At 55.5% G+C, this 57,671-nt stretch carries 49 protein-coding genes and 1 pseudogene (1 of these 50 cut by a window edge); 17 read left to right on the forward strand and 33 right to left on the reverse strand.

Translation table 11 applies throughout. The annotated features are described in order from the left end of the window. Positions 1-198: 198 nt before the first annotated feature. The 6 genes from glgP to asd form a co-directional block, all read right to left on the reverse strand. Positions 199-2,646, reverse strand: a complete 2,448-nt coding sequence (glgP, locus tag P2R09_RS15420; RefSeq protein WP_008926283.1) for a glycogen phosphorylase — start codon at positions 2,644-2,646, stop codon at positions 199-201. A 19-nt stretch (positions 2,647-2,665) separates the two neighbouring features. After that, positions 2,666-4,099 (reverse strand): glycogen synthase GlgA, encoded by a 1,434-nt coding sequence (gene glgA, locus P2R09_RS15425; RefSeq protein WP_275771037.1) that lies wholly within the window; start codon positions 4,097-4,099, stop codon positions 2,666-2,668. A gap of 63 nt (positions 4,100-4,162) precedes the next feature. Continuing rightward, positions 4,163-5,455, reverse strand: coding sequence for a glucose-1-phosphate adenylyltransferase (gene glgC / locus P2R09_RS15430; protein ID WP_003853050.1), 1,293 nt, complete (start codon positions 5,453-5,455; stop codon positions 4,163-4,165). Between the two features lie 10 nt (positions 5,456-5,465). Then, entirely contained in the window at positions 5,466-7,448 is a 1,983-nt protein-coding gene (gene glgX, locus P2R09_RS15435; protein ID WP_275771039.1) for a glycogen debranching protein GlgX, read from the reverse strand. Beyond that, positions 7,445-9,628, reverse strand: a complete 2,184-nt coding sequence (glgB, locus tag P2R09_RS15440) for a 1,4-alpha-glucan branching enzyme (RefSeq protein WP_275771041.1) — start codon at positions 9,626-9,628, stop codon at positions 7,445-7,447. Before glgB ends, glgX begins: the two co-directional genes overlap by 4 nt. A 359-nt stretch (positions 9,629-9,987) precedes the next feature. After that, positions 9,988-11,097 carry an aspartate-semialdehyde dehydrogenase gene (asd, locus tag P2R09_RS15445; protein WP_275771055.1) on the reverse strand — a complete coding sequence of 370 codons (1,110 nt, stop codon included), beginning with the start codon at positions 11,095-11,097 and terminating at the stop codon, positions 9,988-9,990. Between the two features lie 217 nt (positions 11,098-11,314). On the opposite strand from asd, the gene P2R09_RS15450 reads away from it, so the two are divergent. The 3 genes from P2R09_RS15450 to P2R09_RS15460 all read left to right on the forward strand — a co-directional run bounded on the left by P2R09_RS15450 (position 11,315) and on the right by P2R09_RS15460 (position 12,551). Further along, positions 11,315-11,908, forward strand: a complete 594-nt coding sequence (locus P2R09_RS15450) for a YhgN family NAAT transporter (RefSeq protein WP_008926285.1) — start codon at positions 11,315-11,317, stop codon at positions 11,906-11,908. 167 nt (positions 11,909-12,075) lie between these two features. Further along, a complete protein-coding gene (locus tag P2R09_RS15455) occupies positions 12,076-12,222 on the forward strand; it encodes a hypothetical protein (protein WP_275771061.1) in 147 nt (48 codons plus the stop codon). 11 nt (positions 12,223-12,233) lie between these two features. Further along, positions 12,234-12,551: a DUF805 domain-containing protein gene (locus tag P2R09_RS15460; protein WP_275771062.1), complete on the forward strand. Its 318-nt coding sequence runs from the start codon at positions 12,234-12,236 to the stop codon at positions 12,549-12,551. 24 nt (positions 12,552-12,575) lie between these two features. On the opposite strand, the gene gntU is transcribed toward P2R09_RS15460, so the two are convergent. The 4 genes from gntU to P2R09_RS15480 form a co-directional block, all read right to left on the reverse strand. Then, positions 12,576-13,916 carry a gluconate transporter gene (gene gntU, locus P2R09_RS15465; protein WP_275771063.1) on the reverse strand — a complete coding sequence of 447 codons (1,341 nt, stop codon included), beginning with the start codon at positions 13,914-13,916 and terminating at the stop codon, positions 12,576-12,578. 2 nt (positions 13,917-13,918) lie between these two features. Then, entirely contained in the window at positions 13,919-14,455 is a 537-nt protein-coding gene (gene gntK, locus P2R09_RS15470; RefSeq protein ID WP_003853059.1) for a gluconokinase, read from the reverse strand. Positions 14,456-14,595: 140 nt separating this feature from the next. Beyond that, positions 14,596-15,591, reverse strand: a complete 996-nt coding sequence (gntR, locus tag P2R09_RS15475) for a gluconate operon transcriptional repressor GntR (RefSeq protein WP_275771064.1) — start codon at positions 15,589-15,591, stop codon at positions 14,596-14,598. Positions 15,592-15,693: 102 nt separating this feature from the next. After that, complete coding sequence (locus tag P2R09_RS15480) at positions 15,694-16,389, reverse strand: pirin family protein (protein WP_275771065.1); 696 nt, start codon at positions 16,387-16,389, stop codon at positions 15,694-15,696. Positions 16,390-16,887: 498 nt separating this feature from the next. Between P2R09_RS15480 and P2R09_RS15485 the strand changes: the two genes are divergently transcribed. Next, on the forward strand, positions 16,888-18,171 hold the full coding sequence (locus P2R09_RS15485) for an HAAAP family serine/threonine permease (RefSeq protein WP_275771066.1): 1,284 nt from the start codon (positions 16,888-16,890) through the stop codon (positions 18,169-18,171). Positions 18,172-18,231: 60 nt separating this feature from the next. After that, the gene (locus P2R09_RS15490) at positions 18,232-19,599 is read left to right on the forward strand and encodes an L-serine ammonia-lyase (protein ID WP_275771067.1); all 1,368 of its coding nucleotides are present in this window, start codon (positions 18,232-18,234) and stop codon (positions 19,597-19,599) included. 78 nt (positions 19,600-19,677) lie between these two features. Here P2R09_RS15490 and P2R09_RS15495 read toward each other — a convergent pair whose 3' ends face one another. Further along, positions 19,678-20,121 (reverse strand): helix-turn-helix transcriptional regulator, encoded by a 444-nt coding sequence (locus P2R09_RS15495; RefSeq protein ID WP_275771068.1) that lies wholly within the window; start codon positions 20,119-20,121, stop codon positions 19,678-19,680. A 499-nt stretch (positions 20,122-20,620) separates the two neighbouring features. Here P2R09_RS15495 and P2R09_RS15500 point away from each other — a divergent pair, with 499 nt between their 5' ends. Then, the gene (locus P2R09_RS15500; RefSeq protein ID WP_275771069.1) at positions 20,621-21,115 is read left to right on the forward strand and encodes a GNAT family N-acetyltransferase; all 495 of its coding nucleotides are present in this window, start codon (positions 20,621-20,623) and stop codon (positions 21,113-21,115) included. A gap of 329 nt (positions 21,116-21,444) precedes the next feature. On the opposite strand, the gene ggt is transcribed toward P2R09_RS15500, so the two are convergent. Continuing rightward, the gene (gene ggt / locus P2R09_RS15505; RefSeq protein ID WP_275771070.1) at positions 21,445-23,196 is read right to left on the reverse strand and encodes a gamma-glutamyltransferase; all 1,752 of its coding nucleotides are present in this window, start codon (positions 23,194-23,196) and stop codon (positions 21,445-21,447) included. 207 nt (positions 23,197-23,403) lie between these two features. Between ggt and P2R09_RS15510 the strand changes: the two genes are divergently transcribed. Then, positions 23,404-23,685, forward strand: coding sequence for a DUF2756 domain-containing protein (locus tag P2R09_RS15510; protein WP_078805123.1), 282 nt, complete (start codon positions 23,404-23,406; stop codon positions 23,683-23,685). On the opposite strand, the gene ugpQ is transcribed toward P2R09_RS15510, so the two are convergent. From ugpQ to P2R09_RS15560, 10 genes are all read right to left on the reverse strand, one after another. Next, positions 23,682-24,425, reverse strand: coding sequence for a glycerophosphodiester phosphodiesterase (ugpQ, locus tag P2R09_RS15515; protein WP_003852221.1), 744 nt, complete (start codon positions 24,423-24,425; stop codon positions 23,682-23,684). The genes P2R09_RS15510 and ugpQ overlap by 4 nt on opposite strands. Next, positions 24,422-25,495, reverse strand: a complete 1,074-nt coding sequence (locus P2R09_RS15520; protein ID WP_275771071.1) for a sn-glycerol-3-phosphate import ATP-binding protein UgpC — start codon at positions 25,493-25,495, stop codon at positions 24,422-24,424. Before P2R09_RS15520 ends, ugpQ begins: the two co-directional genes overlap by 4 nt. A gap of 1 nt (position 25,496) precedes the next feature. Further along, complete coding sequence (gene ugpE, locus P2R09_RS15525; protein WP_275771072.1) at positions 25,497-26,342, reverse strand: sn-glycerol-3-phosphate ABC transporter permease UgpE; 846 nt, start codon at positions 26,340-26,342, stop codon at positions 25,497-25,499. Continuing rightward, the gene (gene ugpA / locus P2R09_RS15530; protein ID WP_275771073.1) at positions 26,339-27,226 is read right to left on the reverse strand and encodes a sn-glycerol-3-phosphate ABC transporter permease UgpA; all 888 of its coding nucleotides are present in this window, start codon (positions 27,224-27,226) and stop codon (positions 26,339-26,341) included. Before ugpA ends, ugpE begins: the two co-directional genes overlap by 4 nt. Positions 27,227-27,281: 55 nt before the next feature. Then, positions 27,282-28,598, reverse strand: coding sequence for a sn-glycerol-3-phosphate ABC transporter substrate-binding protein UgpB (ugpB, locus tag P2R09_RS15535; protein WP_275771074.1), 1,317 nt, complete (start codon positions 28,596-28,598; stop codon positions 27,282-27,284). A gap of 696 nt (positions 28,599-29,294) precedes the next feature. Continuing rightward, entirely contained in the window at positions 29,295-30,008 is a 714-nt protein-coding gene (gene livF, locus P2R09_RS15540; RefSeq protein WP_008926291.1) for a high-affinity branched-chain amino acid ABC transporter ATP-binding protein LivF, read from the reverse strand. Between the two features lies 1 nt (position 30,009). Beyond that, positions 30,010-30,777, reverse strand: a complete 768-nt coding sequence (gene livG / locus P2R09_RS15545) for a high-affinity branched-chain amino acid ABC transporter ATP-binding protein LivG (protein WP_003852209.1) — start codon at positions 30,775-30,777, stop codon at positions 30,010-30,012. Continuing rightward, complete coding sequence (locus tag P2R09_RS15550; RefSeq protein WP_275771075.1) at positions 30,774-32,045, reverse strand: high-affinity branched-chain amino acid ABC transporter permease LivM; 1,272 nt, start codon at positions 32,043-32,045, stop codon at positions 30,774-30,776. Before P2R09_RS15550 ends, livG begins: the two co-directional genes overlap by 4 nt. Then, on the reverse strand, positions 32,042-32,968 hold the full coding sequence (gene livH, locus P2R09_RS15555; protein ID WP_008926292.1) for a high-affinity branched-chain amino acid ABC transporter permease LivH: 927 nt from the start codon (positions 32,966-32,968) through the stop codon (positions 32,042-32,044). The genes P2R09_RS15550 and livH overlap by 4 nt, the downstream gene beginning before the upstream one ends. Positions 32,969-33,039: 71 nt before the next feature. After that, positions 33,040-34,167: a branched-chain amino acid ABC transporter substrate-binding protein gene (locus tag P2R09_RS15560; RefSeq protein WP_275771076.1), complete on the reverse strand. Its 1,128-nt coding sequence runs from the start codon at positions 34,165-34,167 to the stop codon at positions 33,040-33,042. Between the two features lie 395 nt (positions 34,168-34,562). On the opposite strand from P2R09_RS15560, the gene panM reads away from it, so the two are divergent. Next, on the forward strand, positions 34,563-34,958 hold the full coding sequence (gene panM, locus P2R09_RS15565) for an aspartate 1-decarboxylase autocleavage activator PanM (RefSeq protein ID WP_008926293.1): 396 nt from the start codon (positions 34,563-34,565) through the stop codon (positions 34,956-34,958). Positions 34,959-35,018: 60 nt separating this feature from the next. On the opposite strand, the gene rpoH is transcribed toward panM, so the two are convergent. From rpoH to ftsY, 4 genes are all read right to left on the reverse strand, one after another. After that, positions 35,019-35,876 (reverse strand): RNA polymerase sigma factor RpoH, encoded by an 858-nt coding sequence (gene rpoH / locus P2R09_RS15570; RefSeq protein WP_003852201.1) that lies wholly within the window; start codon positions 35,874-35,876, stop codon positions 35,019-35,021. A 239-nt stretch (positions 35,877-36,115) separates the two neighbouring features. Next, positions 36,116-37,099, reverse strand: coding sequence for a permease-like cell division protein FtsX (ftsX, locus tag P2R09_RS15575; protein WP_003852199.1), 984 nt, complete (start codon positions 37,097-37,099; stop codon positions 36,116-36,118). Next, a complete protein-coding gene (ftsE, locus tag P2R09_RS15580; protein ID WP_003852197.1) occupies positions 37,089-37,757 on the reverse strand; it encodes a cell division ATP-binding protein FtsE in 669 nt (222 codons plus the stop codon). The genes ftsX and ftsE overlap by 11 nt, the downstream gene beginning before the upstream one ends. Positions 37,758-37,762: 5 nt before the next feature. Beyond that, positions 37,763-39,478, reverse strand: coding sequence for a signal recognition particle-docking protein FtsY (gene ftsY, locus P2R09_RS15585; RefSeq protein WP_275771077.1), 1,716 nt, complete (start codon positions 39,476-39,478; stop codon positions 37,763-37,765). Positions 39,479-39,710: 232 nt separating this feature from the next. Between ftsY and rsmD the strand changes: the two genes are divergently transcribed. Then, on the forward strand, positions 39,711-40,310 hold the full coding sequence (rsmD, locus tag P2R09_RS15590) for a 16S rRNA (guanine(966)-N(2))-methyltransferase (RefSeq protein WP_275771078.1): 600 nt from the start codon (positions 39,711-39,713) through the stop codon (positions 40,308-40,310). Then, positions 40,300-40,572 carry a DUF1145 family protein gene (locus P2R09_RS15595; RefSeq protein WP_003852192.1) on the forward strand — a complete coding sequence of 91 codons (273 nt, stop codon included), beginning with the start codon at positions 40,300-40,302 and terminating at the stop codon, positions 40,570-40,572. The genes rsmD and P2R09_RS15595 overlap by 11 nt, the downstream gene beginning before the upstream one ends. Before the next feature lie 26 nt (positions 40,573-40,598). Here P2R09_RS15595 and P2R09_RS15600 read toward each other — a convergent pair whose 3' ends face one another. Then, entirely contained in the window at positions 40,599-40,955 is a 357-nt protein-coding gene (locus tag P2R09_RS15600) for a DUF2500 domain-containing protein (RefSeq protein WP_039660845.1), read from the reverse strand. Between the two features lie 145 nt (positions 40,956-41,100). Between P2R09_RS15600 and P2R09_RS15605 the strand changes: the two genes are divergently transcribed. Both P2R09_RS15605 and P2R09_RS15610 read left to right on the forward strand, forming a co-directional pair. Beyond that, on the forward strand, positions 41,101-41,730 hold the full coding sequence (locus P2R09_RS15605) for a lysoplasmalogenase (protein WP_179898785.1): 630 nt from the start codon (positions 41,101-41,103) through the stop codon (positions 41,728-41,730). Positions 41,731-41,825: 95 nt separating this feature from the next. After that, a pseudogene (locus P2R09_RS15610) lies at positions 41,826-44,083 on the forward strand (zinc/cadmium/mercury/lead-transporting ATPase). 53 nt (positions 44,084-44,136) lie between these two features. Here the strand turns inward: P2R09_RS15610 and tusA are convergent. Next, positions 44,137-44,388 (reverse strand): sulfurtransferase TusA, encoded by a 252-nt coding sequence (gene tusA / locus P2R09_RS15615; RefSeq protein ID WP_275771080.1) that lies wholly within the window; start codon positions 44,386-44,388, stop codon positions 44,137-44,139. A 204-nt stretch (positions 44,389-44,592) separates the two neighbouring features. Between tusA and P2R09_RS15620 the strand changes: the two genes are divergently transcribed. Both P2R09_RS15620 and P2R09_RS15625 read left to right on the forward strand, forming a co-directional pair. Next, a complete protein-coding gene (locus tag P2R09_RS15620; protein ID WP_003852182.1) occupies positions 44,593-45,258 on the forward strand; it encodes a 7-cyano-7-deazaguanine/7-aminomethyl-7-deazaguanine transporter in 666 nt (221 codons plus the stop codon). Positions 45,259-45,571: 313 nt separating this feature from the next. Beyond that, positions 45,572-46,126 carry a DcrB family lipoprotein gene (locus P2R09_RS15625; protein WP_003852180.1) on the forward strand — a complete coding sequence of 185 codons (555 nt, stop codon included), beginning with the start codon at positions 45,572-45,574 and terminating at the stop codon, positions 46,124-46,126. A gap of 49 nt (positions 46,127-46,175) precedes the next feature. On the opposite strand, the gene iolE is transcribed toward P2R09_RS15625, so the two are convergent. From iolE to iolD, 3 genes are all read right to left on the reverse strand, one after another. Then, complete coding sequence (gene iolE, locus P2R09_RS15630; RefSeq protein ID WP_275771081.1) at positions 46,176-47,072, reverse strand: myo-inosose-2 dehydratase; 897 nt, start codon at positions 47,070-47,072, stop codon at positions 46,176-46,178. A gap of 47 nt (positions 47,073-47,119) precedes the next feature. Continuing rightward, positions 47,120-48,130 carry a Gfo/Idh/MocA family oxidoreductase gene (locus tag P2R09_RS15635; protein ID WP_275771082.1) on the reverse strand — a complete coding sequence of 337 codons (1,011 nt, stop codon included), beginning with the start codon at positions 48,128-48,130 and terminating at the stop codon, positions 47,120-47,122. 62 nt (positions 48,131-48,192) lie between these two features. After that, complete coding sequence (gene iolD / locus P2R09_RS15640) at positions 48,193-50,133, reverse strand: 3D-(3,5/4)-trihydroxycyclohexane-1,2-dione acylhydrolase (decyclizing) (RefSeq protein ID WP_275771083.1); 1,941 nt, start codon at positions 50,131-50,133, stop codon at positions 48,193-48,195. A 545-nt stretch (positions 50,134-50,678) separates the two neighbouring features. On the opposite strand from iolD, the gene iolC reads away from it, so the two are divergent. Together iolC and P2R09_RS15650 are read left to right on the forward strand one after the other, a co-directional pair. Continuing rightward, the gene (gene iolC / locus P2R09_RS15645; RefSeq protein ID WP_275771084.1) at positions 50,679-52,592 is read left to right on the forward strand and encodes a 5-dehydro-2-deoxygluconokinase; all 1,914 of its coding nucleotides are present in this window, start codon (positions 50,679-50,681) and stop codon (positions 52,590-52,592) included. 491 nt (positions 52,593-53,083) lie between these two features. After that, positions 53,084-53,932 carry a MurR/RpiR family transcriptional regulator gene (locus P2R09_RS15650; protein ID WP_033784214.1) on the forward strand — a complete coding sequence of 283 codons (849 nt, stop codon included), beginning with the start codon at positions 53,084-53,086 and terminating at the stop codon, positions 53,930-53,932. Between the two features lie 92 nt (positions 53,933-54,024). On the opposite strand, the gene iolB is transcribed toward P2R09_RS15650, so the two are convergent. After that, positions 54,025-54,843: a 5-deoxy-glucuronate isomerase gene (gene iolB / locus P2R09_RS15655; RefSeq protein WP_275771085.1), complete on the reverse strand. Its 819-nt coding sequence runs from the start codon at positions 54,841-54,843 to the stop codon at positions 54,025-54,027. 119 nt (positions 54,844-54,962) lie between these two features. Continuing rightward, positions 54,963-56,468, reverse strand: a complete 1,506-nt coding sequence (locus tag P2R09_RS15660; RefSeq protein WP_003852171.1) for a CoA-acylating methylmalonate-semialdehyde dehydrogenase — start codon at positions 56,466-56,468, stop codon at positions 54,963-54,965. A gap of 420 nt (positions 56,469-56,888) precedes the next feature. On the opposite strand from P2R09_RS15660, the gene P2R09_RS15665 reads away from it, so the two are divergent. Next, a protein-coding gene (locus tag P2R09_RS15665) for a TIM barrel protein (protein ID WP_275771086.1) crosses the window boundary here: on the forward strand, positions 56,889-57,671 show its 5' portion. It continues 33 nt past the right edge of the window; 783 of the gene's 816 nt are visible here — the first part of the coding sequence; its start codon is at positions 56,889-56,891; the stop codon falls past the right edge of the window.

Raw genomic sequence — 57,671 nt, forward strand, 5'->3', positions numbered from 1 at the left:
AGGGTCATTTTGCATGTCCGCATAGTAACGATTCTTCACCAGGGTGTAATGATCACGCTCGCACAACGGGCATTTACAGGCCCAGAGTCGATAAGCGGCTGAATTTTTTAGAGGTGTGTGGCGTGGGAGAGAAGCAGAAAGAGGGAGAGTGCGGCCGATCCCTCGGCCGCAGAGAAAACAAAATTTACTGAAGGAGCCTTACAACCTTACCGGCGAGATATTCCAGATCTCGTCAGCGTACTCTTGAATAGTACGGTCCGACGAGAAGTAGCCCATTCCGGCGATGTTTTTCGCCGCGCGGCGCTGCCACTCATCCGGTTTACGGTAGAGCGCATCCACCTTATCCTGGGTATCCACGTAGCTACGATAATCCGCCAGTAACTGATAGTGATCGCCGAAGTTAACCAGTGAATCGAACAGATTGCGATAGCGGCCCGGATCCTGCGGACTAAACAGACCTGAAGCAATCTGGGTCAGCACCTGGTGCAGTTCCTCATCGCCTTCGTAATAGTCACGCGGGTTATAGCCGTTCTTACGCAGCGCTTCGACCTGTGGCGTGGTATTCCCGAAGATAAAGATGTTCTCTTCACCAACGTGATCCAGCATCTCAACGTTAGCCCCATCCAGCGTACCGATAGTCAGCGCCCCATTCAGCGCAAACTTCATGTTACTGGTGCCGGAGGCTTCAGTGCCTGCGGTGGAGATCTGTTCAGAAAGATCGGCCGCCGGAATGATGATCTGCGCCAGACTCACGCTGTAGTTCGGGATGAAAACGACCTTAAGCTTGTTCTTCACCTGCGGATCATTGTTGATCACATTCGCGACATCGTTGATCAGGTGAATAATATGCTTGGCAACGTAATACGCTGATGCCGCTTTACCGGCAAAGATATTCACGCGCGGCACCCAGTTCGCCTGCGGATCGGCCTTGATTCGGTTGTAGCGGGTGATCACATGCAGCACATTGAGTAACTGGCGTTTGTACTCGTGAATACGCTTGATCTGCACATCGAATAGCGCGTTCGGGTCGAGCACCACGTCCAGATTCTTCGCGACCCAGTCAGCCAGGCGGCGCTTATTCTGATGCTTGGCGACCGCGACTTTTTCAATAAACGCCGGATAGTCGATCTGCGCTTTCAGTTCACTCAGCTGACTGAGATCGGTGCGCCAGTTGCGACCAATCTCCTCATCCAGCACCTCTGAAAGTGCCGGGTTGGCCAGCGCCAGCCAGCGACGTGGCGTCACGCCGTTGGTTTTGTTACAGAAACGCCCTGGAAACAGGCGAGAGAAATCGGCAAACAGAGACTGCACCATTAAATTAGAGTGCAGCTCAGACACGCCGTTCACTTTGTGACTGACCACAACCGCCAGCCAGCCCATGCGAATCCGGCGGCCGTCGTTCTCATCAATGATCGAAATGCGCGACAGCAGATCCAGGTCATCCGGATAGTGATCCTGAATGGTCTTGAGGAAGAAGTCGTTAATCTCGAAAATAATGCTGAGGTGACGCGGCAGGATCTTACCGATCATATCAACCGGCCAGGTCTCCAGCGCTTCGGTCATCAGCGTATGGTTGGTATAGGAGAAGACCTGACAGCAAACGTCAAAAGCGCTGTCCCAGCTGAACTTATGGTCGTCGATCAGCAGGCGCATCAGTTCAGGGATCGCCAATACCGGATGGGTATCGTTGAGGTGAATGGCGATTTTGTCCGCCAGGTTGTCCCAGGTCTGATGCATCCGCCAGTGACGATTCAGGATGTCCTGCACCGTGGCGGAGACCAGGAAATATTCCTGACGCAGACGCAGTTCACGGCCGGAATAGGTGGAGTCATCCGGATAGAGTACGCGCGACACGTTCTCAGAGTGGTTTTTATCTTCCACTGCCGCGAAATAATCACCCTGGTTAAACTTACCGAGGTTGATTTCGTTGCTGGCCTGCGCACCCCACAGTCGTAAGGTGTTAGTGGCGTCGGTGTCGAAGCCCGGGATAATCTGGTCATAAGCCATCGCCAGAATCTCTTCGGTCTCCAGCCAGCGCACTTTCGTGCCTTCATGCTGCACGCGACCGCCGAAACGCACTTTGTAACGGGTATTGAAACGCTGGAATTCCCACGGATTACCATACTCAAGCCAGTAATCCGGAGACTCTTTCTGCTCACCTTCCACGATGTTCTGTTTGAACATGCCGTAGTCATAGCGGATGCCGTAGCCACGGCCCGGCATGCCCAGCGTCGCCAGCGAATCCAGGAAACAGGCCGCCAGGCGACCGAGACCGCCGTTGCCCAGTCCCGGATCGTTCTCCTCTTCCATCAGCTCGGCCAGATCCAGCCCCATCTCATCCAGCGCCTGGTTGAGATCGTCATAAATCCCCATCGCCAGCAGCGCATTCCCCAGCGTGCGGCCCATCAGGAACTCCATCGACAGGTAATAAACCTGGCGAACATCCTGAGAGAGCTGGGCACGGCTGGAACGCAGCCAGCGCTCCACCATCCGGTCGCGCACCGCCAGCAGCGAGGCGTTAAGCCACTCGTGCTTGTTGGCGATAGAGGGATCTTTGCCGATGGTAAACATCAGTTTGTAGGCAATCGAATGCTTTAAGGCATCAACCGTCAACGTTGGTGAGGCGTAAGTGAAAGGTGCATTCATATCCAGTTTTCCCAATCCGTTACATCAAACGTTGGTAGAGATCACGGTAGGCTGTTGCTGCCACCTGCCAGCTAAAGTCCATTGCCATCGCCTGGCGCTGAACATAGCGCCATAACGAAGGACGGGACCACAATACGAACGCACGTCGGATGGCCCGTAACAGCGACCAGGCATTGGCATCTTCGAAACTGAACCCACTGGCGATACCGTCGGCCAGATTCTCTAACGAGCTGTCATTAACGGTATCGGCCAGTCCACCCGTACGTCGCACTAACGGCAACGTACCATACTTCAGGCCATAAAGTTGTGTCAGACCGCAGGGCTCAAAGCGACTCGGCACCACAATGACGTCCGCGCCACCCACAATGCGGTGTGAAAATGCTTCGTGATAGCCAATCTGCACGCCTACACTTCCGGGATGTTCCGCCGCCGCCGCCAGGAATCCCTGTTGCAGTTCGGCATCGCCCTGACCCAGCAGCACCAGCTGTCCGCCCTGCGCCAGCAAACCAGGCAGCGCCTCTAAAACCAGGTCCAGACCTTTCTGTTTAGTCAGGCGGCTGATCACGCAGAACACCGGCGCTTTATCATCCACTTTCAGTCCCATCGCAACCTGCAGCTGACGTTTATTTTCTGCTTTCGCTTCCAGCGTGTCGCGGTTATAGCGCGCGCTCAGCAGCAGGTCGTGCGCCGGATCCCAGATAGAGGGATCAACGCCATTGAGAATCCCGCTAAGACGACCTTCCCGCATCCGCTGCGCCAGCAGGGTTTCCATGCCGTAAGCATATTCAGCAGAGGTAATTTCATGGGCGTAAGTCGGACTGACCGCCGTGATATGGTCGGCGTAAAAAAGGCCCGCTTTCAGGAAAGAGATCTGACCGAAGAACTCCAGCCCATGCATGTTAAAGAAAGACCATGGCAGGCCAATCTCTTCCATATGATGCGCCATGAACAATCCCTGATACGCCAGATTGTGCACCGTGAACACCGATTTAGCCGGACGTCCTCGCGCTTCCAGATAGGCGCAGGTCAGGCCTGCATGCCAGTCATGCGCATGCACGATATCGGGACGCCACATGGAATCCATGCCACACGCCAGTTCGCAGCCAACCCAGCCCAGCAGCGCAAAGCGCAGATAGTTGTCGACATACGCAAACTGCGACTCATCATGATAAGGACTACCAGGACGATCGTAGAGGCCGGGCGCATCAATTAAGTAGATGCCCACACCGTTAAATTCACCAAATAACAGACGTATATGACCAGCAAATGTCTCTCGCTCCGTCACTACCTGGAGATCAGGTATGCCTTTGCGCAATGCGGGAAAAGCAGGCAACAGCACCCGCGTATCCGTACCGCCCGCAATTTGCGCCTGAGGTAATGCCCCGACTACATCAGCCAGTCCGCCCGTTTTCAGCAGCGGAAAAAGTTCTGAACAGACATGTAAAACCTGCATCCTCGACCTCATTAAGTTATCCGGCACGCTCCGCGTGCCGATTGCGTAAGTTCCGCTTATCGCTTACAGCCCCGCTTTGGCCAGTCTGGCCAGCATGGCGCGGGTTACCAGTACGATCCCTTCATCCGAACGATGAAACCGGCGACTGTCTTCATCAGGGTTTTCGCCAATCACCATGCCTTCCGGCAGTTCGCAGGCGCGATCAATCACGCAGCGACGCAGACGACACGATCGGCCAACCACCACATCAGGCAGCAGTACAGTTGAGTCAATATTGCAAAACGAGTTAACGCGTACCCGTGGGAACAGCACCGAGTTGACCACCACCGAACCGGAGATGATGCAGCCGCCTGAAACCAGTGAGTTCATGGTCATCCCGTGACTGCCGGAACGATCCTGAACAAATTTGGCTGGCGGCAGCGGCTCCATGTGGGTACGAATCGGCCAGGTGACGTCATACATATCGAGTTCCGGCATCACCGATGCCAGGTCGAGATTGGCGCGCCAGTAGGCTTCCAGCGTTCCGACATCGCGCCAGTAAGGTGGCGCGTTGTCGTCGTTCTGAACGCAGGAGAGCGCGAAAGAGTGTGCATAGCCTTCGCCGCTTGCCACAATTTTCGGCAGAATATCTTTGCCAAAGTCATGGTTAGAGCCTGGCGTCTGCAGATCTTCCTCCAGCAGCGCATAGAGATAGTCCGCGTTAAAAACGTAGATCCCCATGCTGGCCAGCGCCTGCGTGTCATCACCTGGCATGGTAGGCGGCTTCGCAGGTTTCTCCACGAAGTCGATCACCATGTTCTCTTCGTTCACCGCCATCACACCAAACGCCGTGGCTTCATGTACCGGCACGGGCAAACAGGCAATGGTACATTTCGCCTCGTTGACCACGTGATCCAGCAGCATGCGTGAATAATCCATCTTATAAATGTGGTCCCCGGCAAGGATCACGATGTACTGCGCCTGATAGCGGCGAATCACATCAAGGTTTTGCGTCACGGCATCGGCCGTACCGCGATACCACTGTTCGGTCGAAAAGCGCTGCTGCGCTGGCAGCAAATCGACAAACTCATTCATCTCTTCATTGAAGATGGACCAGCCACGCTGGATATGCTGAGTCAGGGTATGGGACTGATACTGCGTAATCACGCCAATCCGTCGGATACCGGAGTTAACGCAGTTGGAGAGGGCAAAGTCGATAATGCGGAACTTGCCGCCGAAATGCACCGCAGGTTTGGCACGCTTAGCCGTTAAATCGACCAGTCGCGTGCCGCGTCCGCCGGCGAGGATCAGAGCAACCGTCTGTGTAGGGAGCTGGCGGGCCAGCATCAGGTGATCTGTTCTATCTAACTTAACCATGTCTGACTCCTTATGATTGCTTTTGGAACACGCACACACCGTGTGCGGGACCATGCCAGACAGTTAACAGGATGGGGTTGTCGTCCCCGGCGAAAGGAGGAAGGGCACGCCATTCTCCGTCTGGTAACACGATGTCATTCACCGTATCCGTGGCGTTTATTGTTATTAACCAGCGGCCGGACAGCAGGATCTGCAATCTGTGCATTCCCTGTGCCCATTCATCGTGTTGCAGTGGCTGGCCACCGGCATTGAGCCACTGCACATTGCCGTCACCGTCCTGCCACCAGCGATCTGCGGTCAGCGCCGGAATGCGCTGGCGCAGAGCAATCAGTGCTGCGGTGAATCCGACTAATCCTTTCTCATCCGCCTGCCAGTCAAGCCAGCTCAGCGCGTTGTCCTGACAGTAAGCGTTGTTATTACCGCGCTGGGTATGGCCACGCTCGTCACCTGCCAGCAGCATCGGCGTGCCCTGTGACAGCAGCAGCGTCGTCAGCAGTGCCCGTACGCTGCGGCGACGGCGTTCAATGACGTCAAAGCTGACGTTCAGCCCCTCTTTGCCGTGGTTGTGACTGTAGTTATCACCATGGCCATCGCGGTTATCTTCCCCGTTCGCCTCATTGTGTTTACGTTCAAAGCTCACCACATCCCACAGCGTAAAGCCGTCGTGGGCGGTGATAAGATTAACCGTGGCGTGTGGCGGCCGGTCGTCGTGCTGATAGAGATCGCTGGAGGCGGCAAAGCGGCGAACGAACTCGCCATTGCTTAAGCCGCCATGGAGCCAGTATTGACGCGCGGTGTCGCGAAACTTATCGTTCCATTCGGCAAACGGTGGCGGAAAGCGGCCAACCTGATAGCCGTCAGGGCCGATATCCCAGGGTTCAGCAATCAGCTTGACCTGAGAGAGCAGCGGACAGGCGCGTATCGCGTCAAAAAAGGGCGCATCACGCTGGTAATCGGGCGTGCGGCCCAGCACCGGCGCAAGGTCAAAGCGGAAGCCGTCGACGTGGCAGACCCGCACCCAGTAGCGCAGCGCCTCCAGGGCCCATGTCATTACCTGCGGATGGTGGATATTGAGTGTGTTGCCGCAGCCGGTCCAGTTCTGATACTCACCCTGCTCATCCAGCCAGTAGTAGCTGGCGTTATCGATGCCGCGCATTGAAATCGTCGGGCCAATCACATCCAGTTCGGCTGTGTGGTTAAACACCACATCCAGCACCACTTCGATACCCGCAGCATGCAGGTTTTTAACCGCCTGCTGGAACTCCTGAAGCGGCGTTACGCCCGGCTGACCGGAGGCGTATCGGGGATCCACCGCCCAAAGTGCAAAGGGGTTGTAGCCCCAGTAGTTACTCAGGCCAAGCTGCAGCAGTCGCGGTTCACTGGCGAAATGGGCAACCGGCAGCAGCTCAAGAGTGGTAATCCCCAGATCGCGCAGGTAATTCACCATAACAGGATGACCCAGCGCCGCGTAAGTCCCGCGTAACGTTTCCGGAATTTCCGGATGCTGCTGCGTCAGGCCGCGCACGTGGGCTTCATAAATCACTGTGTTACCCCACGGGATACGTGGTGCAACATCGCCCTGCCAGTCAAAATCCTCCGCGACGACCCGGGACTTCGGCGCAATCGCCGCGTTATCATGCGGATCGGGCTGCGCTTCACCGCCATGAAACAGCGGATCATCAGGCACATCGCCTTCTACGGCGCGGGCGCAGGGGTCAACCAGCAACTTCGCCGGATTAAAACGGTGTCCCTGCTGCGGCGCCCAGGGGCCATGCACCCGGTAGCCGTAGCGCTGTCCCGGTTTTAACGCCGGAACATAACCGTGCCAGATATCCCCACTGCGGCCAGGCAGGTCAAGACGCTGTTCCGCGTCCTGTTCATCAAACAGGCAGAGCTCTACGCGCTCTGCATGCTGTGAGAACAGGGTGAAGTTAACGCCTTTGCCATCGTAACTGGCACCCAGCGGTTCGGGATCGCCGGCAGTGATGGTCATTCAGCCTCCCGCACCAGCCATACTGTTGACAGCGGCGGCAGATTGAGACTCAGCGACTGCGGTCGTCCGTGGCTCTCCTGCTCATCGGTATGTACCCGCTGATTTCGCACGTCACTGCCGTGATAATCATGCTGGTCGGTATTCAGCACCTCGCGCCAGTAGCCCGGCTGGTTAACGCCAAAGCGATAACCCGGGCGCGGCACCGGTGTGAAGTTACTGACCACGATCACTTCGTTGCCTTCACGATCGCGGCGCACAAAGGCGAAGACGGAGTGCTCTGCGTCGTCTACCACTAACCACTCAAAGCCTGCCGGTTCGAAGTCGAGCTGATGCAGCGGCGTGTAGTATTGATAGGTATGGTTGAGATCACGCACCAGACGCTGAACGCCGTTGTGCCAGTTATCCTCCCCTTCCAGCAAATGCCAGTCGAGACTGACGTCATGGTTCCACTCACGGCCCTGGGCAAATTCATTGCCCATAAACAGCAATTTTTTGCCCGGGAAGGCCCACATCCAGCCGTAGTAGGCACGCAGGTTGGCGAACTTCTGCCAGGCATCGCCCGGCATACGATCCAGAATCGAGCGTTTACCGTGCACCACTTCATCATGCGATAGCGGCAGCACAAAGTTTTCAGTGTAGTTGTACATCATGCCGAAGCTCATCAAATTGTGATGATGCTTGCGGTAAATGGGATCGACTTTCATGTAGTCGAGGGTGTCGTGCATCCAGCCCAGATTCCATTTGAACCAGAAGCCCAGCCCGCCACCTTCGGTGGGACGCGTCACGCCAGGATAGTCTGTAGACTCTTCAGCCATCGTCACCGACCCGGATGCCACCGTGCCGAGCGTGCGGTTGGTATAGCGCAGGAACTCAATCGCTTCCAGGTTCTCACGGCCACCGTACTGATTTGGCACCCACTCCCCTTCACTGCGGCTGTAGTCGCGGTAGATCATCGACGCAACCGCATCCACACGCAGGCCATCGATGCCAAAGCGCTCCGTCCAGTAGAGCGCATTACCCGACAGGTAGTTGCTCACTTCGCGGCGGCCAAAGTTGTAGATCAGGGTGTTCCAGTCCTGGTGGAAGCCTTCACGCGGATCGCTGTGCTCATAGAGCTCTGTTCCGTCGTACTTCGCCAGACCGAAATCATCGCTGGGGAAATGGCCTGGCACCCAGTCGAGCAGCACGTTGAGGCCCGCTTCATGGGCAGCGTCAATGAAGGCGCGAAACTCGTCACGCGTACCAAAACGGCGGGTCGGCGCATACATGCCCAGCGGCTGATAGCCCCAGCTGCCGTCAAACGGATGTTCGTTAACGGGCAGCAGTTCGATATGGGTAAAGCCCATCTCTTTGACATAAGGCACCAGCTGTTCAGCCAGCTCTTTGTAGCTCAGCCAGAAGTTGTTGTCGGTGTGACGACGCCAGGAACCCAGGTGGACTTCATAGATGGAGATAGGCGCGTCGAAAGCGTTGGCGGCCTTGCGCTCCTCTTTCATCTCAACCGGCTCCGGCAGACCACAAATCATCGACGCCGTCTGCGGACGCATCTGTGCCTCAAAGGCGTACGGGTCCGCTTTGATGCGCAGCTCACCATTGGCATCGATAATTTCATATTTGTAGAGCTGGCCATTAACTGCACCTGGCACAAACAGCTCCCAGATACCTAACTCCTGACGCAGACGCATCGGATGACGGCGGCCATCCCAGAAGTTGAAATCGCCAACCACGGAAACGCGACGGGCATTGGGTGCCCAGACGCAGAAGCGGGTGCCGAAGACGCCATCAATCACGTCGCCGTGCGCGCCCAGCGTCTCATAAGGGCGCAGGTGCGTCCCTTCCGCCAGCAGCCACAGATCCATCTCCTGCAGCAGAGGCCCGAAACGATAGGCATCATCGACGAGGTTTTGCTGACCATGCCAGTTGACCGCCAGCTGATAACGGAATGGGTTTTTACGGCGTGGAATGACGCCACTGAAGAAGCCGCGTGCATCTTCACACACCAGCTGAGCCAGTTTACGCCCGGTGGAGGTTTCAATGACCCACACTTCAAGCGCTTCGGGGAGCAATGCCCTGACCTCAAGGCCTTGCTGAGTTCGGTGCATCCCTAGTAACGAAAAAGGGTCGGCATAATTACCCGCAAACAGGGCATTGATCGCATCGCGATCGGGAAGCTCTGACATGACTTTCTTCCTGTGATAATTGGCAGCCGAAATGAACGCAACATAGCCTGTCGCGCTTCACCTGCGCTGCTCTTCATTGAGCCATACGTACAACGACAAAGCAGTCAGGCCATTCCATGGGAAAAGTGTTTTTGTCGCGTACCACAACCATTTAATCCGGAAAGCACAAGGGTTACCTGTGGCACATCATGGTTAAATCATAGCTTGGTCACGGCAGTTGCCATGGACTTAAGCAAAATATTCTTTAACGGCTGGCAAAAAATGGAAGCTGATCACTGAGTAAGCGAAACGGCAGGTTGTTTTGCATACGACAAAAACAAAAAAGGCCGGGTAAATCCGGCCTTTGATGATATTTCTGTTTAGCTGATTAACAACCGCAGCATGCGACGTAGCGGTTCGGCTGCGCCCCATAATAACTGGTCGCCCACTGTGAAGGCCGAGAGATATTCCGGCCCCATATTGAGTTTACGTAACCGGCCAACGGGTGTGGTGAGCGTGCCGGTGACAGCGGCAGGCGTCAGTTCACGCATCGTCAGCTCACGGTCATTTGGCACCACCTTGACCCACTCATTGTGAGAGGCCAGCAGCTGTTCGATTTCCGCCAGCGGCAGATCGCGTTTCAGTTTCAGCGTAAAGGCCTGGCTGTGACAGCGCAGCGCACCGACACGCACGCACAAGCCATCAACCGGAATGACTTTAGAGGTAGCGAGGATTTTGTTGGTCTCTGCCTGGCCTTTCCACTCTTCGCGGCTCTGGCCGTTGTCCAGCTGCTTATCAATCCACGGAATCAGGCTGCCCGCCAGCGGTACGCCGAAGTTGTCGGTCGGTAACGTGCCGGAGCGGGTGAAGTCAGTAACGCTTCGCTCAATGTCGAGGATGGCGGAAGCCGGGTTCTGCAATGCAGGCGCAACGTGATCGTGCAGCATGCCCATCTGGGTCAGCAGTTCGCGCATGTGGCGCGCACCGCCACCCGAGGCTGCCTGATAGGTGGCAACTGAGGCCCACTCAACCAGATCCTGAGCAAACAAACCGCCCAGCGACATCAGCATCAGGCTGACGGTACAGTTACCGCCGACAAAGGTTTTGATGCCACGGTCGATGCCCTGGCGAATGACAGCATGGTTGACCGGATCGAGGATGATGATGGCATCCTCTTTCATGCGCAGCGTGGAGGCCGCGTCAATCCAGTATCCCTGCCAGCCGCTGGCGCGCAACTTAGGATAGACGTCACTGGTGTAGTCGCCACCCTGGCAGGTAATAATGATATCAAGCGCGCGCAGCGCCTCAATATCAAACGCATCCTGCAGTGTGCCCTGCTGTTTGCCCGCAAACGCGGGTGCCGCCTGACCATGCTGCGACGTCGAGAAGAAGACCGGATTGATTGCATCAAAATCACGCTCTTCACTCATGCGGGACATCAGCACTGAGCCGACCATGCCGCGCCAACCAACAAAACCTACATTCTTCATGTCGTGTCCGTCTAAGGCAGTTACACCTGCTTTTCATTTCAGAGGAGAGAGCGGCGTGCTATTTTCACGCCGCTCTGCGTAATAATAAGATTTACCTGTGTCCCCTCACTCTACAAAATGCAGGCCGGGTAGCAAGTGAATTAATTCGATTACGCTAAATTTTTCAGCAGCGTAACTAATAACTCTGCTTTTTCGCGAACAACATGGCGTAAAACCGATGACTGAAATGATTTCGGCGACAATATTATTGTTGTTAATTATGGATCCGCTGGGCAATCTGCCGATTTTTATGTCGGTTTTAAAGCATCTGGAGCCGAAAAGACGGCGGGTTGTACTAATCCGTGAAATGCTGATAGCCCTGATCATCATGCTGCTGTTCCTGTTTACCGGCGAACGCATTCTGGCATTTTTAAATCTGCGCACCGAAACGGTATCGATTTCTGGCGGGATCATTCTGTTTCTGATCGCCATCAAGATGATTTTTCCGTCGGCGGAAAGCAGCAGTTCAGGCTTACCGGCGGGTGAAGAGCCATTCCTGGTACCGCTGGCCATTCCGCTGGTCGCCGGGCCATCGCTGCTGGCAACGCTGATGCTGCTGTCGCATCAGTATCCGCATCAGATGACGCATCTGGTGGGCGCGCTGTTGATTGCCTGGGGCGTAACGGTTGGCATTCTGCTGATGTCAGGTCTGTTCCTGCGTCTGCTGGGTGATAAAGGCGTGAATGCGCTGGAGCGGCTGATGGGATTGATACTGATTATGCTGGCCACCCAGATGTTCCTGGATGGGATTAGGGCTTATCTGAAGTTGTAAGCGCACCTGTGCCCTTTTACCCTGGCAGGCGAGCAGGTAGCCGCCTTATCACAACGTTACAGCATTGAAATGAATAGTAATATTTATATAATGCCGCAAAAAAGAGATATCCATGACAGGCAGTATCGAAAATTAGATGCAGCGTCTGAAAACGCGGGGGAAATGCAATGAGGTTGGGCCTGACCGTACTATCCTTCCCGGGCCAGAAAGCGGCGCTGAATGACGCGCAGCTGATGCAGGTTGACGTTACTGACTTTGCCTGGGTTTACTTATCTGCCGCCGCCATCACGCTGGTTCTTTTTGCTCAGATATGAAGAAAATGGGCATGAACAGTCTGCTGCAGATCATCAAAAGCTGTTTTTTGCGCACCTTTAACTATCAAGGGCGTGAAGGCAGGACGAGCTATTTTATTTTCCTGCTGTTCCAGCTGGCCTGGTTCTGCAGTTATCTGCAATGGTTTACCGGGCCACTGCATGAAATTGGCTTAGTCGCGCTGCTGCTGTTTATTTTGCCTGTTTTTTCCTGCGGGGTGAGAAGAATAAATGACGCTGGCTATTCATCCGGCGTCATTGTCCTTTTGGTAGTGGCGCCTTATCTGCTGTTTCCTTTTTTACTCTTCCCCCGCTCGCGGGAAAAAAACTGACGGGCAGATAGCCCGTCAGGTTGGTCAGGAAAGCAGTTCGAAAGCAATCATCCCGACTACCGCGCCAACAGTGCCAAGAATGGTCTCCATCAGCGTCCAGGTCTTCAGCGTTTCCGCTTCGCTGGCCCCGGTGAAGCGGCCAAACAGCCAGAAACCGGCATCGTTCACATGGCTGATAATGATTGAGCCACCGCCGATGCAGATCGACAGCGCTGCCAGCTGAGCACCGCTGTAGTGCAGCGGTTCAATCACCGGCATGATCAGCCCGACGGTGGTCAGACAGGCAACCGTCGCCGACCCCTGAATAACCCGCACCGCGCCCGACAGGATAAAGCAGGCCAGCGCAATCGGCAGTCCTGCGCCGGTCAGCGCATTGCCCAGCTCCGGACCGACGCCAGAATCCACCAGAACCTGCTTAAACACACCGCCCGCGCCAATCACCAGCAGGATAATCCCGGCCGGTTGCAGCGCGCTGCCACACACCTGCATCACCCGCTCTTTATTCATACCCTGACGGTAAGCCAGGCCATAAATCGCCACCAGCAGCGCCAGCAGTATCGCAGTGAAAGGATGGCCGATAAATTCCAGCCACTCATACAGCGTGGTGCCTTCGGTTGTGAAGCGTGCGCCGATGGTTTTCAGGCCAACCAGCACCAGCGGGAAGAGGATCAGTGAGAGGCTGAAACCAAATGACGGCAGCTTGCTCTCATCAACATCCGGCTGATGATCTTCCGGCGGCGCACTGAACGTGACGTGGTTGCCGATAAAGTTGCCAAACAGTGGCCCGGCAATCAGCATGCCGGGAATCGCCGCACACAGACCCAGCAGGATCATCCAGCCAAAGTCCGCGTGCATCTGCGAGGCCAGCAGCATCGGGGCCGGTCCGGGCAGCAGGAAGGCCGCCGACGCCGCAACGCCCGCAAACAGCGGGATCACCAGTTTCACCAGATTGCCGCCGGTACGCCGCGCCACCGCAAACGCGATGCTGATCAGCAGCACCACGGCAACTTCAAAGAAGAGCGGCAGCGCGCAGATCAGACCGGCAATGCCCATCGCATAATGGGCACGACTCTGACCAAAGGTTTTCAGCATCCGGATGGCAATCTGATCGACGGCGCCGGTTTCATGCAGGATTTTGCCGAACATCGCGCCCAGCGCAACCACAATGGCAAGGAAGCCGAGCGTGCCGCCCATCCCCTTCTGCATGGTTTCCGCGATTTTGTTGAGTGGCATGCCGGAGAAAAGTCCGGCACCAATGGAGACTAACATCAGCGCGACAAAAGCGTGCATGCGCGCCTTCATCACCAGAAAAAGCAGCAGCAGGACTGAGCCTGCTGCGGTCAAAACGAGTGTTGCGGTATTCATCTCTAACCCTGGCTGATAGCGTCCTGGATAGTTGCAACCGTAGCTGCCACCACATCGTCCAGTGAATGCGCGATATCCACCACCAGTACATCCGACTCATCGCTGCCTGGCTCTTCCAGCGTGGCAAACTGAGTTACCAGCATCTGCGGCTTGAAGAAGTGGCCTTTACGCGCTTTCAGACGGGCTTCGATAGTGTCGAAATCACCTTTCAGGTAAACAAAACGCAGGTTGTCATTTCCCTGACGCAGAATGTCGCGATAACTTTTCTTGAGGGCTGAACAGACAATGATAGAGATCGCCTGGGTGCGCTGCATGGCAAACGCGGCATCGTTCAGCGCCTGTAACCAAGGCTGACGATCGCTGTCATCCAGTGGATGACCATCGGCCATTTTCAGGATGTTGGCGCGCGGGTGGAGAAAATCACCGTCAAGAAAGGCCGTGTTGAGCTGGTGAGAAACCTGGTTGGCGACGGCAGACTTTCCGCTGCCTGAAACGCCCATCAGGATGAAGACGTGATGTGACGGGGATTGCGTTGTCATTTTTCTGCTCCGGCAGGTGAGAATTTGCCAATGTTACCGATAACAATGTCGTTTCTCATTCTCCTGGCCGGTTAACAGCCTGGCAACCTTTTTACCAGGAAAAGCACGAAAGTGTGAGCTGACTCATAAAAACGCCACAATCATATGCTGCCACCTTCACTGATTTCAAAACCGACATCCAGCAGCCGATTATCGCTGCTTTCACCGGCAATGCGCGCCAGTAGCAGCGTCGCCGCTTCACGCCCCATGCGGTCACGTGGCGTGAGCACGGTCGCCAGTTGTGGCGTCACCACCTGGCTGATGTCATGGCCGTGGAAACCGGCAATGGCCATCTGCGAGGGCACCTGTAATCCCTGCCGCTGGCACTCAAACATCGCCCCGACTGCCAGATCGTCATTGGTACAGAACAGGCTATCCGTTTCCGGATAAAGACGCTGCGCCTCACGCAGCAGATCGCCACCGGCGCTGAATGAAGAAGCCTCTTCCATCATCACGCTGCGCGGCGTCAGCCCCGCTTCGCGCATGGCGATTTCATAACCCTGCTGCTTCTGCAACGTACGTTCATCAAGGCGTGCGCCGAGGTAGACAGTGTGACGATGGCCTTTACTCACGATAGTCCGCGTCATCTGCCGGGCTGCTTCAACGTTATCAAAGCCGACGGCCATATCCAGGCAGGGTGTGACGCTGTCCATCATCTCTATCACCGGAATACCGGCCACTTCCAGCATGCGCAGTGTACCTGGCGTATGGGTGCGTTCGGTGAGAATCACGCCATCGATGTTCCAGCCCAGCAGCGAGCGCAGTTGCAGCTCCTCTTTTTGCGGGTTGTAACCAAAGTGGGCGACCAGCGTCTGATAGTTCGCTTCGTCGGTGACGGCTTCAATGCCGCGCAACACGTCGGCGAAAACCTGGTTGGTGAGTGACGGCAGCAGCACGCCAATGGCGCGACTGGTGGCGTTAGAAAGCATATCGGGGGCGCGATTGGGGATATAACCCAGCTCATCCAGTGCCACTGCAATCTTGTCCCGCAGGGCAACAGAGACCTGCTCAGGATTACGCAGGTAACGGCTGACGGTCATTTTAGTAATGCCGACGCGATCGGCAACGTCCTGTAATACCGGTCTTTTCTTCTTCATCGTAGCGCCTGGGATCGCTCTGAAAGCTAAAGTACGATGAGTCTATCACTTTTCTGTCACAAAATTGCCAACCGGGCGCGATGATGCGCGCCCGTAATCTGCTTAGACCGGTGGCAGATCAAACAGCAGGACTTCTGCAGCCGTGCTGGCTTCAATCGTCAGCGCGCTTTCGTCCCAGATCGCCAGGGCGTCACTGGTTGTCACCGCGTTACCGTTAACAGTCACATTGCCTTTGACCACCTGAATCCAGATACGACGTCCTGCCTCAACGGCGACATTGTCCTGCTCACCAGCAGCCAGTACCCAGCGCGATAAGGTCATGTCCTGATAAACTTTCAGCGACCCTTCACGGGCATCCGGGCTTAACACCAGCTGACGCCCTGTAACATCCGGGAAGCGGCGCTGATCGTAGCGTGGCTCAATGCCGGTACGCTCAGGAATGATCCAGATCTGATAAAGGTGCAATGGCTCGCTTTCACTGGCGTTGTACTCAGAGTGACGTACACCCGTGCCGGCGCTCATGATCTGGAACTCCCCTGCCGGAATCTGCTCTTTGTTACCCATGCTGTCCTGATGCTCAACGGTACCGGAAAGCACGTAGGTCAGAATTTCCATATCTTTATGAGGATGGGTGCCAAACCCCTGACCACCCTCGATCACATCTTCATTGATGACCCGCAGCGCGGAGAAACCCATGAAGTTCGCATCGTGATAGCTGGCGAAAGAGAAGGTATGCCAGCTATCCAGCCAGCCATGGTTTGCGTGACCGCGTTCTTCAGCTTTGCGTACATAGATCATGTTCAATTCTCCTCAATATTTTTTATAGTGTGTTCCTGAGGCGGTATGATTGATAGCTGAAAAACTTCACTTCTCTGTTCAAATTCGTTGAACAAAATCGGGCTTCTCACTGAAACAGATCGAAGGAAAAGGAGGTGATGCAGGAATAAAAGGTATCAAGGGAAAGCCTGAAATAAAGGTTAATCTGATAAACCTGTAAAATAATGAAAGCCGGATAATCAGCGGTTACTTTATTTTCCGCTTCATCAGCTCAGGCTAATTTACCCTCTGAATCTGACACACACAACGTGATTAACGCATTAAAAATGATACCTTAAAAAATAGAATCAATAAGGTATTACTTTTGATGCCTTAAAACTTTAGCCGTAAATTAAAGAATGTGATCGCCGTAAATAACCCGCCTTCATAAATCCTACTAAAATAGCCGACAAATAAAAACCTTTCGTTTTAAACACCCTCCGATTCATTTTATTTTAAATTATTATCAGGAACCCGATTATGGATGCCGTTCAAAATACGCTGATATCAGATGAAACGCCATGCTGGAGAAGAAGTGATACCGTCTGGATGCTGGGATTATATGGAACTGCAATTGGTGCTGGCGTTTTGTTTTTGCCGATAAATGCAGGCACTGGCGGTTTGCTGCCGTTAATCATTATGGCTGTGCTGGCTTTTCCGATGACATTCTTTGCCCATTGCGGGCTCACCCGTTTTGTTCTTTCCGGCAAGAATCCGGGGGAAAATATTACTGAAGTGGTGGAAGAACATTTTGGTATCGGCGCGGGAAAACTCATCACTCTGCTCTACTTTTTTGCTATTTACCCTATCCTGCTGGTGTATAGCGTTGCGATTACCAACACCGTCGACAGTTTTCTCACCCACCAGCTTCAACTGATATCGCCGCCGCGTGCGGTACTGGCTTTCATTCTTATTGTCGGCATGATGGCTATCGTACGCTTCGGCGAAAAAGCTATCGTGAAGGCGATGAGTATTCTGGTGTTCCCGTTCGTGGCCGCACTGATGCTGCTCGCGCTGTATCTGATTCCACAATGGAACGGCGCTATTCTGGATACGCTCTCGATGAGGGGTTCTGAAACGACCGGTAGCGGATTATGGCTCACACTATGGCTGGCCATTCCCGTCATGGTCTTCTCCTTTAATCATTCTCCCATTATTTCATCATTTGCAGTAGCCAAGCGTCAGGAGTACGGCGATCAGGCGGCGTCAAAATGTTCACGCATTCTGGCCTGTGCTCATATCATGATGGTGCTCACCGTCATGTTTTTCGTTTTCAGTTGTGTGCTGAGTCTCTCTCCGGAACACCTGGCGGAGGCAAAGGCGCAGAACATTTCTATCCTTTCCTACCTCGCTAACCATTTTAACGCGCCGTTAATTGCCTGGATGGCCCCCATCATCGCAATTATCGCCATCACCAAATCGTTTCTCGGCCACTATCTGGGGGCGCGTGAAGGTTTCAATGGCATGGTGATCAAATCGCTTCGCAGCAAAGGCAAGTCGATAGAAATCAATAAACTGAACCGCATCACCGCCCTTTTTATGCTGATCACCACCTGGATTGTCGCCACCCTAAACCCCAGCATTCTCGGCATGATTGAAACCCTGGGCGGACCGGTTATCGCCATGATCCTGTTCCTGATGCCGATGTACGCCATTAATAAAGTCCCGGCGATGCGTAAATATAGCGGTCATTTGAGCAATCTTTTCGTCGTCATCATTGGCCTGATTGCTATCTCCGCCATCGCCTTTTCATTACTTAACTGATGCCGTCGCTTGCCATACTGATCAGCGCCTCTTTCATATTGCAATCCGCATGGGTGAATCATGATTAGCGTTTTCGATATTTTTAAAATCAGCATCGGGCCATCCAGTTCGCATACGGTGGGCCCCATGAAAGCGGGTAAACATTTTGTTGATACGCTAAAGGAAAAAGGCCTGCTGGATAGCGTGAGCCGGCTGGTCGTGGATATTTATGGCTCTCTTTCCCTGACGGGAAAAGGTCACCATACAGATATTGCGATTATTCTCGGCCTGAGTGGTTATCTGCCTGACACGGTAAATATCGATCAGATCCCCGCCATCATTCGCGACGTGAATACGCAGCAACAGTTACGTATCGAAGAAGGGTGCCGGGAGATTGCCTTCCCGGTGGCAGAGTGCATACGCTTTCACAGCGAGTTTTTGCCGTTACATGAAAATGGCATGAGCATAACCGCCTTTTGTGATGGAAAAAGCGTATACACCCAGACCTATTATTCTGTCGGAGGCGGGTTTATTGTCACCGAAGACGATTTTGGTAAAAGCCTGGATAGCGAAATTGATATTCCCTTCCCCTTCTATTCCGCCCGTAACCTGCTGGCACATTGCCATAGTAATAACCTTTCGGTTTCGGCCGTCATGATGAAGAACGAGATAGCACGCCATGGTCGCAGTGAGGTTGAAGAGAACATGGCACAACTGTGGCAAACCATGCGCAATGCGATAACACGTGGCATCAGCACTGAGGGCATCTTACCCGGCCCGCTGAAGGTGCCACGGCGGGCTTCTTCCCTGCATCGCATCCTGGCGCCACAGAGCCAGTCCATCAATCCCCTGAGTGCCATGGATTGGGTGAATATGTTCGCGATGGCAGTGAGCGAAGAGAATGCCGCTGGAGGACGTGTGGTCACCGCACCCACCAATGGTGCATGCGGGATTATCCCGGCGGTACTGGCTTATTATGATCGCTTCATCAAGCCAGTAACGCCTGAACTCTATATGCGCTATTTCCTCACAGCAGGCGCAATCGGCATTCTTTATAAGATGAATGCGTCGATTTCTGGCGCTGAAGTCGGCTGTCAGGGAGAGGTCGGCGTGGCCTGTTCCATGGCGGCGGCGGGTCTGGCTGAACTGCTGGGGGCCGATGCGGAGAAAGTCTGCATCGCGGCTGAAATTGGCATGGAGCATAATCTTGGTCTGACCTGCGATCCCGTTGCGGGTCAGGTCCAGGTGCCCTGTATCGAGCGGAATGCGATTGCTGCCGTCAAAGCCATTAACTCAACCAGTATGGCGATGTACCGCACCAGCGATCCCAAAGTGTCACTGGATAAGATTATCGAAACCATGTTTGAAACCGGCAAAGACATGAACGCCAAATACCGTGAAACCGCCCGCGGCGGTCTGGCGATCAAAGTGGCGATATGTGAATCGTAACGATCTGAAAACCGCTGGCTGTGAGGCTGGCGGTTTCTTCATTGCTCCGGTTTTGCTGAAGATGGGCTTTGAGCAGGATTATTTTGATTCGTTTTCGCGGGGCAGACTGGACCAGACCATACTCCGCATTTCAGAGGAGGTGTACCACTCATTTATCGTTGCGCTGGCAGACTGTTCAGGAACAGCTTCACTATTATTCGCCACCGGTGACTGGCTGCGCTGTTTTTTTCGGATGCGAATACGTGCAGGTGGCGAGTCGGTAAACTGCGCATTAAAGGTTCGCATATGAGAATCGGACAAAATGGACTCCAGCTGATGCAACCGTCCAAGACCCCGTAATATTCCTATTAAGGTGCTCAGCGTAACGGACTCACCTAACTCTGCCCGTTTAATGGTGGCCGTACCAACGCGTGCACGTTCAGCCAGTTCAATCTGAGAGATCCCAAGCTGCATGCGGGTTTCTTTAATTCTGCAGCACAACTCAGCAATTATTGCGCCATCGGAAAGAGTATTAAAACGCATAACAATACCTCATTGCGGGATATACAGTATAAATTATTGAGTAAACCCGCCGGCAAATAAAGAAGATAATTTTAAAATAACAGCACCTGCATCAAAGTAAGTTAATTATTAACAACCTAAGCGATGGAATATAACCTTCAGTCTTTATTTTTATTGAATTATGGCTATGTCTGAAAAGGGGCGAAAAGGGAAACCTGTTCCGCTGTCGGTCAGGCTCATATTATCGGCTTAAAACCAAATGAGGAATGAGCTTACCGCCCCTCTCTGCCAGTCAGTGAGTGGCAGGCAAAAAAAAGCCAGCGGATAAGCTGGCTAAATAATACTGGAAGCAATGTGAGCAATGTCGTGCTTTCTCAGACTGTCGATGACTGCCCGTGAACGCATGACAATAATAATCATTATCATTCGTATCTGTAAAGCTGTTTTCACATTTTTTCGCTTGATTATTGTGGTGAATACCTTGATGTTTAAAGGGTTTTTATCGGCAAAAGGAGAGCACATGAGTGACATCGTTATCCGCCACGTTACGCCAGAAGATGCCGCTGCGCTGCACAGGATTTATGGTCAGCCAGATACCCAGGCCAGCACATTGCATCTGCCTCATGCATCCCTGCAGATGTGGCATACCCGTCTTGCTACGCCACAGCCCAATGCGCATCTGCTGGTCGCCTGTATCGACGAAGAGGTTGTTGGTCAGTGTGCGCTGCACGTAGAAGAGCGAGCAAGACGCCGTCACGCTGCCTCCCTGGGGATGGGCGTGGATGATCGCTACCGGCAGCGCGGCGTCGGCACGGCGCTAATGCGTGAGATGGTCTCGTTGTGCGACAACTGGCTGCAGGTGAGCCGGATGGAGCTGACGGTGTTTGTCGATAATGGCCCGGCCATCGCCCTTTATCAGCGTTTCGGTTTTGAGATTGAGGGAACGGCTAAAGGCTTCGCTATGCGACACGGTGAACTGATCGACGCGCATTATATGGCGCGGGTTAAAGCCTGACGATTGTAAGCATAAAGGGCACCGAAGGTGCCCTTTATGCTGATAAACCTGCCAGGATTCGCTGTCAGTTAGCGCCTGCGCAGGAAACAGGGTCAGATCGGAAAGACGCAAAAGCTGTCATCCATGACACGCTCGGCCCGCGCGATTACGCACCTCATCCCTGAGGTGCGCCCGTAGCCGGGCCAACGCTCTGCGTTGTTCAAAAACGCTCCCGGCGTTTTTGTCCATGCCGCGGGACGCTTTCCTCTTCTGACCCAGTTCCCTGCACATTAAGCTTATTTATTGCTGTCAGATTCACCTGGGTTTAGGTTTGTCAGCAGTCCTGGAAATTAATAACCCGCACTCAAATCATCAATGCTGCGCGGATCAGACGCGCCATACAGCATGCCATCCGGCCCGATCATGATGCTCTGCGTACTGCCCATCGATGGCAGCACCTTCACATGCTGACCTTTGGCTTCCAGCAAACGCAGCGTATCAGGACTGAAGCCCTTCTCCACCCGTAACTGGTCCGGCAGCCACTGATGATGGAAGCGCGGCGCATTAGTGGCTTCCGCCACATTCATCCCGAAATCGATACTATTTACCACCATCTGCAACACCGTAGTGATAATGCGGCTGCCGCCAGGACTGCCGGTGACCAGCCAGGTTTTGCCGCCTTTGGCGACGATGGTCGGTGACATCGATGACAACGGACGCTTCGCCGGTTGCACCGCATTCGCCTCACCGCCCACCAGTCCGTAGACATTTGGCGTGCCTGGCTTGGCAGAGAAGTCATCCATCTCGTTATTCATCAGGATGCCGCTTTTGCCCGCCACAATTCCGCTGCCGAAATAGGTGTTCAGCGTGTAAGTCACCGCAACCGCATTTCCCTGCTTGTCGACCACCGAGAAATGGGTCGTCTGATTGCTTTCATAAGGTTCGAGCTTGCCGGGCTTGATCTCGCTGGAAGGCCGCGCCTTCGCCACATCGATCTGCTGCGCCAGGCTTTTAGCATAGGCTTTACTGGTCAGCGCCTGCCACGGCACCTTCACGAAATCGGGATCGCCGAGATATTCCGAGCGGTCCGCGTAGGCATATTTTTCCGCTTCAGCCATCACCTGCATGGCGTCTGCACTGCCAAAGCCCATCTTCGCCAGATCGAAGTTCTCCAGGATATTCAGAATCTGCACGATATGGATACCACCGGATGAGGGAGGCGGCATTGAGAAGACTTCATAGCCACGGTATGTCCCGCTGACGGGCTTACGCTCGACCGCGCGATAGGCTGCCAGATCAGCTTTGTTGATCAGGCCGCCGTGTTGCGCCATCTCTCCGGCAATCTCATCTGCAATTTCACCTTTGTAAAAGGCATCCGGTCCCTGACGGGCAATCAATTGCAGACTGTGCGCCAGGTTCTTCTGCACCAGCCGGTCACCCTTCTGCCATGGCGTGCCATCCGGTTTATAGAAGATCGCTTTGCTGTTGGGATGGGTAATCAGGACCTCTTTGCCGTAGGTTTTCAGGTCATCCGCCAGCGCGTCATTGACCGGAATACCCTCACGCGCCAGTTTGATCGCCGGCGCCAGCAGAGTGCTCAGCGGCAGGGTGCCATATTTCTGCGCAGCCAGCGCCAGTCCGGCCACCGTGCCCGGCGTACCGGAGGCAAGATGTGATGTCAGCGACAGCTTACTGTCGGCGTTGCCCTGCTTATCCAGGAACATATCGCGCGACGCGTGGCCCGGTGCCATTTCACGGAAATCAATAGCCGTCGCGCGTCCTGATGCGGTGCGCAGCAGCATAAAGCCACCGCCGCCCAGATTGCCTGCCTGCGGATGGGTCACGGCCAGCGCAAAGCCCACAGCGACCGCGGCATCCACTGCATTCCCGCCCTGACGCAGGATCTCCACGCCGACCTGGGTTGCCATCGCATCCACCGACGCCACCATGCCGTGCTGCGCTTTTACCGGATGAAAGGTGTCACTGTCCACGCCGTAAGAGACCGGCGGTGCCTGAGTGGGTGCGGCGTTCGCCCCTGCCACCACGGTGAAACTCATCACCAGCGACCAGCTAAGCTGACGCACTGTTTGCTGCATTTTCATCCTGCCACCATCCCGTATAGTTATTTACATTTTTTTATCATTTCTGCAAGTCTCTACAAATACAGCAAAATAACCGGGGTTAAGTCAAATCAGGAATACATCTGAAAGTAAGGTCTGTGATATCGGGTAAACTTATGGATGCGACCCTGATATCGGGGTGCGCGATTGTGCACCCAAAACCCTGTCGCGTTTACGGAAGGAGGAGTGATGAAAAAGTGGATAATTGTTTTAGCGGCCCTGCTGCCATTCGCCAGCCAGGCGAACACGCTCAACAGCACCAACGATCCCAATAAACCGGGCTATAACCCGAGCCAGCAGCGGATGCAGTCGCAGATGCAGACCGATCAACAGCAGCAGCAGCTGAAGCTGCGCCAGGATCAGCAGCGTCAGACGCAGGATATGCAGCGCAAAATGCAGGAACAGCGGAACAGCGCCCAGCAGCGGGTTATTACCACGCAACCGGGCCAGCAGACTCAAAACCAGAACTAATGAAAATCGGGGCCAATGATGTCGATGCTGTCAGTACAGATGGCATCGACGCCCCATTTCAGCAATTCCCGCGCCCGATCCGGGTTATTCACGGTATAAACCAGAATCTTCAGTCCGGCCGCTTTCAGTTCGGCGACCCGCTCAGCGGTAAGCACCTTGTGATTCAGATGGATCGAGACGCAGGCCAGCGCCGTTGTTTTTGCCTGCCACTCGGGATCCCAGCTGTGCGACAGCAGGCCACGCGGCAGTTGTGGTTCGGCCTGCATTGCCGCTTCCAGCGCCTCAAACGAGAATGAAGAGAGCAACGGCGCGGTCTGTCCCTGCCACAGGATTGCGGCTGCCTGCGCCACCGCACGTCCGGTTTCGGCGTCACTGCCGGTGGTCGGTTTGATTTCGATGTTTGCCATCATCTGATGCTGACGGCAGCGTGCCGCCACCTCATCCAGCCGCGCCAGCTTCTCGCCGGTAAACGCCTTGTCAAACCAGCTGCCTGCATCGAGCTGCGACAGCTTCTCCCAGGGCAACTGACCTGCCACGCCCCAGCCGTTGCTGGTGCGATCCAGTGTGTCGTCATGCAGCAGAAAGATCTGCGCATCCATTGATAATTTGGCATCAAACTCAATCATTTGATGGCCATATTTCGCACCCGTGTCGATGGCTGCCAGGGTATTTTCCGGTGCCAGTTTACCGCCGCCGCGATGAGCGACGATGCGGGGATAAGGCCAGTGTTGTGTGCTCATTCCAGACGCTTTCCATGGGTTGAATCGAAGAAGTGTAACGCATCTGACGGCAGATGCAGCCACAGCGTACTGCCTGGCTGCGGCCGTTCGCTGTGGGCTAAGCGTACCACCAGTGGCGTCTCCCCGATGCGACCATGTGCCAGATTATCGGCACCCAGCATCTCCAGTGTATCGACCCGCAAAGGTACGCCGCCCTGTTCACGACTACTGAGTTGAATATGCTCTGGCCGGATGCCCAACACCACGGGGCGGTTAGCCCATTTCGCTTTTGTGTCGCTGAGCGGCAGCGCGTGTGAGGCATCAAGCTGGAAGCGCGAGCCGTCACTGCTGAACTGTCCTTTCAGCAGGTTCATGGCGGGCGCGCCGATAAACGAAGCCACAAACTGGCTGGCCGGACGTTCATACACTTCGACCGGCGTGCCAAGTTGCTCGACCACGCCTTTGTTCATCACCATCACCCGCTGTGCCAGCGTCATCGCCTCGACCTGATCGTGCGTCACATAGAGACTGGTGGTCTGTAAGCGGCGGTGCAGCTGCTGCAGCTCCAGCCGCATTTGCACCCGCAGGCGGGCATCAAGATTCGACAGCGGCTCATCAAACAGAAACACCGCCGGTTCACGTACGATGGCGCGCCCCATCGCCACACGCTGGCGCTGACCGCCCGAAAGTTCGCGAGGCCGACGCATCAGCAGGTGATCCAGTTCCAGGCTGCGCGCTGCGTCCAGCACCCGCTGGCGAATCTGCTCTTTGCCCATGCCGCGGATTTTCAGGCCATAGGCCATGTTCTCCTCCACCGACATGTGGGGATAAAGCGCGTAATTCTGGAACACCATCGCAATGCCGCGATCTTTTGGCTCTTCCTGAGTGACGCGCCGGTTGTCGATGTAAATATCACCGGAGCTGACGCGCTCCAGTCCGGCTACCATGCGCAGCAGCGTCGATTTACCGCAGCCGGATGGCCCCACCATCACCATAAACTCGCCGTCATTGATGGTGACGTTCAGCGGCTGAATGATCTGATTTTTGCCATCGTAGGACTTGGTTACTGCCTGAAGGGTTACGCCTGCCATCTTATTTCTCACTCTCAACCAGACCGCGCACAAAGGCACGCTGCATGACTAACACCACCACCATCGGCGGGATCAGGGTTAATAACATTGCCGCCATCACTTCATTCCACTGGGTCGGCGATCCACTGGTGGAGATCATGCTTTTGATCCCCGCCACCGCTGTGCCGAGGCTGGCGTCATTGATGATCAGCAGCGGCCAGAGATACTGGTTCCAGCCGTAGATAAAGGTGATGACAAACAGCGCCGCCAGATTGGTTTTCGACAGCGGCAGAACAATGTCGATAAAGAAGCGCATTGCGCTGGCACCGTCGATACGCGCCGCTTCTACCAGCTCATCCGGCAGCGACATAAAGAACTGACGGAACAGGAAAGTCGCGGTCGCCGACGCCATCAGCGGCAGGGTTAATCCGCTGTAGCTGTCGAGCAGATGAAGGTCAGCAATCACCTGCACCGTGGGGAAAATACGCACTTCAACCGGCAACATCAGGGTGATGAAGATCAGCCAGAAAAAGAGCGTGCGCAGCGGAAAGCGAAACCAGACCAGCGCAAACGCCGACAGCATCGACACCGTAATTTTGCCGAAGGTGATGCCCAGCGCCATGATCATGCTGTTGAGCAGCATCAGGCCAAAGGCCGGTCCGCTGCCGTTGACACCCTGCGTCCAGATGCGCGAGATGTTCTCCCACAGGTGCGTGCCAGGCACCAGGGTCATCGGCACCTGATAGACCGCCTCGTTATCCAGCGTCGCCGCCACAAAGGCGACATAGAGCGGAAACAGGATAGTGAGCACGCCCAGCACCAGCACAATGTGGCTGAAGATATCCAGCCCGCGTCGATTCTCAATCATTGGTATTGCACCTTACGTTCAACAAAGCGGAACTGGAGCACCGTCAGCCCGATCACCAGCAACATCAACACCACCGACTGCGCCGCGGAAGAGGAGAGATCCAGACCGGTAAAGCCTTCGCGATAGATTTTGTAGATCAGCGTGGTGGTCGCCTGCACCGGCCCGCCGCCAGTCGCAGCATCAATCACCGGGAAGGTATCGAAGAAGGCGTAGATCAGGTTTACCACCAGCAGGAAGAAGCTGACTGGTGTGATCAGCGGTAGCGAGAGATTGAAGAAGCGACGCACCGGTCCGGCCCCGTCGATGGCAGCAGCTTCCACCAGCGATTTAGGGATAGACTGCAGTGCGGCAAAGAAAAACAGGAAGTTGTAGCTCATCTGCTGCCAGATCGACGCCAGCACCACCAGGAACATCGCCTGACCGCTGTTCTGCGCGTAGTTCCAGTTGTAGCCGACGTGGTTCAGCAGGTAGCTGAACAGGCCCAGACCAGGGTTAAACAGAAACATCCACAGTACCGCAGCCACCACCGGCGCAACGGCGTAAGGCAGCAGCAACAGGGTCTGATAGAGGCGGCGCAGTCGTACCACATAATCCACTAGCGCCGCCAGCAGCAGCGAGAAGACCATGCCAAACACCGTGACCATGCCGCTGAATTTGATGGTGGTCCAGAACGAATCCAGATAGTAAGGATCGGCAAATAGCCGTCTGAAGTTTTCCAGCCCGACAAAGCTGCTGGAGATGCCAAAAGGATCGAGGCTTTGCAGCGAGTACCACAGCGCTTCACCCGCAGGCCAGAGAAAGAAGATGGCGGTAATCAGCAGTTGCGGCAGTACCAGAAGATAGGGCAACAGGCTGGTGCGAAAGACCGGACGGGATGAAGACATGGCATACCTGGCGTCAGAAAGAGCGGGCCAGCCTGAGCGGGCCCGCAGGAAGAGATTACTTCACCTGCTGCTGAAAGCGGCGCAACAGCTCGTTGCCGCGTTTCACGGCGTTATCCAGTGCGCTTTGTGGCGACTGTTTGTCGGTCCAGACACTTTCCAGCTCTTCGTCGATCACGGTACGAATCTGCGGCATGTTGCCCAGACGCATGCCTTTAGTGAATGGCAATGGCGGCTTGTTCATCATCTGACGGGTCGCGATATCCGCACCCGGATTTTTGTCGTAGAAGCCCTGCTGTTTCGTCAGCTCGTAGGCGGCGGTCGTAATCGGCAGATAGCCGGTTTTCTGGTGCCATTCCGCAGCGATTTCCGGTTTAGCCAGGAACTGCATGAACTCGGCTACGCCTTTGTACGTTGCTGCATCTTTGCCTTTCATTACCCACAGGCTGGCTCCGCCAATCAGGGCGTTCTGCGGCGCATTCGGTACGGTGTCGTCATACGGCATCATGCCAACGCCGAAGTTGAATTTGGCGTAGTGACGGATATCGGCCAGCGAACCGGATGAGGCAGTGGTGATACCGCAGTCGCCGTTGTAGAACTTGGCGGTGGATTCATCTTTGCGGCCAAAGTAGGTGAAGTCCCCTTTCTTGTTCATCGCTTCCAGCAGTTCGATATGACGAACCTGCACTGGCTTGTTGAACTCCAGCACCGCATCGAGTCCGTCAAATCCGTTGTTTTCCGTTGCGACCGGCAGAGCATGCCAGGCGCTGAAGTTTTCAATCTGGATCCAGCCCTGCCAGCCGCTGGCGTAGCCACAGCTCATGCCCGATTTACGCAGTGCGGCGGCATCCGTCGCCAGCTCCTGCCAGGTTTTAGGCGGCTGGTCCGGGTTCAGGCCCGCTTTTTTAAAGGCGTCTTTGTTGTAGTAGAGCACCGGCGTCGAGCTGTTGAACGGCTGAGAGATCAGCTGACCTTTGCTGTCGCTGTAGTAGCCCGCCACCGTTGGCACGAACTGTTTTTCATCGAAGGGAATGCCGGCGTCTTTGAATACCTGATGCACCGGCACAATGGCTTTTGAGGCCATCATGGTCGCCGTACCGACTTCATAGACCTGCAGCACCGCTGGCGCTTTGCCGCTGCGCACGGCCGCGATCCCTGCTGCCAGGCTCTGCTCGTAGTTACCTTTGTAGGTCGGAACAATTTTGTAATCGGGATGCGTCTCGTTAAAACGCTGTGCCAGCGAATTCACTTCTTTGCCAAGCTCGCCTTCCATGGAGTGCCAGAAAGGGATCTCAGTGGCGGCCATGGCATGGCTGCTGAGCGTCAGACCGAGCAGCGCGCTCATCAGGCTACGACGAAAGGTAACGACGGACATAGAATTTTCCTGTGCAGGTAAATACGCGTGAAATCACGGATTTCTGTTTCGCGAAGTAACATGACACGGGGAAATGACGGATTAATAACAGGGAGATGACAGCCGGATGACAGGCGAAAAAGAGGAAAAGCGGAGCAGCTAACTATTGTTGAGATTGTTGACAAAGTCTGGCTTGGTTGCTTTAAGACTGTGCCCAGCACAGAGAACACGGTCAGATCGGAAAGACGCAAAATCCGTCATCAATGACACGCTCGGCCCGCACGATTACGCACCTCATCCCTGAGGTGCGCCCGTAGCCGGGCCAACGCGTTACGTTGTTCAAAAACGCTCCCGGCGTTTTTGTCCATGGCGCGGGACGCTTTCCTCTTCTGCCCGTGTTCCCTGCGCGTTAAGTTTATGTGTTGCGGCCAGATTCACCTGACTTGAGTTTGTCAGCAGCCTGAGCTGCTATACATCATTATTACGTCGAATTTATTACCAGAAGCTGCAACGGCCTCTGGCAATGGCAGAACTTGCCCTTACTTTCAGGCAAATTTAAAGGCCGTCGGCACCACCACCCACACCGACACTCAAGGCCGTCGGCGTCGCAGGCAGTTCGGCACCGGCCAGCGCACAGCATCCGGAGCGTACTGAAGTACGTGAGGAATGCGAGCACTGCCCGGTGTCGAAATGGCAAGTAAGCCAGGCCTCTAAACCTTAAGCGCCGAGGTAAGCGCTGCGGACGGCTTCGTTGGAGAGTAGCGCTGCGCCGGTATCTTCGAGCACCACATGCCCGTTCTCCAGCACATAGCCCCTGTCCGCCAGCTTCAGCGCCTGATTCGCATTCTGCTCTACCAGGAAGATCGTCATCCCCTCGCTACGCAGTTGCTCAATGGTGTCGAAGATCTGCTGAATAATGATCGGTGCCAGCCCCAGTGACGGCTCATCCAGTAGCAGCAGGCGAGGCTGGCTCATCAGTGCACGGCCAATTGCCAGCATCTGCTGTTCGCCGCCTGACATGGTGCCAGCGCGCTGGATTTTACGCTCTTCCAGACGCGGGAAGAGTTCATAAACGCGTTTGATCCGCGTCAGATAATCCGGACGGCTGGCAAAAAAACCGCCCATCGCCAGGTTCTCTTCCACCGTCATGCGCGAAAACACCCGCCGGCCTTCCGGCACGATGGCAATCGCTTCACGCATAATGCGCGCCGTTTGCCAGTCGGTGATAGCTTTGCCATCAAAGGTAATGGTGCCCTGCGTGGCGCGTGGCTCACCGCACAGCGTACCCAGCAGCGTGGTTTTTCCTGCGCCGTTAGCGCCAATCAGGGTAACGATTTCGCCCTGATTGATATAGAGGCTGACGTTGTGCAGCGCCTGAATTTTGCCGTAGTGGGCGCTGACGTTCTCAATGGTTAACATCGCATTTGCCATCTCAGGCCTCTCCTAAATAGGCACGGATGACATCCGGGTTATTACGAATCTCTTCCGGCGTTCCGTTAGCCAGCGGCGTTCCCTGATTAACCACATAAATACGGTCAGAAATGCCCATCACCAGCTTCATATCATGTTCAATCAGCAGCACTGATACCTTGTGTTCGCCACGCAGCTCCGCAATCAGCGCATCCAGCTCGTGGGTCTCTTTAGGGTTAAGGCCTGCTGCCGGTTCATCCAGCATCAGGATCTCCGGGCGCGTCACCATGCAGCGTGCAATCTCCAGCCGACGCTGCTGACCATAGGCCAGATTGCCCGCCTGACGGTTAGCCAGCTCCAGCAGACCGACCCGCTCCAGCCAGGTCGCCGCGCGATCCAGCGCCTCGCTCTCACTACGGCGAAACGCAGGTGTTTTCAGCAGGCCGGAAAACACGCCGCTTTTCAGGTGCTGATGCTGAGCGACCAGCAGGTTCTCAATTACCGTCATCTCACGGAACAGACGCACATGCTGGAAAGTCCGCACAATGCCCATCTGCGCAATCTTCTGGCCCGTCAATCCTTCCAGATGCTGTTCACGCAGTTTAATCGTGCCGCCAGTGGGCTTATAAAAACCGGTCAGGCAGTTAAACACGGTGGTTTTACCGGCACCGTTAGGGCCAATCAGCGAAACGATCTCCTGCGGACGCAGCTCCAGCGCCACATTGTTCACGGCTAACAAACCGCCGAAGCGCATCATCAGGCCTTCAACGGCTAATAAAGGCTGGATCATGCCTGCTCTCCTTTTTTACCGGTTCTGAGCTTCAGATGCGGACGCTTCATCGGCAACAATCCCTGCGGACGCCAGATCATCATCAGCACCATCAGGCCACCCAGCACCAGCATGCTGTATTCATTCAGATCACGCATCAGCTCGCGCGACACCACCAGCAGAATAGCCGCCAGAATCACTGCAAACTGCGAACCCATTCCGCCCAGAACCACAATCGCCAGCACAAAAGCCGATTCGACAAAGGTAAAGGACTCCGGGCTGACAAAGCCCTGGCGCGCAGCAAACAGCGTGCCCGCGAAACCTGCAAACGCGGCACTGATGGTAAAGGCGGTCAGCTTGATGCGGGTCGGGCTCAGGCCCAGTGAACGGCAGGCAATCTCATCCTCACGCAATGCTTCCCAGGCACGGCCCAGCGGCATCCGCAGCAGCCGGTTGATCACGAACAGCGTCAGCACCACCAGCAGCAGCGCCACCAGGTAGAGATAAATCACGCGGTCGCTGGGATCGTATTTCAGGCCAAAGAAATCGTGGAAGGTGTTCCAGCCCCCTTCAGAGACTTTGCGGCCAAACTCAAGACCGAACAGTGACGGCTTGGGGATCTGTGCAATGCCGTTGGGACCGCCGGTAATCGCCGTGTTATTCAGCAGCAAAATACGCACAATCTCGCCGAAGCCCAGCGTGACGATCGCCAGATAGTCTCCGCGCAGGCGCAGCACTGGAAAGCCGAGCAGCAGCCCGAACAGCGCCGAGACAATGCCCGCCAGCGGCAGACACTCCCAGAAGCCGAGACCAAAGTAGTGGTTCAGCAGAGCAAAGGTGTAGGCACCGATGGCATAGAAGCCGCCATAGCCGAGCACCAGCAGCCCCGACAGGCCGACCACCACATTCAGGCCCAGACCGAGCATCACGTAGATCAGCGTCAGCGTGGCGATGTCTACCGTGCCGCGCGACACGAAAAAGGGCCAGGCCACCGCGACCACGATCAGCGCCAGCATAAACAGCTTCTGCTTCGGCGTTGAGCCGTCGATGCCAGGCAGCACCAGCGCCGGACCGGAAATCTTTTTCAGACCGCGCTGCCAGAACGGACGCAGCAGCTGAAACAGAAAGACCACGGCACAGCCGACGAAAATCCAGTTCCAGCGCACGTCACCCGCGCTCTGCACCACCAGTCGGGTGCCGTCGAGGCCAAGACGCATGCCCATAAAGAAGCTGGCCAGCACCAGCAGCATGACAGAAGAGAGCAGCGCGTTGATAAAGGAAGATTTCATACTTTCTCAACCTCCGGGCGACCCAGAATCCCGGTCGGCATTACCAGCAACACCACGATCAGCAGAGCAAACGACACTACATCTTTATATTCCGTGCTGAGATATGCGGAGGTCAGTGCTTCAGCAATGCCCAGAACCAGGCCGCCAATCATCGCGCCCGGAATACTGCCAATGCCGCCCAGCACGGCAGCGGTAAAGGCTTTCATGCCCGCCATAAAGCCGATGAAGGGGTTGATGGAGCCGTAGAACTGGCCCAGCAGCACGCCCGCTACCGCCGCCATGGCAGCACCAATCACAAAGGTCAGCGAGATGACGCGGTCGGTGTTAATCCCCAGCAGGCTGGCCATTTTCAGGTCTTCAGCGCAGGCGCGACAGGCGCGGCCCATGCGGGAATAACGGATAAAGGTGGTCAGCGCCAGCATCGCCAGGAACGTCACCACCCAGATCACAACCTGCATGGTAGAAATCGTGGCGGCAAAACCGTTGCTCTCGCCTACCGTCCACTGTCCGGTGATCAGGCTCGGCAGCGCCAGGTCGCGTGAACCCTGCGTCAGGCTGACGTAGTTTTGCAGAAAGATCGACATGCCGATGGCGGAGATCAGTGCGATCAGACGCTTCGACGATCGTACCGGCTTATAGGCGACGCGCTCTATGCTCCAGCCGTAGGCGCTGGAGATCAGTATCGCCATCACGAAGCCAGCGGCAATCATCAGCCAGCCCGTGTCGATACCCATCATCATCAGGGCGGCAATCACGATAAAGGAGACATAGCTGCCGATCATATAGACTTCGCCGTGGGCGAAGTTGATCATGCCGATAATGCCGTAAACCATGGTGTAACCAATGGCGATCAGCGCGTAGGTGCTGCCGAGAGTGACCCCGTTAAGCATCTGCTGAATGAAATAAAGAAACTGCTCGGACATAGTGAAGACCTGCATGAGAACGGGAAAATCCTCTGCCGACGCGGCAGAGGATTGGTCTGTCGATGGAACGATTACTTAACTGCGGTAGACGAACCGTCTTTGTGCCATTTGAATACGCCGAACTCGAAGCCTTTCAGATCGCCTTTCTGATCCCAGCTCAGGTTGCCCATCACTGTAGGTACCGGCTCACCGGTTTTCAGGTTTTTCGCGATCGCGTCTGGCTCGTCGCTCTTACTGCGTTCGATACCCGCCACCAGCGACTGGATTGCCGCATAGGTGGTCCAGACGAACGGACCGGTCGGATCCTTGCGATTCTGTGCGCTGTTGGTTTTGATGGCCTCAACAATCGCCTTGTTCTCCGGCAACTGGTCGTAGCGCTTCGGCAGCGTCACATAGATACCTTCTGATGCATCACCCGCGATATTGGAGAGTGAAGCGTTACCCACGCCTTCCGGTCCCATAAAGCCCGCTTTCAGGCCAGCCGCTTTCGCCTGACGCAGAATCTGACCCATTTCCGGGTAGTAGCCACCGTAATAAACGAAGTCGACGTTCTCTTTCTTCAGGCGCGTAATCAGCGTAGAGAAATCTTTATCGCCTGCAGTGATGCCTTCAAACAGCACCACGTTGCCGCCTTTCGCTTTCAGCGTTTTCTGTACTGATTCCGCCAGACCCTGGCCATACTGCTGCTTGTCATGTACCACGGCGATACGCTTAGGCTTGATCTGATCAAGAATGTAGTTCGCGGCAGTCGGGCCCTGATCGGAGTCCAGGCCGGTTGTACGCATAATGGTTTCGTAACCGCGTGCCGTCAGCTCCGGTGCCGTGGCCGCCGGGGTAATCATCAGCACACCTTCATCGTTGTAGATGTCGGACGCAGGCTGGGTAGAAGAGGAGCAAAGATGGCCGATAACGTATTTGATGCCGTCGTTAACAACTTTGTTTGCCACCGCCACGGCCTGTTTCGGATCGCAGGCATCGTCATACTCTACGCCGACCAGTTTGTTGCCGTTTACGCCGCCTTTGGCATTGATGTCCTTAATCGCCTGCGCGGCACCGGTGAACTGCATATCACCGTACTGCGCGACCGGGCCGGTTACGGCACCTACGATAGCGATTTTAATGTCGGCAGCCAGGGCGGCGTGGCTCATTGCCAGCGCAACGCAACCCGCCAGTAATGCGCGGCCTTTACTCATTTTCATGCGGACTTCCCCATCTTGTTGTGACTGTGAGTTGTGGTTTGCTGTTGCTACCGGATAAAGCCGAAAAATGATGTTTATGAATGGTTTAGCGCACTTTTCCGGTATTTTTTGATAATAAGGCTTTATTTTTCAGGTTATTAAACAGGAATTTTCTTCTTTAAATCAACTGACATATTCAGAATTGACTGAGTGAAACAGCATAATACACTGGAGGCAATGGCCAGTTTTTCACCATTTTGCCAGCGCGTTGTGCTGGATTGATCGCCCGATTTCCCTGTTTACAACTATCATCCTGGCATCCAGGCCATCTTTTGACCTGTTTTATTGATGAAAATGTGGTGGCACTCTGGTTGTATACTTTCGCTGCACTTTCCCCTATTACAGAGGTTTTTGTTATGAAGCTCACTATTCAGCGTTTAACCACGCTGACCGCGCAGGACCGCATCGATCTGGGCAAAGTCTGGCCGGATCTGGAGATTGAAAAACTGGAGCAGCACCTGGATGAGCGTCATCGTCTTTATGCCGCACGCTTTAACGATCGGCTGCTGGCGGGTCTGCAGCTGGAAATCTCAGGGATGCATGGCAAGGTTCACAGGCTGACGGTGCGCGATGTCACCCGGCGACGCGGTGTGGGACAATATTTGCTTGAGGAGACGATCAGGCAGAACGGGTCGATATCAGACTGGTGGATTGCCGATGATGGCAGTGACGATCAGCAGGTGCGGGCGGCATTTATGCAGGCGTGTGGTTTCAGGGCGCAGAGTGATGGGTGGATACTGGCGGTAGAGTAGCCTGACGCAGAAAACAAAAAGGGCGACATCATCTGTCGCCCCTTGAGGTGTCGAAGTGCGTTACGCTTCGATCGCCATACGCAGTTTCTTCATGGCGTTCTTTTCCAGCTGCCGGACACGTTCCGCTGATACGCCGTATTGATCGGCCAGCTCCTGCAGCGTGGTTTTGTTGTCTTCATCCAGCCAGCGGGCGCGAATGATGTGCTGACTGCGCTCATCCAGACCTTCCATCGCATAGCTCAGCTTGTCAGCGGCATGCGCGTCCCAGTTATCCTCTTCAATGCCGTCAGCAAAGTCAGAGGTTTTATCCTGGAGATAAAGCACCGGCGCCATCGAACGGCCTTCGCTGCTCTCATCGTCGGCAGACATATCAAAGGTCATGTCCTGCGCGGCCATACGCGATTCCATTTCACGCACATCTTTGCTGCTTACGCCCAGCTCACGCGCAACCATCTCGACTTCGTCCTGATTGAACCAGCCCAGACGCTGCTTGGTTTTACGCAGGTTAAAGAACAGCTTACGCTGTGCTTTGGTGGTCGCGACTTTCACGATACGCCAGTTACGCAGCACGTATTCGTGAATCTCCGCTTTAATCCAGTGCACGGCAAATGAAACCAGACGTACGCCCACTTCAGGATTGAAGCGACGCACCGCTTTCATCAGACCGATGTTGCCTTCCTGGACCAGGTCAGCCTGTGGCAGACCGTAGCCGGAGTAATTACGAGCGATATGAACTACAAAGCGTAGGTGAGACAGGATCAGCGTCTTTGCTGCTTCCAGATCGCCCTGGTAATGCAGCCGTTCAGCCAACGCTTTTTCCTCTTCAGCCGAGAGCATCGGCCAGGTATTCGCAGCCCGGACGTAAGACTCCAGGTTGCCAAGAGGAGCAATAGCTAAAGTTTGCATTTCTTTGGTCATTCAAACCCTCACAAATTTAGTGGAATTGCCGCACATTTCCCTGCGCAGACGATACATTACGTCAACGTCGCGCGAAATCCGAAAGCAATCTGTGCTACTTAGAGTGCTAAAGTTATCCACAAGTTCAATTATAGCGGTGAATATTTTACACACAGATGACAGGAAGGGAAGAGGGAGAAATCCTCTGCACCCACCATCGGTAGCAGAGGACCATTATAACAAAAAAATGTTGCAGGCGTTTACTGCGGCGTAAATCGACGTAAATGTTGTACCGTTGCCAGCCACGCAGCCACCCAGCCGATGATTGCTGCAATCAGTAACAGCAGCAGCGCCTCATCCCAGGAGAAGCCTTCCAGCGAGAAGGTGGTACCAAATACGGTCGCCACACTGGCGACGACAGACTGGAGACGCAGCACCAGCACTTCCGACAGCAGCAGCGACAGCACCGCGCCGCTGAACCCCAGCAGCGCCCCGCCGTAGAGGAAAGGACGCAGGATAAAGCCGTCCGTCGCACCAATCAGCTTCTGCACGTTAATCGTGTCGCGTCGGGCAAAAATGCTGAGACGAACACTGTTACCGATCACCAGGAACACCGCCACGATCATCAGCACACCAATCATCGACGCGATTTGCCCCACCAGCCCGGTCAGTGCAGCCAGCCGCGCAAACCAGCTGTCATCCATCCGCACTTCATCCACGCCCTGCACTTTAGTGACCCGATCGCGCAGGCTCTGCATGGTGTCAGAGTTCTGGAAATTGAGTTTCGGCGTAATGATGGCTACCGCAGGCAATGGATTCTGCTCCAGCATATCCATTGCGCCGCCAAAGCCTGACCAGTTGCGGAACTCATTCAGCGCCTCTTCCCGTGTCAGATAGTTAACGTTATCCACGCCTTCGACCTGCTTGAGCTGCGCAACGACGTTTTCTGCTGCCGTGTCATCAAGCGTTTTGGAGAGATAAACGGTCAACTGCGGCGCCGGATACCATTGCGTGGCGGCCTGGCTAACGTTTTTCCACACCATGTAGCAGACGCTGGGCAGCGTCAGGGAGATGGCAATAACCATCACCGTCAGCAGCGTGGCCAGCGGCTGACGCCACATATCTGAGAGCGTGCCGCGCAGTGCATAGCGCCACTGCTCCTGCCAGCCCCCCTTCAGCGCTTTACTCTTCGATGGCTGCTTCGCTTTCGGTGCAGCCGGACGTTTAATGCGTTTATTGACCATCGTGGCCTCCGTGCAGACGTCCCTGATTCAGCGTCATCATCCGGTAATTACGCCGGGCGATCAGGCCGCTGTCATGCGTCGCCATCAGAACGGTGACGCCAACGCGGTTAAACTCTTCGAACAGGCGCAGAATGTCTTCTGACAGCGCGTCGTCAAGGTTACCGGTCGGTTCATCTGCCAGCAGCACGGCCGGCTTGTTCACTACAGCACGGGCGATGCCCACACGCTGCTGTTCACCGCCCGAAAGCTGAATCGGATAACTTTTCGCTTTGTCGAGCAGGCCGACTTTATCCAGCGCCGCCGAGACGCGACGACGGATATCTTCGCCGCTGGCACCGGAAATAATCAGTGGGATGGCCACATTGTCGTAAACAGAGCGATCCATCAGCAGGTGGTGATCCTGGAAGATCATGCCAATCTGACGACGCAGGAAAGGCACCTCACTGTTGCGCAGGCGGGAAATGTCATGGCCGCTGAACCAGATTTTTCCGGCACTCGGGCGCTCAATGCCACAAATCAGCTTCAGCAAGGTACTTTTACCGGCACCGGAGTGGCCGGTCAGAAACGCCATTTCGCCAGGACGCAGACGGAAATCTACTCCCTGTAGCGCCTGACGTCCGCCGAGATATGCCTTACTGACCTCTTCAAAGCGAATCATCCTAATTAGTCCTCTCGGGCAAACAATGCCTCAATAAAATCTTCCGCCTTAAACGGCCGTAAATCTTCAATGCCTTCACCGACGCCGATGTAGCGAATCGGAATACCGAACTGATCGGCCACCGAGAAGATGACGCCGCCCTTGGCGGTGCCATCCAGCTTGGTGAGCGCGATACCGGTCACGCCAACCGCTTCGTTAAACAGTCGGGCCTGGCTGACCGCATTCTGTCCGGTGCTGGCATCCAGCGTCAGCATCACTTCGTGTGGCGCTGAATCATCCAGTTTTTTCATCACGCGGGTGATTTTCTTCAGCTCTTCCATCAGGTGCGATTTGTTCTGCAGACGACCGGCCGTATCAGCAATCAGCACGTCAACGCCGCGCGATTTCGCTGCCTGAATGGCATCGAAGATCACCGAAGCAGAATCTGCACCCGTGTGCTGAGCAATCACAGGAATGTTATTACGCTGGCCCCACACCTGCAGCTGCTCAACCGCCGCTGCACGGAAGGTATCACCAGCCGCTAACATCACCGTTTTGCCTTCGGCCTGATACTGGCGCGCCAGCTTACCGATGGTCGTGGTTTTACCCACGCCATTGACGCCAACCATCAGGATGACAAACGGCGTTTTGCCCGAGACTTCCAGTGGCGCATCCACTTTTGCCAGAATCGAGGCCATTTCCGCTTTCAGCAGGCCATAGAGCGCTTCGGCGTCACGTAGCTGCTTGCGGTTTGCCTGCTGGGTAAGATGGGTAATGATGCGGCGCGTGGTATCCACACCGACATCCGCAATCAGCAGTTGCTCTTCCAGCTCATCAAACAGGTCATCATCAATCTTTTTGCCACGGAACAGACTGATAAAACCGGAACCGAGGTTCTGACGGGTTTTGACCAGGCTGCGCTTCAGGCGGGCAAAGAAGCCCTCTTTGCTGGGACGTTCCTGCTCCTGCACGATGAGTGGCGCGGCGGCCAGCGGAAGATCGCTGACGGTGTCGGATAATGTGTCTGCCGGTTCCGCGTCAGTCACGTCGGCTTCGCCCAATGCCAGCGCGGTCAGCTCTTCTTCGCTTAACGGCGCGTCGGCTTCACTGTCCGGGATTTCAACGATCGGAGCGTCGCCCAGCGCCAGCGCGGCCAGCTCTTCGTCGCTTAATGGCGCGTCGGCTTCACTGTGTGGCGTTTCAACAATCGGGGCGTCGCCCAGTGCAAGCGCGGTCAGCTCTTCTTCACTTAATGGCGCGTCTGCTTCACTGTCCGGGATTTCAACGATCGGAGCATCGCCCAGTGCCAGCGCGGTCAGCTCTTCCTCACTTAACGGCGCGTCTGCTGATGCCTCGTCCGCGATCGGCGTGACCACCTCGTCGGCATCGATAACCGGCGTCGCGTCATGTTCAGGTGCGGAGACGTCCAGTAATGCTTCAGGATCGGCCTCAATCGGCTCAGCCTCATCGAGCACCGCCGGTGCTGATTCGTGCGGCGCTGCCGCGGTGACGTCCGCCTCACGCTGCTGTTCGGCCACCGTTTCGGTGATAGCGACAGTCTCTTCCGCTTGCGCTTCAGCCTGGCTTGCTTCAGCCTGGCTTAATGCCGGCGCTTCCTGTTCAGTCTGCTGCTGTGCGGGTTCTGCGACCTCGTGTGTCTGCTCCTCCGCTACAGGTTGTTTCTCTTCCTCTTTGCCAAATCCCAGCCAGGAAAAAAAGCCACGTTTTTTCTCTTTTGCCATTGTGTGACGACACTCCTCGATGGCTTTGTCCCGGTCGCGCGTGGTTTCCAGGGGTAAATCAATGAAAGTCGGTCAGCGCCAGACCGGCGTAAACCGCAGAATAATGCATGACTTCAGCAACTCAGTAGTCTAACACTTTCCAGCCAGCTCACCACAGCACCCTTTTTTAACGTTTCTTCTCACCGATTCGCCCGTTAAACTACGCAACAAATTATGACGAGTTGTGAGCAAGATGAATAGAAACCCCCGCAGTACAGGCGGTGCCGGGCAGATTCGTATCATTGGCGGCCAGTGGCGCGGACGTAAATTGCCGGTGCCGGACAGTGCCGGACTCCGCCCGACCACCGATCGGGTGCGTGAGACACTGTTTAACTGGCTGGCCCCGGTGCTGCCAGAGGCGCGCTGCCTCGACTGCTTTGCCGGTAGCGGCGCATTAGGACTGGAGGCGCTGTCGCGTTACGCGGGATCGGCTACGCTACTGGAGCTGGAACGGCCTGTGGCACAACAGCTGACAAAAAATCTGCAGACGCTGCGCGCGAGCAATGGCACTGTGATTCAGACCAATGCGTTAAACTGGCTGGCACAGCCGGGTACCCCGTTCGATGTGGTGTTTATTGATCCGCCGTTTCGTCAGGGATTGCTGGAGCAGACGTTGCAATTGCTGGAGCAGAATCACTGGCTGGCCGACCAGGCACTGATTTACGTCGAAAGTGAAGTGGAAAATGGCGCACCGCCGGTGCCGCCCGAGTGGGAACTTTATCGCGAGAAAATAGCCGGACAAGTGGCTTATCGTTTGTATCAACGTCAACAGGAGACGCAGGATGTTACTTAATTTGGGGCGTCTGTTGATGCTATGCGTGTGGGGATTTTTACTGGCTAATCTGGTTCATCCCTACCCTAAACCGCTGACTTATTTTATCAACGTTGCGCTGATTTTCATGATCCTGATGCATGGCCTGCAGCTGGTTTTACTGCGCACCACGCAAACCAAAGATGCGCCGCCAATTGACCGCGTCACCCAGGCCAAAGTGTTTCTGTTCGGGGTGTTCGAACTGGTCGCCTGGCAGAAGAAAAACTTCCCACGCAAGAAATAGTGCCGTGCGGGCGCCATGCCCGCCCGTTACTGCAGGGGCGTGAAGCTGATAAAGCGCGTGCCCTGCATCTTCAACTCGCCTCTCGCGCCTTTATCCAGCTGATGATATTCCGCCTCTTTCAGCTGCACTTTGATGTCGCTGGCCCCGTTCAGTGGATGAAACAGCACCTCATACCGCATCTCTTCTCCGGCGATCACCTCACGCTGCCGTGAACGGCGATTGGGAGAAGGAAATTCACGTTTAGTTTTGACCTCGGCCTGCAGAGAACGCACCGGTGAGGCATCATTGACCGCCACTTCACGGCGTTGCTTAATGAACTGACGGGTCGCCAGCACGGCGATTATCGCCAGGACAATGATAAAGATCAGCGGCGGTTTGCTCATAGTGCTCTTGTGCCTGCGGGGAAAATTAATCAGGCGGTAAAGCATACAACCAGAGTTGACCGATTGTCACATCTCAGGGGCTTAACCTAAACTGGAAGGGATATTTTGGGATCTTTCACCACTTTGAGTAAAAAAGGGAGAAACAATGCTCTGGTCTTTCCTCGCTGTACTTTTCTCCGGCTGGCTCTATGTCGACGCCACCTATCGCGGCCCTCAGTGGCAACGCTGGCTGTTTAAACCGGTCACGCTGCTGCTGCTTGTCGGGCTGGCCTGGCAGGCGCCGGTGCTGCAGACCACGGACTACCTGATTCTGGCGGGTCTGGTCGCCACACTGGTCGGTGATGCGTTAACGCTGCTGCCGCGTCAGCAGATGCTCTATGCCGTTGGGGCTTTCTTCCTGTCGCACCTGCTTTATACGCTCTGCTTCGCCGCCAGCATGACCATGACCTTCTTCTGGCCGATTCCGCTGACGTTGCTCATTATCGGTGCCGCCCTGATTGGCATCATCTGGAGCCGACTGGAAGACCTTCGCTGGCCTGTCTGTACGTTTATTGGCATGACGCTGGTGATGACCTGGATAGCGACCGAGCAGTACTTCTTCCGTCCGACCGATTACAGCTTCTCTATCATGGTCGGTGCCGGCCTGCTGCTGCTGGCAAACGCCGTCTGGTTTATCTCGCACTATCGCCGTCGCTTCACCGCTGACAGCGCGATCGTCGCCGCCTGCTACTTTGCCGGTCATTTTATGATCGTGCGCTCATTGTGGGTCGTCTGAGAAAATAGCCTTGACTCTGGAGTTCACTCCAGAGTGTAGGATAGCGGGATGAGCCGGGTTGCTCATCCCGCTTTTTTTTACACTCTGGAGGTCATATGCATCAACATCACGCCTGTGGCTGCGGCAAACCGCGTGCCAGGTTCGTCAGGCCCGTCCCCTCTCCCTTTCTATTCATGCTGCTACACCCGTAACGGCGGATACAGCGGGCTGTTGCTGTGACAGTAACAGCAGCCCTGGCAATGACGCCGACGCCGCTGAGGAAAGTGACCGGCGAGGCTCCTGGCCCTTTAGATGGCAGGTCAGCGGGATGGATTGCCCGAGCTGCGCCCGCACCATTGAAACCGCCGTCCGTCAGGTAAAAGGCGTGACCGACGCCCGCGTGCTGTTCAGCAGCGAAAAGCTGGTCGTCAACGCCGATCAGGATGTGCAAAACGCCGTTGAACAGGCGGTGAAAAAAGCCGGTTTTCAGCTCGCCATTCCATCAGCCTCGTCACCCGCCACGGCAACCACTCCGGGCTGGCAACAGAACCGGATGCTGATTTTGCTGGCATTGCTGGTACTCGTCAGCAGCGTCGTCAGCCAGTTCGCACCCGCCTGGGGCGATCGGCTGTTTGTGCTGACCACGCTGGTCGGCCTGATCCCGGTCGCACGCGGTGCATGGCAGCGCATTCGCAGCGGATCGCCTTTTACCATTGAGACATTAATGACACTGGCGTCAGCCGGTGCGCTGATTATTGGCGCGCACGCCGAAGCCGCGATGGTGCTGGTGCTGTTTCAGCTGGGCGAACAGCTGGAAAGTTATGCCGCTTCCAGGGCGCGCAGCGGCGTCACCAGCCTGATGGCGTTGCGGCCTGAGTCGGCTATTCGCCTTGAACAGGGCAAACGTCGTGAAGTACCGCTGGCGGCGCTGCAACCCGGCGATGTGATTGAAGTCGCGGCGGGCAGCCGCCTGCCGGTCGACGGCCGTTTAATCAGCCCGCTTGCCAGTTTCGATGAGAGCGCGCTGACCGGAGAATCATTGCCGGTCACGCGGGCCAGCGGCGAGAAGATTCTCGCGGGCGCCACCAGCGTGGATCGGCAGGTAATGCTGGAAGTGGTGTCGAAGCCGGGTGAAAGCGCGATTGACCGTATCCTGCAGCTGATTGAGGAGGCGGAAACGCACCGTGCGCCGGTAGAACGCTTTATCGATCAGTTCAGTCGCATCTATACGCCACTGGTGATGCTGCTGTCGCTGCTGGTGATGGTGGTGCCGCCCCTGCTTTTCGCAGGCGACTGGCAGCCGTGGATCTACAAAGGTCTGACGCTGCTGCTGATTGGCTGCCCCTGTGCGCTGGTGATCTCCACGCCCGCCGCGATTACCTCCGGGCTGGCGGCGGCGGCGCGACAGGGCGCGCTGATTAAAGGCGGTGCGGCGCTGGAGCGGCTGAGTTCGCTGCGCAGAATGGCGTTTGATAAAACAGGCACGCTGACGCTGGGCAAGCCACAACTGACGCAGATCCTGCGATTTGGCGAGGCCAGCGAATCAGAGATGCTGGCGCTTAGCGCCGCTGCGGAACAGGGTGCGACCCATCCACTGGCCAGCGCTATCGTGGCGGCCGCGCAGGCGCGTGAGCTGGTGATTCCTGACGCGCAGGATCAGCAGGTGCAGGCCGGACGCGGTATCCGTGCGCAGGTCTCAGGCCAGCAGATTCAGTTGCTGACGCCAGGACATGCTCCCGGTCTGACGCCGCAGCAAAATGCGCAGATAGCGCAACAGGAAGCCGAAGGTGAAACGCTGGTGGTGCTGATGCGCGATGGCGAAGCGCTGGGTGCGCTGGCCCTGCGCGATCAACTGCGCGATGACGCCATCGAGGCGTTAAAGGCGCTGAAAAAGCTGGGCATTGAGAGCCTGATGCTGACGGGTGACAATCCTCGCGCCGCAGCAACCATTGCCCGCCAGCTGGATATCGATTATCGCGCCAGCCTGCTGCCCGCCGATAAGGTGGCGGCCATCCGTGAACTGAGTCAGCAGCAGCCGCTGGCGATGGTCGGAGATGGTATTAACGACGCCCCGGCGATGAAAGCGGCGACGCTGGGCATTGCCATGGGCAACGGCACTGATGTCGCGCTGGAAGCGGCCGATGCGGCCCTGACGCGAAATCAGCTCAGCGATCTGGCCCCGATGATTGCGCTGGCATGCCGGACACGGCGCATCATTCGCCAGAATATCGGTATTGCGCTGGGTCTGAAGGCGATTTTCCTGGTCACTACCCTGCTGGGCCTGACCGGACTGTGGCTGGCGGTGCTGGCAGATTCCGGTGCGACCGCGCTGGTCACCGCCAACGCTTTGCGCTTACTGCGTCGTCGCGCCTGAGTGTGAGGCTTCTGATCGATGAGTAAGGTTAACGACGGCCCGAACGGCTGTCGTTAACCCGCCACGCCTTTACGGATCAGAAACTGATAAGGCAGCGTGTCGGTCTGCTGCGCCAGCAGGCCATGTTCCATAAAGCGGCAGAAGCCGGGAATGTCGCGCGTCGTCGCCGGATCGTCGGCGATAATCAGCAACGTCTCGCCATCCTGCAGGCCGCGTACGGTTTTGCGCACCATCATCACCGGCTCCGGGCAACGCAGGCCACGGGCATCCAGCTGATGATCGGCAGAGGAAAAAGCATCGCTCATAATCAACTCGGTTCAGCAAAAGGGCGCCTATTCTAGCGCGTGCTGGCGGTGAAGCAAGGCGATAACGATTGCGTTAAAATTAACCATTGCATAAAAAGCACAACGCGGTAAGATGCCGCCGCTTTTTGCTCATAAAACTGCCAGGCGCTGCCCGAACGGCGTCCCGCAATGGGTTCCCTCACCCCAACATTAAAAAGGTTGAATATGCTCGCATTTTCTTCACGTCAGCGCATGCATGCGCTTTTCTGGTTGTCGCTGTTTCACCTGCTGGTGATCACATCAAGTAACTATCTGGTTCAGTTGCCAATTTCTGTCTTTGGCTTCCACACCACCTGGGGTGCATTCAGCTTTCCCTTTATCTTCCTGGCGACCGATCTCACCGTGCGTATTTTTGGCGCACCGCTGGCCCGACGCATTATTCTGGCTGTGATGATCCCGGCGCTGTTTATCTCTTACGGCGTTTCGGCACTGTTTTATCAGGGTGAATGGCAGGGCTGGCAGGCACTGGAAGTCATGAATCTCTTTGTTGCCCGTATCGCCTGCGCCAGCTTCATGGCTTACGCGCTGGGTCAGATCCTCGACGTTCATGTATTTAACCGTCTGCGTCGTCTGCCACAGTGGTGGATAGCACCAGGCTGTGCCATGTTCCTGGGAAATATCAGCGATACGCTGGCCTTCTTCTTCATCGCCTTCTACAAAAGTCCTGATGCCTTTATGGCGCAGCACTGGGTTGAGATCGCCCTGGTGGATTACAGCTTCAAAGTGCTTATCTGCATGGTCTTCTTCCTGCCCGCCTACGGCGTACTGCTCAACGCCGCGCTGAAGCGTCTGGCGGAACGTCAGACCGCCCGCCAGGTCAATTTCGGCTGAGCCGGGTTTATCAGACGTTATTGTTGCAGGCAGTCTGGACACGGACAGCGCGGAACAATCCGTAGTACGTGAGGATTACTCGCTGCGCTCGCCCCTTCAGGGCCGCCCTGACGGGCGTTCAGGTTGCTAAAGCAGCCTGTGTGAGCACTGCCCAGGTTCAGAATGACAAAAAAATAGTCTGATTGGCCAGGCGCTAAGAGCCCATACCATTTCCGCCATTACCCGCTAAGATCTTCTGACAATCATCAGGTTGCGTTTGCAGCCTGATTCCTGTTGTATTACTGCCTGACTGGAAACTTAAAAAGGGATTCTGATGCGCAATCTGGTGAAATATGTAGGAATGGGTTTACTGGTATTGGGCTTAGCCGCCTGTGACCAGAAGAAAGATGAAGCAGCGAATGACAACGGCGTCAGCGCCAGTCAGTCGGCGCAGACTGTCACGCTGATGGATGGCAAACTGAGCTTCTCACTGCCACCAGGCATGTCAGATAAAAGCGGTAAACTGGGTTCGCAGACCACGAACATGCACGTTTACGCAGATGAAACCGGTGCCCGCGCCATTATTGTGATTGCTGGCGACCCGACCAGTGATGGGCTGGATGTGCTGTCGAAGCGCATGGAACAGCAGCAGCGTAACCGCGACCCACAGCTGCAGGTGGTGTCGAACAAATCTGTGACGCTGAAAGATCAGCCCGCACAGCAGCTGGATACGGTGATTTCTGCCAACAACCAGACCTCATGGTCTTCCGTGGTGCTGGCTAAAGTCGATGGCAAGCTGGTGACACTGCAGATTACGCTGCCAGGCGATAATCAGCAGCAGGCGCAGAGCGATGCTGACAACATTGTGAAAAGCATTACGCTGAAGTAAAGCAAAAGGCTGGCTTCCCACAGGGAAGCCAGCCTTTGTTCAGAGCAGGTTATAAACCTGTATTTTCCCGAATATATTTCCGCGCTTTCACCGCATATTCAAAAGGATTGGCCAGCGCCGGATCCTGCTCCGCTTCCACCACCATCCAGCCTTTGTAGCCGTAATCATCCAGGATTTTAAACACCGGTTTGAAGTCAATCACGCCATCGCCTGGTACGGTAAAGGTGCCCTTTTTCACGCCTTCCAGGAATGAGAGATGATTCTCCCGCACCTCAGTGACCACCTCATCACGCACATCCTTGAGATGAACGTGGAAGATGCGCGGCAGATATTTTTCCAGTACCGCCAGCATCTTCTGCTGGGAGCCTTCGGAGTAGTAGACGTGACCAGTGTCATAGAGCAAACCAACCTGCTCGTCGGTCATCGCCATAAACCGGTCAATCTCTTCCGTGGTCTGAATGCCAGTGCCCATGTGGTGATGCAGCGTCACGCGCATCCCTTTCTCCGCTGCGATGCGGGCCAGTTCATTGTAGCCTTCTGCCGTTAACTGCCACTCTTCATCGCTGAAAATCGCTTTCTCTTCAAACACTGCAAGCCCGGTGCCCTGAATACTTTTACTCTGCTCAGAACAGCCAATCACCCGCGCGCCCATCGCATGCAGGAAGTTCATGTGCTCGATGAACTGTTCGATGGTTTTCTCTTTGTCACCGTTGGCGAAAAAGGTGCTGAACCAGGCGTTGCAGATCTGGATGCCGCGAATGTCGAGCATCGGTTTCAGAATCGCCGGATCGCGCGGGTATTTGCTGCCCACTTCGCTGCCGGTAAAGCCAGCCAGCGCCATCTCGCTCACGGTCTGCTGGAAAGTATTTTCACTGCCGAGATCCGGCATGTCATCGTTGGTCCAGCCGATCGGCGCGATAGCCAGTTTTACGTTCTCTTTGTTCATTTTCTCATTCCCAGGCGGAGAGCGGTCAGGCCGCATAGACAGCTGAATCAGTTATAGAAAGCAGGACGCGGCGGCATCTCTACCGGCTCAATCGCACCACTGTTCTGCGCTTTGATACAGGCATCGGCGGCCACGGAGGCGGCAAAGCCATCCCAGGCAGAAGGGCCGGTAAGCTGGCCCGCTTTGATATCGTTGATAAACGCCTGCAGCTCAACGTCATACGCTTCGATAAAGCGATCTTTCCAGTCCACCAGAATGGTGTTCGACAGGCGCGCATCTTTGCGCAGCTGTACTGATGAAGGCTCCGGCAGACGAGCAATCCCCTCTTCACCGACCACTTCACACTGAATGTCATAGCCGTAAGCGCAGTTAACAAAAATCTCAACGTCGATACGCACCCCTTTGTGGGTTTCAAACAGGACGATCTGCGGGTCTTTCAGCTGACCATGCGACTTCGACGTCACGCGCGGGAAGATGACCTGCACGGTTTTATAGTCGTCGTTTGTCAGCCAGCGCAGCACATCCAGCTCGTGGATGAGGGTGTTGGTGATCGCCATCGGCGTGCTGTAGTTCTCTGGCACGGTCGGGTTGCGGTGCGCGCAGTGCAGCATCAGCGGCTCACCGATATCGCCATCGGTAATCACTTTTTTCAGGGCGCGATAGCCTGCATCGTAAGGACGCATAAAGCCGACCTGCACCAGGCGTTTACCTGCCTGAATCTCTGCATCCACCACCCGGCGGCAGCCCTCGGCGCTCATCGCCAGCGGCTTCTCACAGAATACCGGTTTACCGGCGGCAATCGTCGCTAACGTGAACTCTTCATGGGTTGGATCCCATGAGGTGACCAGCACCGCATCAACATTCGGTGACTGAATCACATCGTGGCCATTTTCGAACACCTCTGCCTCAATATTCAGGCGCTGCAGTGCAGCACGTGCGCCATCGACATTGATGTCAGAGACGGCAACCACCTGGGCACCCTGCAGCACATGGCTGCAGCGGCGAATATGTTCCTGACCAATTGCACCTGTACCGATGACGCCAAGTTTCAAAGTCATAATTACACCTGTGTAGGATTCGTACGGAGAAGAGGAAAACGGGCCGCAGCACGGCCCGGAAATTAATATTTGCGCGCCTGATCCAGATGGCTGTTGAGCTTGTCCGCCACCGCCTGAGCGCGTTCGGTTTTCGACGCCTGCGCCACACCGACATGCCACCAGCTGAAATATTTGTGGATCATGGTTTTAGGCAGCACTTTGATGTCGATAAGAGTGGAAACCGTCTGGTTACGGGCATCTTCCAGCGCCGCTTTGAGCTGCTCCAGCGTGGTGACACGATAGGTTTTGCAGCCATAACCGGCAGCAATCGCGGCGAAATCGACCGGGATAAAACCGCCGTCCAGCTTGCCACCTTCCGGGTTACGGAAGCGGAACTCGGTGGTGAAGCTGTCCATGCCGTGTTCCATCTGCAGGTTATTGATGCAGCCGTTGGTCATGTTATCCAGCAGCACCACGTTAATCTTCGCCCCTTCCTGAATCGAGGTGACCAGCTCTGAGTGCAGCATCATAAAGGAGCCATCACCGACCAGCGCATAGACCTCGCGCTGCGGTTGCGCCAGCTTGACACCCAGCGCGGCATTCACTTCATAGCCCATGCAGGAGTAGCCATATTCAACGTGATAGGCGTTGTAATCTTTGGTGCGCCAGACGCGCTGCAGGTCACCCGGCAGACTGCCTGCCGCTGCCACGACCACCGCGTCTTTCGGCAGTTGCTCGTTCAGCGTGCCGAGTACGCTGCTTTGCGTCAGCAGCGACTGGGTCAGGCGGTTAAATTCAGCGAACACCGCTTCGCGGTCGAGATGATCAGCAATCTCCGGCACAAAGTCGCCATCGTGATATTCCACCTGGTAGACGCGCTGCGTCTCTTTCAACAGCTGACTCTGCGCCTGCTCAATCTGATTGCCCCAGTCGTTGCTGTAGTGCTGTGAGGCCAGCGCGGCGGTGAGCGCGGTCAGCCCTTCGCGGGCATCGGCCAGCAGCTGCACGCCATCCAGCTTGTAGCTGTCGAAGTTGCTGACATTGATGTTCAGGAAGCTGACATCGGGATGCTGGAAAATCCATTTTGATGCAGTAGTGAAATCGGTGTAACGGGTGCCGATGCCGATCACTAAATCGGCTTCTTTTGCCAGCAGGTTAGCGGCCAGGCAGCCGGTTTCACCCACGCCGCCGACATTCAGCGGATGGTCAGAAACCAGTGTGCCTTTGCCCGCCTGCGTCTCGGCAAAAGGAATCTGATAACGCTCAGCAAACTGGCGCAGCGCCTCGCCCGCTTCGGAGTATTTCACACCGCCGCCGCAGATAATCATCGGCTTGCGCTTACGATTAATCAGCATCAGGGCATCTGCCAGCTGCGCCGCCACCGGCAGACGGCGATCCAGACGGTGCACACGTTTCTGGAAGAAGTAGTCCGGATAATCCCAGGCTTCGCCCTGCACATCCTGCGGAAGAGAGAGCGTGACCGCGCCGGTTTCAGCCGGATCGGTGAGTACGCGCATGGCATTAATACAGGCGGACATCAGTTGCTCCGGGCGGCTGACGCGATCCCAGTATTTGCTGACGGCGCGGAAGGCGTCGTTGGTGCTGATGCTGAGGTCGTAGCTCTGCTCAATCTGTTGCAGCACGGGATCGGGCTGGCGGGTAGCGAAGACATCGCCGGGCAGCAGCAGCAGCGGAATGCGGTTAGCCGTAGCCGTCGCGGCGGCAGTGATCATATTCGCCGCACCAGGCCCCACGGATGAACTGCAGGCGATAATCTGACGGCGCAGTGACTGGCGGGCAAAGCCGGTGGCAGCATGGGCCATGCCCTGCTCATTACGGCCCTGATAAACCCTCAAATCGCCGCTATCCTGTTCCAGCGCCTGGCCCAGCCCCAGCACGTTGCCATGGCCGAAGATCGCGAAGATACCTTTGACGAACTTCGTTTCAACGCCATCGACATCAATGAATTGATTATCCAGAAATTTAACCAGCGCCTGTGCCGTGGTCAGTCTGATAGTGCTCATATTCTTCCTTACATGCTGGTGGACTCCGACTTCCGCGACAGCACGCCAGGCGTTGTCTTGGGCGGAAAAGGCGACCGGAATAACTGAAACGTGAGGCGATTATAAACAAATATTTTTTTCATAAAACACGATTACAGAAGAAACATTTCATTTTGCGAGTGAGATCAAATTTAATGGCGGCTTCAGGTGTGACGGGGGATTGCAGAGGGGAAATCTGGAACGTTTAACAGAGAGTGGCACATGATGAAAAAATTTATTTCAATGCAGCAGCATGCCTGACTGGCGTGCGGATTCCTGCGATCCCCTTCACAACCCTGACATACCGGACATCGTGCCGACGAAGACTGCGCAGACGGAAGAGAATCAGGAGTTTTACCTGGTTCACAAAATTGCGATGGATATTTCATTTCGTGTTGAATATGGAATTTTTATTCCTCATAATTCTCCCATTGTCAGTCAGACACCCACAGACCCGGATGCAGAGCGAATATAGCGTCGACCTTTTCGCCCGCCAGCCCTGCTAATCACAAGAGGAAACCACAGGTATGAGTACACAACAGAAGCCGCTTGATGTGATTTGTATCGGGCGAATTGCCGTTGATTTTTATGGCCAGCAAATTGGAGCGCGGCTGGAAGATGTCACCTCCTTTGCGAAATATCTGGGCGGTTCCTCAGGCAACGTCGCCTATGGCACCGCGATTCAGGGGCTGAAATCAGCGATGCTGGCGCGGGTGGGAGATGAGCATAATGGTCGCTTTCTGCGTGAAGCGTTGCAGCGCGTCGGCTGTAATACCGATGCGTTGATCACCGATCCACGGCGTCTGACGGCACTGGTGATCCTGGGCATCAAAGACGAAGAGACTTTTCCGCTGATTTTCTACCGTGATAACTGCGCTGACATGGGGCTGGTGCCGGAAGATATTGATGAAACCTTTATTACCTCTTCCCGCGCGGTAGCGGTAACCGGCACTCACTTATCGCATCCACAAACCCGTGAAGCTGTGCTGAAAGCGCTGGATATCGCCCGCCGCAACGGTCTGCGCACGGCGCTGGATATTGATTACCGCCCGGTATTGTGGGGGCTGACCTCGCTGGGTGACGGTGAAACGCGTTTCATTGAGTCTTCCCAGGTTACGCAGCAGTTGCAGGAAGTGGTGCACTATTTCGATTTGATCGTCGGCACCGAAGAGGAGTTTCACATCGCCGGTGGCAGCACCGATACCCTGACTGCTCTGAAGAACGTACGCAAGGCGAGCCAGGCAACGCTGGTCTGCAAACGCGGTCCGCTGGGTTGCGTGGTATTTGAAGGGGATATCCCGGATAGCTGGGAAGAGACTCAGCTGCACACCGGCGTGCGCGTTGACGTGCTCAACGTGCTGGGCGCGGGTGATGCCTTTATGTCTGGCCTGCTGCGCGGCTGGCTGAATGATGAAGGCTGGGAGCAGGCCTGCCGTTACGCCAACGCCTGTGGGGCGCTGGTGGTTTCACGCCACGGCTGTGCCCCGGCCATGCCAACCAAAGCGGAACTGGATGATTTCCTGAGCCGCGACAAAGAGGTGAAACGTCCCGATCTCGACAGTCGTCTGAACCACCTTCACCGCGTGACCACCCGCAAGCAGGCGTGGCCGGAGCTGAACGTTTTCGCTTTTGATCATCGCAAACAACTGGCGGACATGGCGCAGGAAGCGGGCGTGGATGAAAGCCGTATTCCACAGCTGAAACTGCTGCTGCTGGAAGCCGCTCAGGAGGCTGCCAGAGAGGCGGGATTAGAGAATAAGAGCGGCATTCTGGCGGATACCACCTATGGTCAGAAAGCGCTGAATGCCATCACCGGGAAGAACTGGTGGATTGGCCGTCCGATTGAGCTGCCGAGCTCACGTCCGCTGCGCCTGGAGCATGGCAACATTGGCTCGCAGCTGATCGACTGGCCCGCCGAGCACGTAGTGAAATGTCTGGTGTTTTATCATCCTCACGACAGTGCTGAACTGCGTAAAGAGCAGGATGATGTGGTGCTCGACGTCTGGAAAGGCTGTAACAAAAGCGGGCATGAGCTGCTGCTGGAAGTGATTCTGCCGGAGAGCAACCCGGATAAGAATGAAGCCTATTACCTTGATATGCTGACGCATTTCTACAGTCTGGGCATCCAGCCTGACTGGTGGAAGCTGCCACCGCTGTCCGCGGAAAGCTGGCAGGCGATCAGCACGCTGATTGAGCAGCAGGATCCCAACTGTCGCGGCATTCTGTTACTCGGTCTGGATGCGCCTGAAGAGAAGCTTAAAGCGGGCTTTGCCGCAGCGGCCAATGCGCCCTGGGTGAAAGGCTTTGCGGTGGGTCGCACTATCTTTGGTCAGCCTTCGCGCCAGTGGCTGCAGGGTGAACTGGACGACCAGGCGCTGATTGAGACCGTTAAAGGCAATTATCTGCGGCTGATTGAGTACTGGCGTGCTGCCCGCGCCTGATTTTCTGCTCTGCTATAGACTGTCTCAACCGCGATGGCCTCAGACGGCTGACTTACTCAAGGCAGGGTGAAGGTTGCAGCAACAAATAAGCTCAACGCGCAGGTAACATGGTCAGATCGGAAAGTCGCTTAAGCCATCCATGGCCGCTCGGCCCGCCCCGTCCCTGGCGCGGGACGCTTTCCTCCTCTGACCATGTTACCTGAGCCTGCGCGAACTCATAGCAGGCAGAGACAGACTCTTTCATCACGCTATCCCAACCGGGATGGCGTTTTTTACTGGTTACCCTCCCAGCCTGCTGTCATTTCATCCCGGTTTTCACCCTGACATTGCCCGCGAAGAGTCACGCCTCGGGCGCTAAAGCTAATCTGTGAACCATTTCATAAAGCCATGAAATAAACTGCGCCGTTAACGCAAAGAAATGAAATTTTCCATCCATCTGGTAATATAGCGCTCATTATGCAGCCATTATTCTAATTATACGGGCAGAAGTGATGAACAATAATCCCACCCAACTTTCTCTCTTGCAGGACGATATTCGTCGCCGCTATGAAACACTGAGCAAGCGTCTTAAACAGGTTGCGCGCTACATCCTTGATAACAGTAACAGTATTGCTTTCGATACCGTCGCCTCGATTGCCCAGCAGGCCGATGTGCCGCCGTCGACGCTGATTCGTTTTGCGAATGCGTTTGGCTTCAGCGGTTTTAACGAAATGAAACAGGTTTTTCGTCAGCACCTGATGGAGGAGACGGTCAACTATACCGAGCGCGCTCGCCTGTTTCGTCAGACCTCAACGGACGACAGCGCCAGTGCCCCTGAAAGCCCAGCGGAGATCCTCAACGTCTTTACGATGGTGAACAGCCAGGCGTTGCAGCAACTGGCGATGCAGGTTAATCCTGAGCAGCTGAACAAGGCGGTGAAACTGCTGAATGAGGCTGAGAACATCTATGTCATCGGCCTGCGTCGCTCCTTTAGCGTCGCCTCCTATCTGGTTTACGCGCTGCGGCACCTGGAGCGTCGCGCGTTTCTGATTGATGGTCTGGGCGGGATGTTTACCGAGCAGCTCAGCCTGGTAAATCCGAAAGATGTGGTGATTGCGATCAGCTACTCGCCTTATGCGCGTGAGGCGGTCGAAGTGGTCGAAATGGGTGCTAAACGTGGCGCGCATCAGATTGCTATTACCGACAGCCAGGTCAGCCCGCTGGCCGCCTTTAGTGATGTCTGCTTTGTGGTGCGTGAAGCGCAGGTCGATGGCTTCCGTTCGCAGGTCGCCTCGCTCTGCCTGGCACAGACGCTGGCGGTGTCACTGGCTTTGAACAACGCCGATAGTTCCGCTCAGTAACCTGCGTTCCGCACAGTAAAAAGGGCAGCCCAATCGGCTGCCCTTTTTGAGGCTATCCACGCACTATACACGCCTGATAAAACCGCCGTGATTTACGCGTTGCGCGGATAGCTGTCGCTGTTCACCCAGGCGTGATCTTTCTCCCAGCTGAATTTCCACAACCGCACCGGCCCCGCCATCACGTTCAGATAGTAGTTGTTGTAACCTGCCAGCGTCGCCACCGGATGATAGCCGCGCGGCACCATCACCACGTCGCGATTATAGGGTGCCATGCAGACATCCAGTGAGCGGTCGTCGGTGTAGACGCGTTGCATGGCAAAGCCAGGCTCCGGATCGAAACGGTGATAGTAGGTTTCTTCCAGGTAGGTTTCGTTTTCACTCTCCTCCTGATCGTGCTTGTGGCTGGGATACGAGCTGGTATCGCCCTCGTTGGTATAAACCTCAACCACCAGCAGGCTGTCAGCCGGTTCAGTGTCAGGCAGAATGTTATGCACCAGGCGCTGATTGCGCCCTTTTCCGCGATGCTCAACACCCACATCCGCTGGTGCAATCAGTCGTGCAGGCAGATTTCCCTGACCGGGCGCGTTACAGACCGCCAGTTCAAGATCGCTGTCTGCATACACTTCCACTTCATCATCATGCGGCACATAAACGGAATAAGGCGGCACGCGTTCGAAAGGCGACATGCGCTTACCGATACCGGGAAACTCAGCATGGCGGGTTTTCACCGAGGCCAGCCCGGCTACCAGCACCAGACACAGCTCTTTATCACCACTGTTGAGGTGCAGGGTTTCCCCTTTTTTCAGCAGATAAGCATCAAACCCTACATAACGCCAGCCAGCACGCTCAGGTGTGACATGCTGAATACGGCCCTGTGCGTCAGGGGCCTGTGCTTTCGACAGTAAAGACATCCCGATCCTCCTCTCTGTCACGATTAACACGGCGAGAGTCACGCGGGCGCAATGCCAGCGAACAAAGCGACCGGCAGACTATCCTGCCGGTCGCACACCGTGATCGACGTTGAAATAAATTAGCCTAAGGTTGGCATACTGAATTCAGACACGGTCTGCTGACCGGACGGCCAGCGCACGGTGGCGGTTTTCATGCGCGTATAGAAGCGCACGCCGTCCGGCCCGTGGACATTCAGCGCGCCAAACACGGAACGTTTCCAGCCACCGAAGCTGTGGAATGCCATCGGCACCGGAACCGGCACGTTGACACCCACCATGCCCGCTTCAACGTTCTGCACAAACTCACGCGCGGTGTGACCGTTGCTGGTGAAAATCGCACTGCCGTTGCCAAACTCATGGCTGTTAACCAGTTGCAGTGCGCTGTCGTAATCCGGTGCGCGCATGATGCTCAGCACCGGCCCAAAAATCTCTTCACGCCAGATCACCATCTCAGAGGTGACGTTATCAAACAGCGTGCCGCCAACGTAGTAACCTTCTGCGTGACCCGCAACCTGCACGTTACGGCCATCCACCACCAGCTTCGCACCTTCCTGCTCGCCTTTGTCGATGTAACCCAGCACCTTCTTCTGGTGCGCAGCGGAGACCACCGGACCCATCTCATTTTCTTCGGCACCCTGACTCATTCCCGGGCCGATACGCAGTGCTTTCACCAGCGGTGTCAGGCGGGCAATCAGCTTGTCAGCGGTGTCATCACCCACGGCGACAACAACAGGCAGAGCCATACAGCGTTCACCGGCAGAACCAAACGCACCGCCCATGATGGCGTTAACGGTGGCATCCAGATCGGCATCCGGCATCACGATAGCGTGGTTTTTCGCCGCGCCAAATGCCTGCACTCGCTTGCCGTGGGCGCTGGCGGTCTTATAGATATGCTCAGCGACGCCTGAAGAACCGACGAAGCTCACCGCGGCAATGCGCGGATCCTTATAGAGCTGCTCAGCATCTTCATTAGAGCTGTGCACCACGTTGAAAACGCCATCCGGCAGGCCCGCTTCGGTCAGCAGCTCGGCCATACGCACGGCCGCAGACGGATCCAGCGCCGGTGGCTTCAGGACAAAGGTGTTACCGCAGGCCAGTGCGATCGGGAACATCCACAATGGCACCATCGCCGGGAAGTTGAACGGCGTAATGCCCGCAACGACGCCAACCGGCTGCATCAGCGAGAAGCTGTCAACGCCGCCGCCGACGTTCGGGGAATATTCGCCTTTGAGCAAATGAGGGATCCCGCAGGCAAACTCAATCACTTCAATGCCACGCGTCAGTTCACCCAGTGCATCGGACCAGACTTTGCCATGCTCAGAGACAATCAGCGCCGCCAGCTCATCACGATGCTGCTCCATCAGGGCTTTAAAGTTAAACAGAACGCGGGCGCGACGCAGCGGCGAGGTTTTAGACCAGGCTGAAAATGCGTCATGCGCGACACCAATCGCCTGAGCCACTTCATCAGCGGTACTTTGCGTCAGTTCACGGACCACTTTGCCGGTTGCCGGATCGTAAACAGGAATGGTTTCGTTGCTGGCGCTGAACGTGATTTTACCGCCAATAAAGTTACCTATGGTTGTCATGATGTTGCCTCTTAAGATGGTTAAGTTCCCTGCAGACGGGCCCTGTGGCCTGCCACACTGCCTGACCAGGCAAACCTGAAAGCGTGCTATGAAGCTATTACAGTGGAATAAATTTTTCAAATAGTTATTTTTGGAAAATTTGATTTTAGCGGCACAGATCGCATTTTTATTGTCCACTCTTGTCTGACCGCGTTATGAGAGCAGCAGAGCAATATTACCGGTCAGCCTTAGCGTAACAGGGGAATTTCCGCGGCGTGGATCACGTCTTTTTCTGCGAAGTCGATCCAGCGTTGACGCATCAGCGTGAAACGAAATATGAAATTAATGCGAGGCTGATCTAATAAAATACATTTCATAATTCACTAATTATGAAATAAATGTTTTCTTTAGTCGAAACATTCTCCTGTTCGGAGTTAGCGCATGGCCATCGACCCAACCCGTTTCTGTATCAACCGCAAAATTGCGCCCCGGCTCTCGCTGGAAGCCTTCTTCCAGCTGGTTCAGCGTCTGGGCCTGAGCAAGGTTGAACTGCGTAATGATATGCCCGGCGGCAGCGTCACTGACGATCTCAGCACCGATCAACTGCACGCCCTGGCCGACAGATACCACATTGATATCATCAGCATTAATGCGCTCTATCCGTTTAACCAAATTGATGACGTGCTGCTGAGCCGGGCTGAGGCGCTGTTACAGACAGCACAACAGATTGGTGCAAAAGCGCTGGTGATGTGTCCGCTGAATGAGGGGATTACTGTGTCGCCTCAACAGACACAGGCGGCGATGCAGGCGCTGGCACCGCGCTTTGCCCACTATGGCATTCTGGGGCTGGTGGAGCCACTGGGTTTCCCGGTCAGCTCACTGCGTTCGATCGTGCAGGCGCAGGCGTTGATCGCTGCGGCAGGCGTGCCTTTTAAGCTGTTGCTGGATACTTTTCATCATCATCTCTATGAGAAGGCAGAACAGGAATTCCCGGTGGGTATCGATATTGACCAGATTGGACTGGTGCACCTTTCAGGCGTGGAAGATCAACGTCCGACCGCCGAATTGACCGACGAAGAACGCATCATGCTGAGTGACAATGATGTGCTGAAGAGCGTGGTGCAGGTTAAACGGCTGGAGATGCTTGGCTATAAGGGCGTCTACGCCTTTGAGCCGTTCTCCGGTCAGCTTAACAGCTGGACCCCGGCGGAGATTGAACGCCAG

The organism is Pantoea sp. Cr_R13 (assembly GCF_029222565.1).
GTDB lineage: Bacteria > Pseudomonadota > Gammaproteobacteria > Enterobacterales > Enterobacteriaceae > Pantoea > Pantoea eucalypti.

Bases quoted from the DNA above. Each gene is read 5' to 3' on its own strand.
- glgP (WP_008926283.1), bottom strand. From the start codon at position 2,646: ATGAATGCACCTTTCACTTACGCCTCACCAACGTTGACGGTTGATGCC.
- glgA (WP_275771037.1), bottom strand. From the start codon at position 4,099: ATGCAGGTTTTACATGTCTGTTCAGAACTTTTTCCGCTGCTGAAAACG.
- glgC (WP_003853050.1), bottom strand. From the start codon at position 5,455: ATGGTTAAGTTAGATAGAACAGATCACCTGATGCTGGCCCGCCAGCTC.
- glgX (WP_275771039.1), bottom strand. From the start codon at position 7,448: ATGACCATCACTGCCGGCGATCCCGAACCGCTGGGTGCCAGTTACGAT.
- glgB (WP_275771041.1), bottom strand. From the start codon at position 9,628: ATGTCAGAGCTTCCCGATCGCGATGCGATCAATGCCCTGTTTGCGGGT.
- asd (WP_275771055.1), bottom strand. From the start codon at position 11,097: ATGAAGAATGTAGGTTTTGTTGGTTGGCGCGGCATGGTCGGCTCAGTG.
- P2R09_RS15450 (WP_008926285.1), top strand. From the start codon at position 11,315: ATGACTGAAATGATTTCGGCGACAATATTATTGTTGTTAATTATGGAT.
- P2R09_RS15455 (WP_275771061.1), top strand. From the start codon at position 12,076: ATGAGGTTGGGCCTGACCGTACTATCCTTCCCGGGCCAGAAAGCGGCG.
- P2R09_RS15460 (WP_275771062.1), top strand. From the start codon at position 12,234: ATGAACAGTCTGCTGCAGATCATCAAAAGCTGTTTTTTGCGCACCTTT.
- gntU (WP_275771063.1), bottom strand. From the start codon at position 13,916: ATGAATACCGCAACACTCGTTTTGACCGCAGCAGGCTCAGTCCTGCTG.
- gntK (WP_003853059.1), bottom strand. From the start codon at position 14,455: ATGACAACGCAATCCCCGTCACATCACGTCTTCATCCTGATGGGCGTT.
- gntR (WP_275771064.1), bottom strand. From the start codon at position 15,591: ATGAAGAAGAAAAGACCGGTATTACAGGACGTTGCCGATCGCGTCGGC.
- P2R09_RS15480 (WP_275771065.1), bottom strand. From the start codon at position 16,389: ATGATCTATGTACGCAAAGCTGAAGAACGCGGTCACGCAAACCATGGC.
- P2R09_RS15485 (WP_275771066.1), top strand. From the start codon at position 16,888: ATGGATGCCGTTCAAAATACGCTGATATCAGATGAAACGCCATGCTGG.
- P2R09_RS15490 (WP_275771067.1), top strand. From the start codon at position 18,232: ATGATTAGCGTTTTCGATATTTTTAAAATCAGCATCGGGCCATCCAGT.
- P2R09_RS15495 (WP_275771068.1), bottom strand. From the start codon at position 20,121: ATGCGTTTTAATACTCTTTCCGATGGCGCAATAATTGCTGAGTTGTGC.
- P2R09_RS15500 (WP_275771069.1), top strand. From the start codon at position 20,621: ATGAGTGACATCGTTATCCGCCACGTTACGCCAGAAGATGCCGCTGCG.
- ggt (WP_275771070.1), bottom strand. From the start codon at position 23,196: ATGAAAATGCAGCAAACAGTGCGTCAGCTTAGCTGGTCGCTGGTGATG.
- P2R09_RS15510 (WP_078805123.1), top strand. From the start codon at position 23,404: ATGAAAAAGTGGATAATTGTTTTAGCGGCCCTGCTGCCATTCGCCAGC.
- ugpQ (WP_003852221.1), bottom strand. From the start codon at position 24,425: ATGAGCACACAACACTGGCCTTATCCCCGCATCGTCGCTCATCGCGGC.
- P2R09_RS15520 (WP_275771071.1), bottom strand. From the start codon at position 25,495: ATGGCAGGCGTAACCCTTCAGGCAGTAACCAAGTCCTACGATGGCAAA.
- ugpE (WP_275771072.1), bottom strand. From the start codon at position 26,342: ATGATTGAGAATCGACGCGGGCTGGATATCTTCAGCCACATTGTGCTG.
- ugpA (WP_275771073.1), bottom strand. From the start codon at position 27,226: ATGTCTTCATCCCGTCCGGTCTTTCGCACCAGCCTGTTGCCCTATCTT.
- ugpB (WP_275771074.1), bottom strand. From the start codon at position 28,598: ATGTCCGTCGTTACCTTTCGTCGTAGCCTGATGAGCGCGCTGCTCGGT.
- livF (WP_008926291.1), bottom strand. From the start codon at position 30,008: ATGGCAAATGCGATGTTAACCATTGAGAACGTCAGCGCCCACTACGGC.
- livG (WP_003852209.1), bottom strand. From the start codon at position 30,777: ATGATCCAGCCTTTATTAGCCGTTGAAGGCCTGATGATGCGCTTCGGC.
- P2R09_RS15550 (WP_275771075.1), bottom strand. From the start codon at position 32,045: ATGAAATCTTCCTTTATCAACGCGCTGCTCTCTTCTGTCATGCTGCTG.
- livH (WP_008926292.1), bottom strand. From the start codon at position 32,968: ATGTCCGAGCAGTTTCTTTATTTCATTCAGCAGATGCTTAACGGGGTC.
- P2R09_RS15560 (WP_275771076.1), bottom strand. From the start codon at position 34,167: ATGAAAATGAGTAAAGGCCGCGCATTACTGGCGGGTTGCGTTGCGCTG.
- panM (WP_008926293.1), top strand. From the start codon at position 34,563: ATGAAGCTCACTATTCAGCGTTTAACCACGCTGACCGCGCAGGACCGC.
- rpoH (WP_003852201.1), bottom strand. From the start codon at position 35,876: ATGACCAAAGAAATGCAAACTTTAGCTATTGCTCCTCTTGGCAACCTG.
- ftsX (WP_003852199.1), bottom strand. From the start codon at position 37,099: ATGGTCAATAAACGCATTAAACGTCCGGCTGCACCGAAAGCGAAGCAG.
- ftsE (WP_003852197.1), bottom strand. From the start codon at position 37,757: ATGATTCGCTTTGAAGAGGTCAGTAAGGCATATCTCGGCGGACGTCAG.
- ftsY (WP_275771077.1), bottom strand. From the start codon at position 39,478: ATGGCAAAAGAGAAAAAACGTGGCTTTTTTTCCTGGCTGGGATTTGGC.
- rsmD (WP_275771078.1), top strand. From the start codon at position 39,711: ATGAATAGAAACCCCCGCAGTACAGGCGGTGCCGGGCAGATTCGTATC.
- P2R09_RS15595 (WP_003852192.1), top strand. From the start codon at position 40,300: ATGTTACTTAATTTGGGGCGTCTGTTGATGCTATGCGTGTGGGGATTT.
- P2R09_RS15600 (WP_039660845.1), bottom strand. From the start codon at position 40,955: ATGAGCAAACCGCCGCTGATCTTTATCATTGTCCTGGCGATAATCGCC.
- P2R09_RS15605 (WP_179898785.1), top strand. From the start codon at position 41,101: ATGCTCTGGTCTTTCCTCGCTGTACTTTTCTCCGGCTGGCTCTATGTC.
- tusA (WP_275771080.1), bottom strand. From the start codon at position 44,388: ATGAGCGATGCTTTTTCCTCTGCCGATCATCAGCTGGATGCCCGTGGC.
- P2R09_RS15620 (WP_003852182.1), top strand. From the start codon at position 44,593: ATGCTCGCATTTTCTTCACGTCAGCGCATGCATGCGCTTTTCTGGTTG.
- P2R09_RS15625 (WP_003852180.1), top strand. From the start codon at position 45,572: ATGCGCAATCTGGTGAAATATGTAGGAATGGGTTTACTGGTATTGGGC.
- iolE (WP_275771081.1), bottom strand. From the start codon at position 47,072: ATGAACAAAGAGAACGTAAAACTGGCTATCGCGCCGATCGGCTGGACC.
- P2R09_RS15635 (WP_275771082.1), bottom strand. From the start codon at position 48,130: ATGACTTTGAAACTTGGCGTCATCGGTACAGGTGCAATTGGTCAGGAA.
- iolD (WP_275771083.1), bottom strand. From the start codon at position 50,133: ATGAGCACTATCAGACTGACCACGGCACAGGCGCTGGTTAAATTTCTG.
- iolC (WP_275771084.1), top strand. From the start codon at position 50,679: ATGAGTACACAACAGAAGCCGCTTGATGTGATTTGTATCGGGCGAATT.
- P2R09_RS15650 (WP_033784214.1), top strand. From the start codon at position 53,084: ATGAACAATAATCCCACCCAACTTTCTCTCTTGCAGGACGATATTCGT.
- iolB (WP_275771085.1), bottom strand. From the start codon at position 54,843: ATGTCTTTACTGTCGAAAGCACAGGCCCCTGACGCACAGGGCCGTATT.
- P2R09_RS15660 (WP_003852171.1), bottom strand. From the start codon at position 56,468: ATGACAACCATAGGTAACTTTATTGGCGGTAAAATCACGTTCAGCGCC.